At 44.4% G+C, this 57,671-nt stretch carries 47 protein-coding genes (1 of these 47 running past the window's edge); 29 read left to right on the forward strand and 18 right to left on the reverse strand.

What is annotated here, in order from left to right; all coding sequences use genetic code 11:
• The coding region (locus RLN88_RS06250; protein ID WP_350220526.1) for a T9SS type B sorting domain-containing protein at nucleotides 1–8,032 on the forward strand (8,032 nt) is incomplete at its 5' end.
• An 11-nt stretch (nucleotides 8,033–8,043) separates the two neighbouring features.
• On the forward strand, nucleotides 8,044–8,970 hold the full coding sequence (locus RLN88_RS06255; RefSeq protein WP_350220527.1) for a PorP/SprF family type IX secretion system membrane protein: 927 nt from the start codon (nucleotides 8,044–8,046) through the stop codon (nucleotides 8,968–8,970).
• Here RLN88_RS06255 and RLN88_RS06260 read toward each other — a convergent pair.
• Nucleotides 8,961–9,308: a phage holin family protein gene (locus tag RLN88_RS06260; RefSeq protein WP_350220528.1), complete on the reverse strand. Its 348-nt coding sequence runs from the start codon at nucleotides 9,306–9,308 to the stop codon at nucleotides 8,961–8,963. The genes RLN88_RS06255 and RLN88_RS06260 overlap by 10 nt on opposite strands.
• Nucleotides 9,305–9,826: a gamma carbonic anhydrase family protein gene (locus RLN88_RS06265; protein WP_350220529.1), complete on the reverse strand. Its 522-nt coding sequence runs from the start codon at nucleotides 9,824–9,826 to the stop codon at nucleotides 9,305–9,307. Before RLN88_RS06265 ends, RLN88_RS06260 begins: the two co-directional genes overlap by 4 nt.
• Before the next feature lie 78 nt (nucleotides 9,827–9,904).
• On the opposite strand from RLN88_RS06265, the gene miaB reads away from it, so the two are divergent.
• From miaB to secG, 5 genes are read left to right on the forward strand one after another with little or no spacing between them, the layout of a single operon-like run.
• Nucleotides 9,905–11,359, forward strand: coding sequence for a tRNA (N6-isopentenyl adenosine(37)-C2)-methylthiotransferase MiaB (gene miaB, locus RLN88_RS06270; RefSeq protein ID WP_350220530.1), 1,455 nt, complete (start codon nucleotides 9,905–9,907; stop codon nucleotides 11,357–11,359).
• Nucleotides 11,356–12,639 (forward strand): sigma-54 interaction domain-containing protein, encoded by a 1,284-nt coding sequence (locus RLN88_RS06275; protein WP_350220531.1) that lies wholly within the window; start codon nucleotides 11,356–11,358, stop codon nucleotides 12,637–12,639. The genes miaB and RLN88_RS06275 overlap by 4 nt, the downstream gene beginning before the upstream one ends.
• A complete protein-coding gene (gene lptE / locus RLN88_RS06280) occupies nucleotides 12,620–13,147 on the forward strand; it encodes an LPS assembly lipoprotein LptE (RefSeq protein ID WP_350220532.1) in 528 nt (175 codons plus the stop codon). The genes RLN88_RS06275 and lptE overlap by 20 nt, the downstream gene beginning before the upstream one ends.
• A 39-nt stretch (nucleotides 13,148–13,186) precedes the next feature.
• Nucleotides 13,187–15,208 (forward strand): DUF8458 domain-containing protein, encoded by a 2,022-nt coding sequence (locus RLN88_RS06285; RefSeq protein WP_350220533.1) that lies wholly within the window; start codon nucleotides 13,187–13,189, stop codon nucleotides 15,206–15,208.
• Nucleotides 15,209–15,583 carry a preprotein translocase subunit SecG gene (gene secG, locus RLN88_RS06290; protein ID WP_350220534.1) on the forward strand — a complete coding sequence of 125 codons (375 nt, stop codon included), beginning with the start codon at nucleotides 15,209–15,211 and terminating at the stop codon, nucleotides 15,581–15,583. It abuts the gene before it with no gap.
• Here the strand turns inward: secG and RLN88_RS06295 are convergent.
• Complete coding sequence (locus RLN88_RS06295; protein WP_350220535.1) at nucleotides 15,580–16,287, reverse strand: hypothetical protein; 708 nt, start codon at nucleotides 16,285–16,287, stop codon at nucleotides 15,580–15,582. The genes secG and RLN88_RS06295 overlap by 4 nt on opposite strands.
• A 356-nt stretch (nucleotides 16,288–16,643) precedes the next feature.
• Between RLN88_RS06295 and RLN88_RS06300 the strand changes: the two genes are divergently transcribed.
• From RLN88_RS06300 to RLN88_RS06345, 10 genes are all read left to right on the forward strand, one after another.
• The gene (locus RLN88_RS06300) at nucleotides 16,644–16,922 is read left to right on the forward strand and encodes a co-chaperone GroES (RefSeq protein ID WP_350220536.1); all 279 of its coding nucleotides are present in this window, start codon (nucleotides 16,644–16,646) and stop codon (nucleotides 16,920–16,922) included.
• Nucleotides 16,923–16,953: 31 nt separating this feature from the next.
• The gene (groL, locus tag RLN88_RS06305) at nucleotides 16,954–18,585 is read left to right on the forward strand and encodes a chaperonin GroEL (protein WP_350220537.1); all 1,632 of its coding nucleotides are present in this window, start codon (nucleotides 16,954–16,956) and stop codon (nucleotides 18,583–18,585) included.
• Between the two features lie 148 nt (nucleotides 18,586–18,733).
• The gene (locus RLN88_RS06310) at nucleotides 18,734–19,261 is read left to right on the forward strand and encodes a DUF6680 family protein (RefSeq protein ID WP_350220538.1); all 528 of its coding nucleotides are present in this window, start codon (nucleotides 18,734–18,736) and stop codon (nucleotides 19,259–19,261) included.
• Nucleotides 19,262–19,690: 429 nt separating this feature from the next.
• The gene (locus tag RLN88_RS06315) at nucleotides 19,691–20,335 is read left to right on the forward strand and encodes an FMN-binding negative transcriptional regulator (protein ID WP_350220539.1); all 645 of its coding nucleotides are present in this window, start codon (nucleotides 19,691–19,693) and stop codon (nucleotides 20,333–20,335) included.
• A gap of 327 nt (nucleotides 20,336–20,662) precedes the next feature.
• Entirely contained in the window at nucleotides 20,663–21,259 is a 597-nt protein-coding gene (locus tag RLN88_RS06320) for a hypothetical protein (protein ID WP_350220540.1), read from the forward strand.
• Between the two features lie 27 nt (nucleotides 21,260–21,286).
• A complete protein-coding gene (locus RLN88_RS06325; protein WP_350220541.1) occupies nucleotides 21,287–22,774 on the forward strand; it encodes a sodium:solute symporter family protein in 1,488 nt (495 codons plus the stop codon).
• A gap of 76 nt (nucleotides 22,775–22,850) precedes the next feature.
• On the forward strand, nucleotides 22,851–24,467 hold the full coding sequence (gene pckA / locus RLN88_RS06330) for a phosphoenolpyruvate carboxykinase (ATP) (protein WP_350220542.1): 1,617 nt from the start codon (nucleotides 22,851–22,853) through the stop codon (nucleotides 24,465–24,467).
• Nucleotides 24,468–24,600: 133 nt separating this feature from the next.
• Nucleotides 24,601–25,131, forward strand: coding sequence for an RNA polymerase sigma factor (locus RLN88_RS06335; RefSeq protein WP_350220543.1), 531 nt, complete (start codon nucleotides 24,601–24,603; stop codon nucleotides 25,129–25,131).
• Nucleotides 25,121–25,657 carry a hypothetical protein gene (locus RLN88_RS06340; RefSeq protein WP_350220544.1) on the forward strand — a complete coding sequence of 179 codons (537 nt, stop codon included), beginning with the start codon at nucleotides 25,121–25,123 and terminating at the stop codon, nucleotides 25,655–25,657. The genes RLN88_RS06335 and RLN88_RS06340 overlap by 11 nt, the downstream gene beginning before the upstream one ends.
• Nucleotides 25,623–26,921, forward strand: coding sequence for a hypothetical protein (locus RLN88_RS06345; protein WP_350220545.1), 1,299 nt, complete (start codon nucleotides 25,623–25,625; stop codon nucleotides 26,919–26,921). The genes RLN88_RS06340 and RLN88_RS06345 overlap by 35 nt, the downstream gene beginning before the upstream one ends.
• 33 nt (nucleotides 26,922–26,954) lie before the next feature.
• On the opposite strand, the gene RLN88_RS06350 is transcribed toward RLN88_RS06345, so the two are convergent.
• From RLN88_RS06350 to RLN88_RS06370, 5 genes are read right to left on the reverse strand one after another with little or no spacing between them, the layout of a single operon-like run.
• On the reverse strand, nucleotides 26,955–27,410 hold the full coding sequence (locus RLN88_RS06350) for an FKBP-type peptidyl-prolyl cis-trans isomerase (protein ID WP_350220546.1): 456 nt from the start codon (nucleotides 27,408–27,410) through the stop codon (nucleotides 26,955–26,957).
• Between the two features lie 2 nt (nucleotides 27,411–27,412).
• On the reverse strand, nucleotides 27,413–28,723 hold the full coding sequence (locus RLN88_RS06355) for a NupC/NupG family nucleoside CNT transporter (protein WP_350220547.1): 1,311 nt from the start codon (nucleotides 28,721–28,723) through the stop codon (nucleotides 27,413–27,415).
• 2 nt (nucleotides 28,724–28,725) lie between these two features.
• The gene (locus RLN88_RS06360; RefSeq protein WP_350220548.1) at nucleotides 28,726–29,307 is read right to left on the reverse strand and encodes a bifunctional nuclease family protein; all 582 of its coding nucleotides are present in this window, start codon (nucleotides 29,305–29,307) and stop codon (nucleotides 28,726–28,728) included.
• On the reverse strand, nucleotides 29,307–30,257 hold the full coding sequence (locus RLN88_RS06365; protein ID WP_350220549.1) for an electron transfer flavoprotein subunit alpha/FixB family protein: 951 nt from the start codon (nucleotides 30,255–30,257) through the stop codon (nucleotides 29,307–29,309). Before RLN88_RS06365 ends, RLN88_RS06360 begins: the two co-directional genes overlap by 1 nt.
• A 2-nt stretch (nucleotides 30,258–30,259) precedes the next feature.
• Nucleotides 30,260–30,997, reverse strand: coding sequence for an electron transfer flavoprotein subunit beta/FixA family protein (locus tag RLN88_RS06370; protein WP_350220550.1), 738 nt, complete (start codon nucleotides 30,995–30,997; stop codon nucleotides 30,260–30,262).
• A gap of 276 nt (nucleotides 30,998–31,273) precedes the next feature.
• Here RLN88_RS06370 and RLN88_RS06375 point away from each other — a divergent pair, with 276 nt between their 5' ends.
• The 4 genes from RLN88_RS06375 to RLN88_RS06390 are packed head-to-tail and all read left to right on the forward strand — an operon-like array spanning nucleotide 31,274 to nucleotide 34,608.
• Nucleotides 31,274–32,077: a helix-turn-helix domain-containing protein gene (locus RLN88_RS06375; RefSeq protein ID WP_350220551.1), complete on the forward strand. Its 804-nt coding sequence runs from the start codon at nucleotides 31,274–31,276 to the stop codon at nucleotides 32,075–32,077.
• Between the two features lie 4 nt (nucleotides 32,078–32,081).
• Complete coding sequence (locus tag RLN88_RS06380) at nucleotides 32,082–33,323, forward strand: serine hydrolase domain-containing protein (protein ID WP_350220552.1); 1,242 nt, start codon at nucleotides 32,082–32,084, stop codon at nucleotides 33,321–33,323.
• Nucleotides 33,320–34,288 carry a YpdA family putative bacillithiol disulfide reductase gene (locus RLN88_RS06385; protein WP_350220553.1) on the forward strand — a complete coding sequence of 323 codons (969 nt, stop codon included), beginning with the start codon at nucleotides 33,320–33,322 and terminating at the stop codon, nucleotides 34,286–34,288. The genes RLN88_RS06380 and RLN88_RS06385 overlap by 4 nt, the downstream gene beginning before the upstream one ends.
• Nucleotides 34,285–34,608, forward strand: a complete 324-nt coding sequence (locus RLN88_RS06390) for a tetratricopeptide repeat protein (RefSeq protein ID WP_350220554.1) — start codon at nucleotides 34,285–34,287, stop codon at nucleotides 34,606–34,608. Before RLN88_RS06385 ends, RLN88_RS06390 begins: the two co-directional genes overlap by 4 nt.
• Before the next feature lie 44 nt (nucleotides 34,609–34,652).
• Here RLN88_RS06390 and RLN88_RS06395 read toward each other — a convergent pair whose 3' ends face one another.
• The 3 genes from RLN88_RS06395 to dnaB form a co-directional block, all read right to left on the reverse strand.
• Nucleotides 34,653–35,627, reverse strand: coding sequence for a MopE-related protein (locus RLN88_RS06395; RefSeq protein ID WP_350220555.1), 975 nt, complete (start codon nucleotides 35,625–35,627; stop codon nucleotides 34,653–34,655).
• A 96-nt stretch (nucleotides 35,628–35,723) separates the two neighbouring features.
• Entirely contained in the window at nucleotides 35,724–36,719 is a 996-nt protein-coding gene (locus RLN88_RS06400) for a quinone oxidoreductase family protein (RefSeq protein ID WP_350220556.1), read from the reverse strand.
• A gap of 55 nt (nucleotides 36,720–36,774) precedes the next feature.
• Nucleotides 36,775–38,304, reverse strand: a complete 1,530-nt coding sequence (gene dnaB / locus RLN88_RS06405; RefSeq protein ID WP_350220557.1) for a replicative DNA helicase — start codon at nucleotides 38,302–38,304, stop codon at nucleotides 36,775–36,777.
• A 193-nt stretch (nucleotides 38,305–38,497) separates the two neighbouring features.
• Between dnaB and RLN88_RS06410 the strand changes: the two genes are divergently transcribed.
• The 3 genes from RLN88_RS06410 to RLN88_RS06420 all read left to right on the forward strand — a co-directional run bounded on the left by RLN88_RS06410 (nucleotide 38,498) and on the right by RLN88_RS06420 (nucleotide 40,977).
• Nucleotides 38,498–39,301, forward strand: coding sequence for an exonuclease domain-containing protein (locus RLN88_RS06410; protein ID WP_350220558.1), 804 nt, complete (start codon nucleotides 38,498–38,500; stop codon nucleotides 39,299–39,301).
• A 141-nt stretch (nucleotides 39,302–39,442) separates the two neighbouring features.
• Nucleotides 39,443–40,531 carry a potassium channel family protein gene (locus RLN88_RS06415; RefSeq protein ID WP_350220559.1) on the forward strand — a complete coding sequence of 363 codons (1,089 nt, stop codon included), beginning with the start codon at nucleotides 39,443–39,445 and terminating at the stop codon, nucleotides 40,529–40,531.
• Entirely contained in the window at nucleotides 40,528–40,977 is a 450-nt protein-coding gene (locus RLN88_RS06420; protein ID WP_350220560.1) for a hypothetical protein, read from the forward strand. Before RLN88_RS06415 ends, RLN88_RS06420 begins: the two co-directional genes overlap by 4 nt.
• A gap of 22 nt (nucleotides 40,978–40,999) precedes the next feature.
• Here the strand turns inward: RLN88_RS06420 and RLN88_RS06425 are convergent, their stop codons facing one another.
• Together RLN88_RS06425 and RLN88_RS06430 are read right to left on the reverse strand one after the other, a co-directional pair.
• Nucleotides 41,000–41,626: a GOLPH3/VPS74 family protein gene (locus RLN88_RS06425; protein WP_350220561.1), complete on the reverse strand. Its 627-nt coding sequence runs from the start codon at nucleotides 41,624–41,626 to the stop codon at nucleotides 41,000–41,002.
• An 80-nt stretch (nucleotides 41,627–41,706) separates the two neighbouring features.
• A complete protein-coding gene (locus RLN88_RS06430; RefSeq protein WP_350220562.1) occupies nucleotides 41,707–42,987 on the reverse strand; it encodes a cation:proton antiporter in 1,281 nt (426 codons plus the stop codon).
• A gap of 107 nt (nucleotides 42,988–43,094) precedes the next feature.
• On the opposite strand from RLN88_RS06430, the gene RLN88_RS06435 reads away from it, so the two are divergent.
• Entirely contained in the window at nucleotides 43,095–44,459 is a 1,365-nt protein-coding gene (locus RLN88_RS06435; RefSeq protein ID WP_350220563.1) for a D-alanyl-D-alanine carboxypeptidase, read from the forward strand.
• Here the strand turns inward: RLN88_RS06435 and RLN88_RS06440 are convergent.
• From RLN88_RS06440 to RLN88_RS06455, 4 genes are all read right to left on the reverse strand, one after another.
• Entirely contained in the window at nucleotides 44,453–45,823 is a 1,371-nt protein-coding gene (locus RLN88_RS06440; RefSeq protein ID WP_350220564.1) for a TolC family protein, read from the reverse strand. The two genes, RLN88_RS06435 and RLN88_RS06440, sit on opposite strands and share 7 nt — an antisense overlap.
• Before the next feature lie 3 nt (nucleotides 45,824–45,826).
• Nucleotides 45,827–46,435, reverse strand: coding sequence for a hypothetical protein (locus tag RLN88_RS06445; protein ID WP_350220565.1), 609 nt, complete (start codon nucleotides 46,433–46,435; stop codon nucleotides 45,827–45,829).
• Nucleotides 46,436–46,512: 77 nt separating this feature from the next.
• A complete protein-coding gene (locus RLN88_RS06450) occupies nucleotides 46,513–49,716 on the reverse strand; it encodes an efflux RND transporter permease subunit (RefSeq protein ID WP_350220566.1) in 3,204 nt (1,067 codons plus the stop codon).
• Between the two features lie 13 nt (nucleotides 49,717–49,729).
• The gene (locus RLN88_RS06455) at nucleotides 49,730–50,926 is read right to left on the reverse strand and encodes an efflux RND transporter periplasmic adaptor subunit (protein ID WP_350220567.1); all 1,197 of its coding nucleotides are present in this window, start codon (nucleotides 50,924–50,926) and stop codon (nucleotides 49,730–49,732) included.
• Nucleotides 50,927–51,058: 132 nt separating this feature from the next.
• Between RLN88_RS06455 and msrB the strand changes: the two genes are divergently transcribed.
• Nucleotides 51,059–51,454 (forward strand): peptide-methionine (R)-S-oxide reductase MsrB, encoded by a 396-nt coding sequence (gene msrB, locus RLN88_RS06460; protein ID WP_350220568.1) that lies wholly within the window; start codon nucleotides 51,059–51,061, stop codon nucleotides 51,452–51,454.
• Here msrB and RLN88_RS06465 read toward each other — a convergent pair.
• Nucleotides 51,451–52,014 carry a hypothetical protein gene (locus tag RLN88_RS06465; RefSeq protein WP_350220569.1) on the reverse strand — a complete coding sequence of 188 codons (564 nt, stop codon included), beginning with the start codon at nucleotides 52,012–52,014 and terminating at the stop codon, nucleotides 51,451–51,453. The two genes, msrB and RLN88_RS06465, sit on opposite strands and share 4 nt — an antisense overlap.
• Before the next feature lie 214 nt (nucleotides 52,015–52,228).
• Between RLN88_RS06465 and RLN88_RS06470 the strand changes: the two genes are divergently transcribed.
• From RLN88_RS06470 to RLN88_RS06480, 3 genes are all read left to right on the forward strand, one after another.
• Nucleotides 52,229–55,348 (forward strand): WD40/YVTN/BNR-like repeat-containing protein, encoded by a 3,120-nt coding sequence (locus tag RLN88_RS06470; RefSeq protein ID WP_350220570.1) that lies wholly within the window; start codon nucleotides 52,229–52,231, stop codon nucleotides 55,346–55,348.
• Nucleotides 55,349–55,719: 371 nt separating this feature from the next.
• Nucleotides 55,720–56,199, forward strand: coding sequence for a hypothetical protein (locus RLN88_RS06475; protein ID WP_350220571.1), 480 nt, complete (start codon nucleotides 55,720–55,722; stop codon nucleotides 56,197–56,199).
• Nucleotides 56,187–57,671 carry the 5' portion of a penicillin acylase family protein gene (locus RLN88_RS06480; RefSeq protein ID WP_350220572.1) on the forward strand. Its footprint extends 552 nt past the window's final position, so 1,485 of the gene's 2,037 nt are visible here — the first part of the coding sequence; the start codon lies at nucleotides 56,187–56,189; its stop codon lies off the right edge, out of view. Before RLN88_RS06475 ends, RLN88_RS06480 begins: the two co-directional genes overlap by 13 nt.

The raw sequence follows: 57,671 nt of genomic DNA on the forward strand, positions 1-57,671 counted from the left end.
CAACACCGTCTGCGATGAAACACTTGCCATAGGCACCTACAATGGACAGATTACTGTAAATTCTGTCCCTCCAGGCACGGAAGGTGACTATACCTATGCATGGTTCGATGGAGCCGGAACATCCACTCCTACTGCCTTCACGGAAACTAACAATGTCCTCTCTGATGCGCCAGGTGGTACATACACCGTACGAATCACTAGTCTAGCTAACGCTTGTGACACGACCATTCAGGTAATCATTCAAAATGACTTATCAGACATTCCAATAATAGAAGCAAATGGACTAGGATCCACGGTATTTGATATTGATGTATGTCAGGGTCATCCAGACTATCCTAGCGGTGGAATAGATGCAAATGTGACCGGAGGTTCCAGTAATTTCACCTATGAGTGGTATTATGGAACTGGTACCAACCCTACCAGATTGTTGGATAACGCAGACGATATCTTCACTCAAAAAGGCATTGCAGGCACAGCCTCGGTAGATGTTACCGGAGCAGATACCGAATTTATTTCAGGACTCAATCCTGGAAACTATACACTTCGTGTCTTGGATAATGAAACGGGATGTTATGGAGCTACCAGAACCTTTGTGGTAGAAGAAGATTTGCCAGCACTTGCTCTGGATCCGTTTACTAATATTAGTGATAATTTCTCATGCTCTGCCGTTAATGGAACCGCTACTGCCAATGGAACCGGAGCTACCGGAGTAGAAACATACGAGTGGTACACGGGCTCAAGTGCAACCGGAACCCCATTCTTAACAGCTCAAACTGCTACCGGTCTTGATGGGGGTATTTATACTGTGAAATATATTGACGGTGCAACGAACTGTTTTGCAACAGCACAAATCACCATTGTAGATTACGACCAAACAGTAACAGCAACGGCTGTTGTAGATCAGGATCAAACCAATTGTGATCCAAATGGTACCGTTCGAGTAAATAGTAATACAGTTTCATGGTCTCCTTTAGGTCCTCCAAGAGGATATGCTGGTCCTGTATTCTCCTATCAATGGTACTTTGGTCCAGGTACTGGTACCCCTATCACAGATGGTGATGATCTCGGAAACGGTTCAGATCCATTGGGATCAACCACCAACACTATGTCAGGTCTTGCTGCTGGGGTATATACAGTAGTAGTGACGGATACAGAAACCGGCTGTGTTAGTACTACAGAAACTGTAACTGTTGATGATTTGATTTCTGCAAATGCCCCTGATCTGGAATTTGAAGCTACATTCATTCCAAGTAGCTGTGACGGTGTGGGAGACTTCCGCGTGAGACTGGCGACCAATCCAACCGGAAACACCTTCTCCTTTGAGTTCTATGAGGGTGCACAGGATTATGCAAATACTGTGGTAGCGACACCTCTAGCTTCAGGAGATCAGCTTGTTTCAAATCCTGGCCCGACGATTACAGTAAATGTTGCAGATGAAGACACTCCTTTAGATCCATATGTGAACGACATTGCGGGTGTAGTTTCAGGCATCTATACCATCGTCGTTGAAGATCAAACAACTGGCTGTAGATATCAGGAGTTCTATGAATTACCATTCATTGGACAGCAAACAACTACGACCATCACAGTAGAAAACGTGGATGAGTGTCCTGACAATGGTGTTGCTCGTGTAGGTCTTGCAGATAATATCGTCCTCGACATAAGCGCTAAGTCTGGTCCTTTTCAAGAATTTGAAACTTACACAACTAGCGGAGGTGCGACCGGTACAATTAGTGTGGATGGTGCAGCACAATTGCAAGTGACACTAATATCCGGAACACTAAACCCTGGAGATATAATCACTGGTGACGCAAGCTTGGAAACAGCTACTATTGATGCTGTAACCGCAGGTTACTTTGAAAATGAAGTAGATGATATTTCTGAGTATATCTTATTCTTATATGCCGGCACAGGTATTCCTGCTGATCGAGAAGCGCCTTACACGTTCGAAGGCATTGTTTTCCCGCTTAAGTATAATGGGGAGACTGGAGGAATACTTGATGGAAACGATGATCCTTATTTGAATTTCGGTGAGCTGACTCCAGCACTAAATCTGGATGATGAAGCTGAGTTTTTTGGGCTTCCCGCCGGGCCATATATTGCGGTAGCCAGAGAAAAGCTTAATCCGGCCTTCAACATTACTTCAACTAATCAATGCTGGTCACAGGCATCATTTGACAGGGAAATCATTGATTTGGCTTATGAAGCACTTATTGATGATGTTGATATTACTTCGAATAGTACTTGTGATTTTGCAACCTTCGGTGGTAATGGAGAAATCTCAGTAACAGTGGTGGAAGACCCAACAGAGAACCTGAATGATCCGGAATTCCAGCAGCCTGCTGGTTACTCTTACTCTTTGAGAAGTTCTTCCAATGCACTTATTGACACCTTGGCTTTAGTTGGAAATGAGACAGAAACATTTACTACTGGTGGTCTTGGTCCTGATGATTACACGGTAAGGATATGGAGGGCCTTCGAAACTCATGATATTTCCTTTACTCCCGGAGTTGGAACCTTCGAAGATGGCGAGGTTGTAGAATTCACTCCTAGTGGTGCAGTGGGAATTATTACCACAGGTGGAGTTGGTGCTGACCTTAATATTTATGTAACAACGGGGACTCCTGTTAATGGAGATGCTGTTTTAGGAACCGGATCTGAAGCTACCGGAACGGTTACTAATGTTGCATTGGGAGACATTTATTCTAATGGCTGCTTTGTTTCTACTATTATCACAATAGATGATGATCCTGAAGAGCATGAAATAGTGAATGCTACTGTGATTGATTACAACAATTGCGACGGACTACCTGCTAGTGAGATTACCATAGAAGATAATTTCATAGAAATAGCCGGAGCAGGTCAACTAGCTGCTGATTATACCTACCAGTGGTTTAAAGGAGCAACATTTGCTACCGCGACAGATATCACTGGAACTGTTGGTGATACTGAGAATATTGATATTTCAGGATTAACTCCAGTGGCTGATACCTATTACGTAATTGCAACACGAGATGCAAATGGATGCGTTACACCTCCATTTGAAGTTGTTGTAAATGACAATACTGAGGACCCTTCAATTGTCATAGTAAACACTACCCCAGATACTTCATGTGATGCTGATGCGAACGAAGGAAACGGAAGTATTACATTCCGAATTGACAATCCTGAATTAAACACAGGTTATACATATCAATGGTATGCAGGACCAACCACTGGGAGCCCCGCCCTTGTAGATAATGGCGTGATTTCAGGAGCTTCTGGTCCTTTGAATGGCCCGGCTCCAGCCAATTATGAAGTAACTCTCAGTGGAATTGATGGTGGTACTTACACGCTTGAAATAATTGATAATGAGGATAACAGTCATTTCTGCTCGGATATTACCACAGTCACTGTAAATGAAGAGTCCGTAGACCCTACCCTGATTTTGGCTGACAATGTGTCCCTTCAGGACAATCAAAACTGTACTGATCCAAACGGGTTCATCCAGATCAATTCTGTGAAAGAGAATGGTATAGATATCCCAGTTAATGCAGTAAACTACAGCTTCGCTTGGTTCAAAGATGGCGTTGCTTTCAACGATCCTGCTGATGGATCCATTGTGAGCGCAGGAGGTACTAACAATCGAATCGAAGATATCGAAGGTGGATTGTATTCGGTAGAAATAACGAACACAGCCACCGAATGTACAAGCACAGCTAATATTGATATCGATATCGACGACATTCAAATCGATCCGGTGATCCAGCTCGTATCTCGCACAGCAGATACCTATTGTGTGAACACTGACAATGTAGGTGATGGTACCATCGTGATAGATGTCTTCCACCCTGCTCAGATCGATGTGCCGCTTAATGCAGCTGAGTACACCATCGAGTGGTATCGTGGAACTACCGTGCAGACGCCTGCTCATGCAGACTTCCTGTTCGACAACCAGGGCAACTCGAACGCTGCTCCTACCGTAATAGGTGACGCTACACCTAATGGTGACTTTACTGAAATCACCGGAATGTCTGACGGTCAATACACCGTATTCGTGTCCAAAAATATCGGAGCGGTCAACCCGCCAAACTTCGGGTGCGATGTGTCCGCTACTTTCACTATCAACAATGATGAGCCCGTGCTCACCATCCCGAACGTAGCGGCTAACATCGACTTCCAGGATAATGAAAACTGTACCGATCCAAATGGATTCATTGAGATACTCAATGTGTTGGAAGATGGTAACCCAATTGCTGTATCAGCAGGTAACTACTCCTTCCAGTGGTTCTTTGATCCGACTGGTGCCAATACTAACATCACCGGTACTGCGGTGGTGGGACTTACTGAGGCAGGTGCAAACAATGACAACCGTATCGAAGACCTGACCGGAGGTACCTATCGTGTGATCGTGACAAACGAAACCACAGGATGTACCAATACCGCACAAATCGATATCGATATCGACGACATCCAAATCGATCCGGTGATTACATTGAATGCAATGACAGAGGATACATTCTGCGATAATCTGCTATTTGAAGGTGATGGAGCCTTAACTGTGAACTTATCTGAAAATGGAGCTCCAGCCACCCTTGCTGATTATTCTGTGGAGTGGTATCGAGGCACTTATACTATGGCCTCTTACCCTGGAACTGGAAGCAATGACTTTATCGCAGATGAAACAAACGGAACAGGGACAAATTCGGCTCAGCCGAATGCAGGTGATGCCGTAGTTGGCGTGAATATATTGAGCCTTACAGGATTGACTGATGGAACCTATACTGTATACGTTTCCAAAGACGAGGGACCCCTCTCACCAAACTTTGGATGTACAGATATTGCAACATTCACTATAGGAAACAATGAAGATGTACCAACACTAGATGTAGCTGCTATTCAAGCCAGAGCCCTACCTGACACGGTATGCGGTGGCTTCAGTGGAGTCTTGACCTTGGATGATCTTGATATTGACGGTGACCTATCTGACTACACAATCCAAATCACTCAGGGTAATGGCGGACCTGATGTTTTCAATGCTACAGGTATTTCACCTCAAACTGAACTTACAGGGCTAGAGCCAGCTGACTACTACATCTATGCACAAAATGCTACTACCAGCTGTTTTGCTGCGGTAGGCGTTGTGAACGTGAAAGATTCTGTCAGAAATCCTTTAGTCACTTTAGAGACAGCTACCCCAGACGAGAATTGCGGTGGAACTGTGAATGTTGGTGGACTTGAAGTCCTAGTGAATGGCGTATATGACCATACTAACCAGGGATTCCTTACATTCCTTTGGGAAATAGCCGGTGGTGGAGCCCTGCCTGTTCCGGTTACTGACAATGAGGCCATTCTAAGTGGGGTTCCTGCCGGAAACTATCAGGTGACTGTTACCAACACAAATACAACCTGTCAGACGGTTAGAACCTTCAATGTTCCAAACGTTCCTGTCTTCCCATCGATCATCAATTATGAAGTAAACAATAAGACCTATTGCTTTGACAATGGATCTTTTGTGCTTCTCGAGATCATTCAGGATGGAGTGACCTATGATGAGGTGGCCATGGATGCAGAAGACTTTACACTTGAGGTGTTCAGAGATTCTGATGACGCTTCACAAGGAACAGTAAGCACTTCTCCGTATGAGATTGCCGGGCTGGCAGCAGATGATTACTATGCAGTAGTTACGAATAATGATACAGGCTGCCCTTCAGGCGAATTGGATTTCACTATCGTGGACAATCCTTTCTTCCCTGAGATCATCATTGCAATTGATGCAGCAGATTCTACCTGTGCACCAGGGGCAACTCATGATGGTACATTGACTGCTCTGGCAGACGGTGAAGATCATACAAATGTGGATTACACGTTCCAGTGGTACTTTGGTGCCGCTGCGGATATTGGAGGTTCAGCAGTATTACTAGACGGATCGCCTTTGGCAAATGGATCCGTACCTATTGGGTTTGATGAGTCTACAATCTCAGGATTAGCTGCTGGCTTGTATAGTGTTGAAGTATTCCAGGTTTCTTCCGGGTGTACCAGTACCGCTCAAATCACTGTGCCAAATGTGCCGGTTGAGGTGGAGATAATCTCTGTAGTGACCAGAAATTCAACGGCATGTAGTCCTTCCAACGGTGAAATAGAAGTTACGGCCGTGGAAAGAAACGACCAGGCTGATGTTTTGGGTAACTACACCTTTGATTATTATGATGAGAATCCGAATAATGTAGGTGCTACCCCGGTATTTAGTGGTGGTGCACTTTTCAATCAGGCAAGTGCTGGTACCTACTTCATCATCGGTACCAACACAGTGGTTAACTGCACCACTCCGATCTTCCAGGTGGTAGTGGGTGAGGACATCACTTTGCCGGAGGTTACCAATATTATCACGATAGCTCAGGACAATTGCGATCCAACCAATCCAAATGGAGCAATGAGTATTTTCATTGATGATCCGCTTACTCCAGGACTTGATGAAATAACTCCTGCCTTACCTGACTACACTGTAGAATGGTACTTTGGTTCTGGTACAGGCACTCCACTTACTGACGCATTAATCGGAGGAAATGGAACATTGACAGGTGAGACCACAGCAAACGTCTCAGGACTGCCTGGTGATCAGGAGTATACATTCAGGATTATTGACAACTCCACAGGATGCTCAATTACTGAGACTGAGTTTCTACCTAGCAATGAGCGTTCAGGTTTTGATATTGGAATTGATGTAGTACACAACAAACTGTGTACAGTTGTTAAAAACGGAAGGTTGACTGCCAGGGTAAAAGGAGAAACAAGCCAGGCACCATATGATTTCTATTGGTTCAATGGGTTTGTTTCAAGTCCTTATGATTCCTCATTGGCAATTGGAACTGTACAATTCGAAAACAATGACGTTCTGAATGTGGAAGCCGGAGATTATACTGTCTTGGTGGTCGAAAAAGGAGATAGATATTGTACCTCTGTTGAGTTTGCTACGGTTAATGATAATATCAAACAAACTCCATTTACACTCGAAACCCGTCCGGTAACAGTATGCTTCGCTACAAAAGACGGATTTGCCAAAGTGACCATCCCGGATGATGAAGGTGCAGTTTCACCTCAGTGGTTTGACGATGGTGGTAATCTAATTAGCACATCCAATGCGGTAAATAATCTGGATGCCGGAACTTATAGACTAGTACTTACTGATGAGGGCACAGGATGTACCACTACTGAGGTTTTTGATATCCTTGATGAATCAGAACTGCCAAGTGCGCCTAGCGTGATTGTGCTCAACGCAAGGACAAACTGTACCATTGCGAATGGTCAGGCCAAGGCAGAAGTAGATGGAATCACTGACAACTTCCTGTTTGAGTGGTTCGATCCAAACAATATGTCATCTCCTTACGCAACCGGAGCATTGGTGACCAACCTGGATACAGTTACGTACCTGGTACAAGCGACAAATCTCGCTACAGGGTGCGAGTCCCCTCTTACCCCAGTAGAGATCAATTATGAAGTAGAAGATCCGGAGTTTGAGATAAACGTGGAAAACAGCATCTGTCTCAGAACCGAAGATGGAGCCACGAATCAATTTACCGGTCGCGCAACCGTTTCATTCAGCGAATTCCAGGATCCGTCTCTGGTTAGCTACGAGTGGATTTATCTGGAAACCGGAGAGGTTGTTTCAGAAGATGATGGGTTGGCAGACGCATTCCCGGGAGAGTATGCAGTAAGATTCAATGCAGCAAATGGATGTGATTACTATGCGGAATTCACGCTGGAAACTGCACTGAACATCTACAATGGTGTCTCTGCGAATGGCGATGGAAAAAACGACTTCTTCCTGATTGATTGTATAGACTTCTATCCTGGCAACAATGTGAAAATTTTCAACAGAGCAGGCCAGCGTGTATTTGATATGGATGGTTATAATAACACATCGGAGAGATTCGAAGGATTTAGCAACGTGGGCGGAGGAGGCCTCAAACTGCCTCCGGGTACATACTTCTATGTTGTTGATTTGGGTACTGGAGAGGATCCTATTCAAGGATATTTGGAATTAGTTAGGTAATTTTAGCAATAATGAAAAAGTCCTTAGTTGCATTAGTAGTTCTGATATCGGTTAGTTGTGCCTATGCACAACAGCGGCCGGTGATGTCAACCTATATGTTCAACGGTCTTTCTTTGAACCCTGCATACGCAGGAAGTTTGAATGTTTTGAGTGCTTCATTCCTTCACAGAAAGCAATGGATAAATGTGGATGGAGCCCCCAGGTCAAATATCTTATCGGTTCATAGTTCGTTCTATGGCAATCAGATAGGTTTGGGTCTCCAGGCATCTGAAGATGTAATTGGGGTACATAAAGAGTCCGCATTGTATCTAAGTGGAGCTTACAAGATAAAGACCAGTGCCGGTATCCTTGCCATGGGCTTATCAGGTGGGTTTGATAACAGAAGATCCGATTTCAATGAGTTGAATATTCTAAATAAAGAAGATCAGCTTCTAACCGGCACTCCTACCCGATTTACTCCAAATTTTGGAACGGGTATCTACTTTGCGAATCCTAGAATGTACGCTGGTATATCCGTTCCCTACATTCTTGAAAATGATCTGTATCAGGTGCAGGCAGAAGACGGTACTACCTCCGAGGGTAAGGAAAGTAGATACTACTATGCCACAGGAGGAATTATTTTAGACCTGAATCCCAACGTTAAATTCAGCCCGTCCGCACTAATCAGGTATCAGGAACAAAGCCGATTGGGGTGGGATTTAAACGCCACCATCATTTTGGATGGAATTGCCTATGCTGGGGTGTCGTATCGCAACGGCGATGCTATCGTGTTTCTTACCCAACTTATTCTGAATGAAAATTTCAGGATAGGATATGCATATGATGCTACCGTAAATGCCCTGGCAAACAATTCACGAGGTACACATGAAATCTTACTAAACTATCGCGTGAAGCTGAGAAACTACAAGAAAGACCCTCAGTGCCCGGTTTACTTCTGACGATCCGTACTTAGGTCTGTTAGCAAGGCATTGATGATTGACAGTAGTATACTAAAAATCAATGCCCACCAGAAGTTAGCGACATAAAAGCCATCAATAAGTGAATCTGCTATCAGGACAATTAGCGCATTAATTACGACAAGAAATAACCCCAGCGTGAAAATGGTAAGTGGTATCGTTAAAACGATGAGGATGGGTTTTACTGTGGCATTGAGCAACGACAAGATAACTGCAATAATGATTGCAGTCATAAATGATTCTACATCCACTCCGGGGAGAAGGTAAGATGCAATGATTACTGCAATCGATGACAAAAGTATTTTAACCAAAATATTCATAGTTCTTCATTTTTAAACCAGCTGGCATACATTTTATAATTACCAGCAATTCTACCAAGCATTTCCTTATTTTCCTTATCCATCTCCTTTAGCTTTTTCCCGGGGATTCCCCCAAAAACAGCATTTTCCTCAACCACCGTTCCAGCCAAGACAACCGTCCCTGCTCCAATGATTGATCCGGATTTGATCACGGCATTATCCAACACTATGGCTCCAATTCCAATCAGCACATTATCCTCAATAGTGCACCCATGAACCACAGCATTGTGCCCAATCGAGACATTATTTCCGATAGTTGTCCCTGCCTTTTCATAGGTTCCATGTATCGTCACATTGTCCTGGATATTGGTATTATTCCCAATACGGATAAAATTAACATCCCCCCTTACCACCGCACCAAACCACACCGTGCAATTATCCCCCATCTCTACCTCACCAACGATCGTGCTATTTGGCGCAAACCAACAATCTTTGCCGTATTTAGGGGTATATCCCCTCACCTCCTGAATGTGAGCCATTTTTTTCTTTTAAAACTAGGATAAATTCAATACTCTAAGTGCTGACAAAATGTCACTGCAGTGCCTATCTTTGTGCCCATGCAAGGATTGATAGCAGATATAGACTTACTGGAAGTAGAGAAAAATCAACCTGAGTCATGTGATTTTAAAGTGACGGAAGATGATGGGAAAGGAAAGCGGAAGCTGTACATAGAAAGCTACGGCTGTCAGATGAATTTTTCTGATAGTGAAATTGTCACTTCCATTTTGAAGAAAGAAGGATTCGGCACCACCTCATCCCCGGAACATGCCGATGTAATATTGATAAATACATGTTCCATCAGGGAAAAGGCCGAACAGACCGTACGCAACCGGTTGAACTTCTTCAATGGAGTAAAAAAGAAAAACAGGGATGTGACCGTGGGTGTGCTTGGCTGCATGGCTGAGCGATTGAAATCCAAACTACTGGAAGAAGAAAAAATCGTAGACTTGGTGCTCGGCCCGGATGCATACCGGGATCTTCCGAAACTGGTAAAGCAAGCCGAAGAGGGCGAAAAAGGAATCAATACCTTTCTTTCCCGTGAAGAAACCTATGCCGACATCTCCCCCGTCCGGTTAAACTCCAATGGAGTAACTGCATTCATATCCATCATGCGAGGTTGTGATAATATGTGTTCGTTCTGTGTAGTGCCATTTACCCGTGGCAGGGAAAGAAGCAGGGACCCGCATTCGATAATTCGTGAAGCTCAGGAGTTATTTGATAAGGGTTACAGAGAGGTTACCCTCCTTGGCCAGAATGTTGATTCGTATAAGTGGTCGGCTGTTGAAAACAACAAAGCCCGACTAGATAGAAACGAGGACGTTGATGAAATTGTAAACTTTGCTAACCTGCTTGAGATGGTTGCAAAGGTTCATCCTGACCTTAGGGTTCGGTTCTCTACCTCTCATCCAAAAGACATCACCGATGAAGTGCTTCATACGATGAAGAAGTACGAAAACATCTGCAAATACATTCACCTCCCTGCACAAAGTGGTAATTCTCGTGTGCTTGAATTGATGAACCGAACTTATGATAGAAACTGGTACATCAATCGTGTGGATGCCATCAGGGAAATACTTGGCGAAGAGTGTGGCATTAGCTCGGATATGATCGCTGGCTTCTGCACCGAGACTGAAGAAGAGCATGCAGACACCCTCTCTCTCATGGATTATGTGAAGTATGATTTTTCGTACATGTTCTTCTATTCGGAACGTCCGGGTACACTTGCAGCCAAGAAATATGAGGATGATATTCCGCTTGAAATAAAAAAACGAAGGCTGCAAGAGATCATAGATAAACAGCGAGCCATCTCATTGGAACGAAACAAACTGGATATCGGTAAAGAATTTAAGGTGCTGGTGGAAGGCAAGAGTAAAAGATCAGAAAAGCAGGTACAGGGGCGAAACTCCGCCAATAAAGTGATCATTTTTGATGCGGACGTACCAAAAGGATCTTATGCCAATGTAAAGGTGACTGACTGCACCCCTGCCACCCTATTTGGAGAATTAGTATGAGTTTCAAAATAGATTCGGAAGTTCAGGCGATCAAGCAGCGCTTTGAGATTGTTGGCAATTCAGACAAACTCAATAGGGCCATCAGGGTGGCCATGCAGGTGGCTCCTACAGATATGAGTGTCCTCATCACTGGGGAAAGTGGTGCCGGTAAGGAATCTTTCTCGAAAATCATCCATAGCCTCTCCCATCGGAAACACGGCCAGTTTATCGCCATAAACTGCGGAGCAATCCCGGAGGGAACCATAGACTCTGAGCTTTTTGGTCATGAAAAGGGTTCTTTCACTGGCGCTACCGGGGATCGGAAAGGATATTTTGAGGTCACCGATGGTGGCACTATTTTCCTTGATGAAATTGGAGAGATGCCGCAGAGCACTCAGGCAAGACTACTCAGGGTTTTAGAGAATGGAGAATTCATCAAAGTGGGCTCATCTAAAGTCCAAAAAGCAGATGTACGAGTCATAGCAGCCACCAACGTAGACCTGCTGGATGCAGTGAACAAGGGGAAATTTCGGGAAGACCTCTACTACCGACTCAGCACCGTTCCAATCTATGTTCCCGCCTTGAGAGAGCGCGGGGATGATGTGGTACTGCTATTTAAGAAATTCGCCTACGATTTCTCCGAGAATTATAAAACCGAGCCCATCAAGCTATCAGACGAAGCTATTGAATACTTAAAATCACATCGATTTCCGGGCAACATTCGCCAACTAAAAAATCTGGTGGAGCAGATGAGCGTACTGAGCGTGGAGCGGGACATTTCGCTCGGTCAGCTTCAAACCTACCTTCCTCGCACAGGCAGCAGCCTGCCGGCTTTGGTAAACAAGGAGGAATCAAAGGACAACTTCACAGAGCGAGACATCCTCTACAAGGTGCTGTTTGATATGAAAGCTGACATGGCAGAGCTTAAGAAACTGGTTTTCAAAATGCTGGATGGTTCGGACAATGACCATGAGATACTGGAAGATCATAAATCCCTCTTTCAAAACATCGACTCATCACATAGCAAGCTCGAAGAGTACAAAGAGGAAAATCGTGAATCAAACCACGAGCCCACCCTCGTAATTTCATCTAATCAGGACGATTACGATTCCGAGGTGGAAGACATCACCCATGAAATGGAACTTGAAGATTCCCTCTCGCTGGAGAAAAAAGAAAAAGAGCTGATCATCAAAGCACTGCGCAAGAACAATAACAAGCGCAAGTATGCGGCAGAAGATCTCGGTATTTCGGAACGAACTTTGTACAGGAAGATAAAGCAATATGAACTTGAGGATCTTTAGTCTATTACTTCTACTTCTATCAACAGCATTCAGCACGGGTTGTGGAGTTTATTCATTCACGGGAGCCTCCATTTCCCCCGATGTAAAAACCATCTCCATTCAGCAGTTTTACAATAATGCACCACTTGGCCCTTCAAACATGAGTGCATTGTTTACTGAAACGATCAAAGATTACTTTCAGCAAAATACCAGTCTGGAGCTGGTCGAAAATAATGGCGACCTTCAAATCGACGGATATATTTCCAACTACACCATTACTCCCGTTGCAGCCACATCCGGTGGTGATGGTCAGGCTGATTTTTCTGCTCTTTCCCGCATCACTATCACGGTTTCGGCAAGCTATATCAATGTGAATGACCCCACCTTTGATTTTGACAAAACCTTCTCATTCTTCCGCGATTTTGATAACAATACAGCCAACCTGGCATCCGAAGAAGAGGGTTTCGTTCAGGAGATATTCGACCAAATAGTTTTAGATATCTTCAATGCTTCCGTTGCAAATTGGTGATTTTGCTTAATTTTAGCTTGAACACCGTTAGCTAATCCTGTGAACAAAACCGAGTTAATCACCTACCTGAGAGATCCGAGTCGGCTTTCTTCAAAGCAGCTGGAAGAACTGGAAGAAATCGTCAATGACAACCCTTACTTCTTAAGCGCCAGGCTGTTGCTAGCCAAAGCAAGCAAGGAACAACAACATCCCGCCACCAAAAAGCGCATTGCCTCAGCCGCCATTTACTCAACCGATCGTGTCCTTTTAAAGAAGTATTTGAATGGAAATCTTTTCTTCCTGAGCCGACCCGCTGAGCCACAGGAAGCTCCAATTGCCGAAAAGACCGGGGAGGAAAATGAAAAAATCGAGATAGCCAGTAAAAAAGAAAGCACGCCTCAACAGGAAGCACCTAAACCGAAAGAACAGCCGCAACCAACTGAGGAGAAGAAACCATCAGAATCTGGTAAGCTAGACATTGCAGCTCCCAAATCAGCCGTAAAACAAGAAGAACAATCAGAGACCCAGGATAAACCTGAGCGCACGGATAAAAGGCCAAGTGCACTGAAAGAGAAGGAAACAGCGGAGCTTCCAGCAGTGCCTGACTTCCCAACCGGCGATTTGGATTCCATACTCGAAGACCTTCAGCGAGACATGGAAAACCTCAAGGCTTCTCGAGAAAAATTTGCAGAGGTCCAGCAAAAAATTGAGGAAGATGATGCAGTTTCCGCAGCATTGGAAAAAGCATCTGGAAAAACATCAGAGAAACCTGCAAAGCCCCCTGTCCAAGAGAAAGAGATTGAGGAACCTATAAGGGAAGAAACTTTAAGTGAGGCTAAAAAGATAGAAGAGCCTGAGGCAAAAGAAGAAGCTCCCAAGCCCGAACCGAGCAATGAGGAATCAGATGACGATGTAGATGCTGAAACTCGCAAACTGATTGAAGACGCAAACAGACTGGCAGAGGAAACCCGAAAAACCGCTTCAAATATTACCAATCAGGCCTTGGAAGCCGCTCGAAAGGCCAAGGAAGAGGTAGCTCTGGAAGAAGAATCAAAGGCTGAAGAAGCAAGGAAATTAGCCTCCAAAAAATCAGAGGCTAAAAAAGAAGATGCAAAAGCACTGGAAACCGAATCGAAGAAGGAGAGACCAAAGCAGGCTGATCCAGAAGAAAAGCACGAAGAACCAAAAGCAAAATCCCGAAAAGAAGATCTGAAAGAAGAAAAACCACAGGCCAAAGACAAACCTTCCGATGAAGATAAGGATGAACCTGAGGAAGAAAGGGCCGAGAAAGTAATCAGAGAGCCGCGCTTTTCCAGGTTTGCCTCCCGAAGCTATCTGAAGCCGCAGGAGGTTGATTTCACCAAGCTTCCTGAAGAGGAAGAAAAACAAGAGGAAAAAAAGGCAGAATCGAAAAAGGAGGAGCCTAAAAAAGAAGACACTCAAAAAGACGAAGTAACTAAGGGCGATTCTACGGATGAATCAGACAGCAGCAAGATCAAACTTCCGGACTTATCGAAAGCACGCCCTGTACCCCGAAAAAATAAACGAAGGGTTCGAAAAATAGGAGAAACCGACGAAGGGGTAAAAGAGCCGAAGGATAAGAAAGAAGAGGCACCAAAAGAAGATATGGTTCCCAAGAAGGAGGTGGCTAAAAAAGAGATAGCAAAGCCCTCAGCAAAAGCGGCTGAAAGCACCTCATCATCCAAGCCTAAGAAGGCTACAGCCAAAAAAGAATCCACGAAGAAAACAACCAAGGCTAAGTCTACCAAGACCAAGTCCACCAAAACCGAGGAGGAGAAAAAAGATGATGACAAATCTGATCGCAAGGATTCAAAAGAGCTGATTGATAAATTCATCAAAGAATCCCCTACCATCAAATATCAACGCAAAGATGATACCTCTGCTGAAGATTTGGCGGAGAAGAGTTCCTTATGGGATCCCAACCTTGCATCCGAGTATTTAGCCGAAATCTATCTTCACCAGGGAAATAAGAAGCGCGCAATTGAAATCTATGAAGCATTGAGCTTGAAATATCCAGAAAAAAAATCTTACTTTGCGGACTTAATTTCAAAGATTGAATAGATGTACGGAGTAATTGTAACCCTGATTGTAATTGTAGCGGTGTTGTTGATCCTTGTAGTGCTTGCACAAAACCCAAAAGGTGGAGGGCTTTCCAGCCAGTTTGGCGGATCAGGTACTACACAGCTCATGGGTGTAAAAAAGACCGGTGATTTATTGGAAAAACTTACCTGGGGCTTTGCAATTGCATTACTTATACTATCTGTATCTACCAATTTCATTCAGCCAGAAGTAGATCAGGACGTATTGTCCAGTCCAAATATTGACAATGCACAGACTACTCAACCGGCTATCCCACAAGGAATCCAGCCTGCAGATTCCGATGCTTCCGGTCTTGAAGACCTGACGCAGGAGTCAACTGACAGTACTGGCAACTAAGATATCTGCCTTACCAACATTCGTTTCGCCACGGGTAGCACCGTCTCGTTGAGAGGGAATTTCAATTTGCTTATCGCTAAATAAGTAGCCGGATTTGGCAACTCAGTAAACTGCCGGGTGAGATTCACTTTGATATTTTCGAACGTTTTGGAAATATCCCTGATCTCGTTCATCAGAAACTCAGTGGTCATACTTCGGTACTTCTCCTCCGCATGCTCAAAGAAAGTCATCTGATACCTGTAGATCGAAACATCACTTGATGAATCCTGATTGATGAACAAGTAGCCCTCGTCTGCATAGATAGGTGACAGGCCCACTGGCTCCAGCTCAATATTCTCTTCCACAAACTCAAATAGCTCCTTCCCCTCCTCCAACATGTCCTTCATTTTAGGAATTGCAAAGGCAATGATCTGCTCAATTTGCCCCATCACCTCGTCATCATTCACAATCTTGTCATAGGTCAGGCGCAGCTTGTTAAAATCCGCTTTGGTAAGCGTTTCAGGAAAACTATCATACATCAGCTTCTTGCTTTCCCGCACCTTGATCAGGTTGCGATAGTGAAAAACCAAATCCGACATAAATGGATAAAGTTCGGATTGATTAAACCTCCTGCTTACATCCTTCAAGTATGCCAGCAATACATACTTTTTGTACTCATAGTCAATAAGCCCCTCGGTGAGCCAGTCGTGTTTCAAGCTATCCATATTTCAATCATTTATAGAAAAAACTCATTATCATAAAAACAATTTAAAACACTCTCCCGCCCTCCGAAACGTTAAATCGGCCCGACGTTTCGAAACTATAGGGGTGTTTTTATAATTCTTCTAGAAGAACAATCTGCACTCCTCTCATTCAAGAAGTAAAAGAAAGTTGTAAAAATTTAGACACGAAATGTCAGTTTGTCAAGTCTCGAAATACAGTTTTTGGAGGAACCTGTCAGTACTTTCTGCAAAAATGTCATAGTAACATATGAAGAAGTCTGACATCTATGACTTGGCACACAAAATGATGATAAGAATGTCAAATAGAAATTCAACTAAAACTTAAACGTTTCAATAACATGTCTAAAGTAAATTTCAAACCACTTGCTGACAGAGTTCTGGTAGAACCTGCTGCGGCTGAAGAAAAAACAGCTTCGGGAATCATCATTCCTGACACTGCAAAGGAAAAACCTCAACGAGGAAAGATTGTCGCTATCGGTACTGGTAAGAAAGACGAACCAATCAATGTGAAAGTCGGAGACCAGGTGCTTTATGGTAAGTATTCAGGAACGGAGATCTCTATCGAAGGAAGAGAATTCCTGATCATGAAAGAATCAGACATTTACGGAATCATATAATTAATCACAAAACTGAAAATCATAAATAATCATGGCAAAAGATATATTCTTTAATACCGAAGCAAGAGATAGCATCAAGAGAGGTGTGGACATTCTTGCTGACGCAGTTAAAGTAACATTAGGACCTAAGGGAAGAAATGTCATCCTTGACAAAAAATTTGGTGCACCTACGGTGACGAAAGATGGTGTTTCTGTAGCGAAAGAAATCGAGCTGAAAGAGCCAATCGAAAACATGGGTGCTCAGCTAGTGAAAGAAGTAGCTTCTAAAACTGCTGATGATGCAGGTGACGGTACTACTACTGCTACCGTACTTACTCAGGCGATCTTCGGTCACGGCATCAAAAACGTGGCTGCAGGTGCTAACCCAATGGACTTGAAAAGAGGTATTGACAAGGCAGTCGCTGCAGTAGTTGAAAACCTTAAGAAGCAGTCCAAAGGCATCAAGACTTCTGAAGAAATCGCTCAGGTAGCTTCTGTATCTGCCAACAACGATCAGGAAATCGGTAAAATGATTGCTGATGCGATGGACAAAGTGGGCAAGGACGGTGTAATCACTGTAGAAGAGGCAAAAGGCACGGAGACTGAAGTGAAGACCGTAGAAGGTATGCAGTTTGACAGAGGATACCTTTCTCCATACTTCGTGACCAACACGGACAAAATGGAAGCTGAGTTGGACAATCCTTATATCCTGATCTATGATAAGAAGGTTTCTAACATGAAGGAGCTTCTTCCTATCCTGGAAGCTGCTGCTCAAACTGGCAAACCTTTATTGATCATCGCTGAAGATGTAGAAGGTGAAGCGCTTGCTACATTGGTAGTAAACAAAATCAGAGGATCACTGAAAATTGCTGCTGTAAAAGCACCAGGTTTCGGAGACCGAAGAAAAGCCATGCTTGAGGATATTGCTATCCTGACTGGTGGTACTGTGATCTCTGAAGAAAGAGGTTACAAACTGGAAAATGCTACGCTTGATTACCTGGGTACAGCTGAGAAAATCAACATCGATAAAGACAACACGACGATTGTAAACGGTGCTGGTAAAAAAGCTGACATCACTGCACGAGTAAATCAAATCAAGCAGCAAATCGAAAACACTACTTCTGATTATGACAAAGAAAAGCTACAAGAGCGTCTTGCCAAGCTTTCTGGTGGTGTGGCCATCCTTTACATAGGAGCTGCTACCGAGGTGGAGATGAAAGAGAAGAAAGACCGAGTGGATGACGCCCTTCATGCGACACGAGCTGCTGTACAGGAAGGTATCGTAGCTGGTGGAGGTGTGGCATTGATCAGAGCGATGGCTGCTCTGGACAAGCTTACTTTCGATAACGAAGATCAAAACACTGGTGTGACGATCGTAAGAAATGCGATCCAGTCTCCATTGAGAACGATCGTTGAAAATGCCGGTGGCGAAGCTTCTGTAGTAGTAAATCAAGTATTGGCTGGTAAAGCTGATTACGGATTCAACGCTGCAAATGGCGAGTATGTAAACATGTTCAAAGCTGGCATCATTGATCCTACGAAGGTGACCAGACTGGCGCTTGAGAATGCAGCCTCTATCGCTGCTCTCCTACTCACTACCGAGTGTGTAGTGGCAGAAGAGCCGGAAAAAGAAGGTGCAGGCATGCCTCCAATGCCAGGTGGTGGCATGGGCGGAATGATGTAATGAACGTTCAGATTAGATATAGAGAGCCTCTCCAGTTTTGGAGGGGCTTTTTTGTGGAGATACGATTAGGAAGAAACAGGTATCTTTGAAAGGCTAATTCACTCGGTATGTTATGGCAAGACCTCTACCTTAGTAAAATTGATCTTAAATGGAATATGAAGACATTATAATGACACTAGCTGTGATTCTAGGGCCAATTGCAGCGGTTCAAATTCAGAAATGGCTTGAACAAACAAGAAACGAACAAGAGAGGAAACTCGAACTTTTTAAGACGCTGATGTCAACTAGAGCAACCCGAGTCTCAATTGAACATGTTCAATCTCTAAACATGATTGATATTGAGTTTAATGGCAAAGGATATGAACACGTAATTACTGCTTGGAGAAACTATCATGACCATTTAAGTAATGGGGATTCCAAATCAACATCATGGATGGATAAAAATGATGACCTATTCATCGAGTTGCTTTACGAAATGGGGACTTCCTTGAATTACACGTTTGACAAGGTTATGCTTCGACGAACAGCATATTCACCAATAGCTCATGGAGATATAGAACTTGACCAACAAGCAATTAGGCGTGGACTTGCAACAATTTTATCTGGAAATGCCGCTTTTCCAGTTTTCTTCACCAACAACGTAGGCGAAGAAAAACCCAAACAAGCTAAAAAGTAATTAATACCTTCGCTGGTGCGAGCTTTTAGCTCGTGTCCTTATCTCACCCCCCCATCTCGTCCTCGTACGCAACGAGGATGCCAAACCTAAACCATGAAGATTCCCGGCTCCATGCCGGAATGACGCTCCGAGCTAAGGAAGCATTTTCCAAACCATTCAAATCTCCGTTATGTAACTCTGAGGAACGAGGAATCTCTCTCCAATGGAGCTCTTCTTCAGCTTTTGGAAAGTTTTAAACTTTCCAAAAGGTTTTCCCCGATCTCAAGCCTCGGCTCGTATCCTCACGAATAGAAAGAAGATTAATAAAAAACAAACCTTGGCGGAGGGTTCTTGCATAGATCACCCCCTAGCCCCCTCAAGAGGGAAATGAGGATTAAACAGCGTCCTATTTCTCCTAACTATTCTATCTTCACTCCCAAAATAAATACCATGTACGATCTCCCCTATCACAAAGAACCAAGCGAACAGGTAATCAAAGAATTTATAGAGCAGCATCCGTTTGCTTTTTTGTCCGGGTGTGATGCGGCAAACAAGCCGGTGGCAACCCAGGTGCCCATTTTCATGGAAGAGCGGGATGGCAAGAAGATACTCAGTGGCCACATTATGAAAAACACCGATCACCACAAGGCTTTCCTACACAACGACCAGGTGCTGGTGGTGTTCACCGGGAATCACACCTATGTCAGTGGCACCTGGTACAGTGATCCGCACACACCATCCACCTGGAACTACATGAGTGTGCATGCACACGGCACCATCCGTTTTCTGGATGGAGCCGCACTGGAAGAGATGCTTCGCAAGACCTCACTTCATTTTGAAAACAACAACCCTCACTCTCCTACCGTCTATGATAATCTGTCTAAGTCTTTTCTGGATAAGTATATGAAAGCCATCGTGGCATTTGAGATTGAGGTCTCAAAGCTGGATAATGTATTCAAGCTCAGCCAGGATCGGGACGAGCAGAGCTATCACCAAATCATCGAAAAGCTAAAGGATCAGGATGAAGATGGCAGGGTGATTGCTGCTGAGATGGAAAAGCGGGCAAAGGATTTGTATCCGGATGGATTACTCTGATTGTCTGCCCTTCGATACGCTCCTTCGTCGCACTCAGGGTAACAATCAACGCTAAGCACCTCATTCCTTGTCATGCTGAGTTTATCGAAGCATAGACAATTGAAAACCGACTGGCTTGATCATCCTTGATTCATATGTTTGTTGGTGAAAAACACCAACAAAGGCTGAAAGATTTGTATTCGAAGGATTAGTTAAAGTCAAAATGTCATTCTGAGCAAAGCGAAGAATCTATAAAGAAGAAGAGATGCTTCGTTGCACTCAGCATGACACATCAATTCTTACCCTTCCATAAAAGCCAAAATCACTTCATTTTCTTATTTTAGTTGAATGAAGAAAAAGGCACTCACCCAAATCGCTTTCGAGTTTCTATCCATTGTCTTTGCTGTGTTATTAGCACTAGGGCTCAATTCCTACAAGCAATCAATCGACCTTGAAAAGGATGCAAAGACCCTCAAAAAATCTATTCTTTTGGAATGTAGAAACAACTACGCCAGGATAGACAGCACCATGTATATGAATAAGGATTTCTACAATTACATCGATTCATTGGTACGCCTCAATCCGGATGATATCACCAACGTATCCTTTAACTATGGTTTTGAACTGCTGGCCAATTCTGCCTGGAATATTGCTCAAAACAACAAGGCCATCAATGCACTTGACCAGCAGTTTCTATTGGATGCTGCGGATATCTATCATACTCAGGAGTTTTATACCGAATTCACTTCATCCTTTTATCAGAATATGGGACAACACATCACACAGATGGATGAAATACCTCCCTACAATACGGCCCTTTCTTTTTATTATAGCCTCAACGTGATGAACAGTGCGGCCGGTGATCTTCAGGATAAACTAAAACTGCTATTTGATACCTATGATAATGACGGAGCTGGCTCAGGTTCTGAATCCGATAATGACTAAATTGGCGGCTTATTTTAAATAGACATCATGACCTACCTGATAGTAACCATTGGATACATTTTAATCCTCGCTGGAATCATTATCTACAAAAGCCGGGGCGTAAAAAATGAAGAAGATTTTGTGGTGGCCGGAAGGAACGTGCCGGTATACCTTTTAGTTGGCACGCTGGTCACTACCTGGATTGGATCAGGAAGTCTGTTCGGAACCGCAGGGCTTACTTTTCAGGTTGGGTTTTCGGAATTGTGGTTTTCTTTAGGCGCATGGATCGGAATTTTAGCTGTTTATTTCATTGCAGCTCGGGTGCGAAGAATCTCCCAGTACACCCTCACAGACATTCTGGAGAAGCGCTACTCCCCGCTTGCACGGCTCCTTGGCACCATTACGATCATAGTCGCCTATTTAATTATAGCCGGCTACCAGTTCAAGGGAGGCGGTAGGTTTCTTTCCATCCTAACCGAAGGAGGAATTTCCGTAGAGCAAGGCACATTCATTACTTTCCTCATCATCATCGCCTTTACTGCCCTGGCAGGGATGGTCTCCATCGTTTCCATCGATATCTTCAACGGTATCATTATGATTACGGCTATCATTCTCGCCGTACCCTTTGCCATCTCCGGTTTTGGTGGTTGGGACAATGTGGTAAACACTATCAACGAAGTGAGCCCTGATCACCTATCCATCACAGAAGGTCATGAGCCGATGTGGTACATTGGGATTATGCTGCCAACGCTCATTCTACTTTTAAGTGAAAGTAGCGTTTACCAAAAATTCTCCTCGGCTAAGGACGCCAAGTCCGCAAAGAAAGCCGTGATGGGGATGTTTATCGGTGTAGTAGGAATCGAGTTTCTAATGTGTCTTTTGGCAGTAGTTGGTTTTGCGATCTATGCGCACGATCCACGGTTCTTCATGCCTGATGGGTCAGTTAATGCTCCTATGTCCGAAGAAATTATTTTGCGCATTGGGTTTGAACAGCTTCCTGCATTTGTGGGCTCTCTCCTCTTTGCAGGTGGGGCAGCTATCATTCTTTCCACCGGAAACACATTCCTGATGGTAACCTCAACTAACCTCTCACGGGATATCCTGGAAAAATATTTCATCAAAGGAGCATCTGACAAAACTAAGCTTTTAATCCAACGAAGCGCCATTGTCATCCTAGGATTCATTGCTTACCTGATCATGACTCAGTTTGAAGAAATCCTGTCTATGGCATTTATCTCCTATACCATGATTGGAGCAGCTCTAGCTCCACCACTTCTTGCTACCTTCTTTTGGAAGCGGGTGACCAAGCAGGGAGGTGTTGCCTCGATACTGGCGGGAATGCTGTCAGTTGTGATTATAGAAGTGATGAACAGATTTGGGGTAATTGCTGATCTGGGGATCATCTCTTTCCCGTATGATTCCAAGATGGTGGCCATCCCTGCATTGATTACTTCTATTGTTGCATTGGTGGTCGTGAGCTTATTAACCAAGCCAACACCGAAAGAAATAGTCGATCCTTTTTTCGAGAAAGACTGAGTTCGAGTAACTTCGCGCAAACGTTTTAGCTCGGCTGAAAAGCGGGTTTATTATTCATCAATATCCCTATTATAAAATGCAAGAATACGGCGTAAAATCGACCAAAAGCGATCTTTCTAACCTGGGTATCAAAGTAAAAGAGGCTCATTGGAACCTAAGCCAGTCTGAGCTTATTGAAGAAACTTTGAAGCGAGGTGAAGGTGTACTTACTTCCACAGGTGCATTAATGTGTGATACCGGAAAATTTACCGGCAGATCTCCAAAAGACAGATTTGTGGTGGAGGATGCAAACACCAAAGATTCAGTTTGGTGGGGCAATGTCAATATTCCATTCTCTGAGGAGAACTTCGACAAGCTTTATAAGAAGATGGTGAAGTTTATCGAGGATAAGAAGGTGTATGTGAGAGAAGCATACGCTGGAGCGGACAAAACGCACAGACTGAGAGTGAGGGTGATCAACACGATGGCTTGGCATAACCTGTTTGCTTACAACATGTTTTTGCGACCAGACGCTTACAAACTTCAGGAATTTGATCCAAATTTCACAATCCTTTGTGTACCTGAATTTGAAGCCGATCCTGCAGTAGACGGTACCCGACAGTCGAACTTTGCCATCATCAATTTCACCAAGCGAATGATCCTGATCGGGGGAACCGCTTACTCAGGTGAAATGAAAAAAGGGATTTTCTCGGTGCTGAACTACATGCTACCTCATGAGCAAAATGTACTGAGCATGCACTGCTCTGCAAACATGGGCATTGAAGAAAGAGATACTGCCATCTTCTTCGGCCTATCCGGAACGGGCAAGACGACCCTATCTGCAGATCCAAACCGCTTGCTGATCGGTGATGATGAGCACGGCTGGACAGAAAAAAATGTATTCAACTTTGAAGGTGGATGCTATGCGAAAGTGATCGATCTGACACAAGAAAAAGAGCCGGATATCTATGACGCTATCCGATACGGAGCAATCCTTGAAAACACTAGATTCAAAGAAGGAACAAGAGAAGTAGATTACGAAAACTCTTCTGTAACTGAAAACACCAGAGCTTCCTATCCGCTTCACCACATCAGAAATGCAATGGAGCCTTCAATTGGTGGCATTCCAAAAAACATTTTCTTCCTTACATGTGATGCATTTGGGGTGATCCCTCCTATTCAGCGACTGAACAAAGGCCAGGCAATGTACCACTTCATTTCAGGCTATACATCTAAGGTAGCTGGAACTGAAGCTGGAGTAACAGAACCAGAGCCGGTATTCTCAGCATGTTTTGGAGCGCCATTCCTTCCTCTTCACCCAACTAAATACGCAGAGATGCTAGGTGAGAAAATGGACAAGCATGAAGTAAACGTGTGGCTGGTAAACACCGGATGGACAGGTGGTCCTTACGGAGTTGGGAATAGGATTAGCCTGAAATATACCAGGGCTATGATCACAGCCGCGCTTAATGGCAAACTTGACAATGTTGGCTATAGAACTCACTCCATCTTCGGGGCGGAGATCCCAACTACTTGTCCGGATGTGCCAAGCGAAATTTTGAGTCCAAGAGAGACCTGGAAAAACGACAAAGGGTTTTACCAAAAAGCAAATGACCTTGCGTCAAGATTCGTGGAAAACTTCAAGAAGTTTGAAGAGTTTGCCAATGATGAGATCATGGCCGGAGCACCTAAACCAAACGAAAGGTATAAATAGTAATCAAATAAATGAATTCAAAACCCTGATCCGCCGGTTGGCAGATCAGGGTTTTTTTATGCCTAAATATTCTAACTTCATACAACCTTTAAATCACACCCTCCATCCTACCCATAGAAAACGCCAATAACCTGTGACGGAAACTCAAATTGTTTGGATCAATCAACTGAAGAATGGAAACGAATTGGCGGCTTTCAATTTGTATAGCAGCTATTCAAAGGCCATGTACAGCACACTGACACGAATGACGAATGATACCGAGATAGCAAAAGATTTGCTACAGGAGGCGTTCGTCAGGGCATTTAGAAAAATCCATGACCTGGAAGAGCCAATGGCTTTCGCAGGATGGCTGAAGCGGATTGTAGTAAATACAGGGCTCGAGCATGTAAGGAAGAGGCAGTATCACTTTGAGAACATTGAAGAACAGGCTGATCTGGAGAATGAGGAGATCGAAGAAAAGCTGGTAGACAACAAAACATTGCATGAAGCAATAAAAGAGTTACCTGATGGATGCAGAACGGTACTGTGTTTACACCTTATTGAAGGATTCAAACACAAGGAAATTGCGGATCAGCTGGGTATCACAGAGTCAACCTCAAAGACCCAGTTTAGGCACGCGAAGAAATTATTGAAAACTAAACTTCAACATCACTATGAATATTGAAGACTTGATAAAAAAAAGGAAAGATGAGTTGGATATCGAAACTCCACCGGCCGAATTGTGGGATGGCATACGCAAGAAATGGAAACAGGAACCGAAAGGTATATCCTGGTGGAAGGTAGCTGCGGTAGTGTTTATTACTACCTCGGTGGGGCTTCTCATTCACAATATCTCGCTTCAAAATGAAGTAGAGCATTTGGCTTCCCTCGGTGACATTTCAGAGAAATATCGATCGATTGAGAATGACTACATCTCACAGGTAAATTCCATCGAATCCAGTATTCCGATAGAGCAAGCAAAATCTCAGGAAGACTATACATGGATTTTTGAGGAGCTGAAAACACTCGATGAAATCAATACACTCTACCGAAAGGATATTGGAAAAATTAATGAACAACAGCTAGTGGAGGTGCTGATGGATTATTACGAAAAGAAAATCAGACTATTGAAAAAACTAGAACTCGAAATACAAAGGACCAATAAATTCAAAAACGATGAAGAAACTAATACTAATAGCGTTAGCCTGTAGTTTTACTACGGTGCTACAAGCCAGCGATAAAGACGGAGAAACTAGAACAGCAAGCGTAAAAGTAAGCGTCTCCTCCTCAGACCTTATAAACATTCAGGCAAAGTACACGGAGCTTACAGTCGAATCCTGGGACAAGAACGAAGTGGAAATTGAGGCTACTGTGCGGTTTGATGGAAAAATCACTGACAAAGTCCAGAAATTTCTGGATGAGTTTGATCAGCATGTCAAAGACAATATTATCAAGAGCAGCACAGAATTGAAGATTGATACCAGGCTAGATGAGCCTAATAAAATCCAAATTGGAAGCAGAAATGTTGGTATTATTCTCTCCTACGGAGATGATGAACTCAAGATCAGCTATAAGATTAAAGCACCAGGAAACAACAAGTACGTGATTGCTAACTCCTATGAAGATATGCGACTGATTGGCACTTTTGATCAGGTGGAGCTGTCCCAATATTCCGGTGAGTTGGAAGCTGGCACCATAAGGAAGGCGAATATGAACCTTAAGTATGGATCAGCCACCATTCAAAGCATAGGGACAGCCAAGATGGAAATTTATGAGCAGAAGCTAAATGTGGGTACCATCGATGAATTGACAATCAACACCAAATACTCAGACCTTGATCTGAAATCATGCGGAAACCTGGAATTCGTTTCCTATGAGTCAGACATTCAAATAGGTACCGCCGAGCAACTGAGCGGCGACCTGAAATACGGTGAAATTGAAATCACCAATGAGCTAAGTGAAGCTGAAATGACGCTCTATGAGGTGGATATTGAAGCAAAGGAAATCGGTAAAATCCGACTGGAAAACAGCAAGTACTGCAGCTTTGATATAGACAAGGTGGGCAACATTCTCTTTGATCAATCCTATGAAGACGAAACCGAACTTGGCCTGGTACATACTTTCAAAAGCCTGAACTCCAAATATGGGAATCATAAAATAGGAAGACTGGCCGGCAGCCTGGACCTTGCGGCCTATGAAGATGAGATAGAGATTGAGGAGATTGGTGCTTCGGCTACAAGCATCAACATTGATGGTAAATACATTGACTCGATCATTGATACCGATGACCGGTCATTTGTACTGCTGACTGATATCAAATACGGCAAGGTGGAGTACGATGAGTCGGGAGTTGATATTAAGCGATACATCAAAGCGGATGACCGGCTTGAGGTAGAAGCCCACTCAAAAATTAAAACTACCACTCCGGTAAAAATAACTGTAAAGGGATATGAGGTTGATGTGAGGTTAAACTAACCCTCTCATGATCCATCAGTACATGCTGATGGATCAATTTACACTTAGCAATTCCACCTCAAAAATGAGATTTGTATTTGGTGGTATTGAGCCAGACCCTCTGGTACCATAGCAATACCCTGAAGGGGCATACATGGTAATTTTGCCTCCTACATTCATCTCAGGAATCATAATTTGCCAGGCTGGAATAAGACCACTTAGATTAAAAGATATTGATGGGTTTTGATCGAATACCGTTCCATCAAAAAGTGTTCCTTTATACTTCACAGTAACATTGTCAGTTACTCCCGGAGAGATTCCACCACCTTCAACATTCGTCACATAGCGAATTCCACTTTCGTGAACATCCGCTTGAATATCATTTTCATCCAGATAGGCATCAATCATTTCCAAATCGATCTCAAACTGCTCCTGAGCTGATAATCCATCATCCTTTTTGCATCCAAAAAGAATAAACATTAAAAAGAAAAGAATTCCAATTTGCTTCATATTTATCCAAATAATGCCCCTGCAATGGTTGCTGTCATCATAGTTGCTAAAGTAGCTGCTACCAGAGCCCTCAATCCCAGCCGGGATAGGTCGGCCTGACGAGTTGGAGCCATGCCCCCAATGCCTCCAATCTGAATGGCTATAGAACTAAAATTTGCAAATCCACAAAGTGCGTATGTAGAAATTATTATTGATTTTTCAGACAAAAGACCAGCAGATTTCATATCTGCCAGGCTCAGATATGCCACAAACTCATTGATTACAGTCTTCTGCCCAAGTAAACTCCCCACCTTGATCGTCTCCGCCCAATCCACACCCATGATGAAGGCAAACACCCTAAATATTTGACCCAAAATGTATTGAAGGGAAAATCCTTCAAATGCTCCATCCGTGCTTTGTACCACAAATTCATTGAGGCCAAACCACGCTCCAATTCCATCCACCAAAATCCAGTTTAATGCGAAAATTACAGCGATAAACGCAAGGAGCATCCCGGCTATGTTTATTGCAAGTTTCACTCCGTCAGAAGCTCCCCTTGCCAGAGCATCCACCAGGTTTACCCCAATATTTTCTTTATTCACGCGCAGGCTGCCATCAATTTTTTCCGGCTCGGTTTCAGGCAGAAAGATTTTGGCCATGACAATCGCGGCAGGGGCATTCATAATAGAGGCGCTAAGCAGGTAAGTAGCAAAAACCTGCTGCTGAGCCGGGTCACCTCCGCCCAAAAAAGAAACATAAGCACCAAGCACACTCCCCGCAATAGTTGCCATGCCCCCTGTCATGAGACAGTTCAACTCCGAGGAAGTCATCTTGCCAATAAAAGGACGAACTAATAATGGAGCTTCTGTTTGTCCAAGAAAGATATTGCCGGCTGCTGATAAGCTCTCAGCTCCTGATAGTCTCATAGTTTTGGCCATGATCCATGCAAACCCGTACACTACTTTTTGTAAGATTCCCAGGTAATAGAGCCCTGCCGTTACTGCTGAGAAGAAAATCACTGTTGGGAGTGCCTGAAAGACAAACAGAAAGCCAAGATTGTGTCTGGCATTGACTGCTTCGCTATTTTTTGCTAGATCCCCATACAGAAATTCAGCGCCTTTAAGACCGAAATTGAGGAACTTCACAAATCCCGCACTCATCCAAGAGAAAAGTTGATTGATGAAGTCTACATTGGCGATCATCAAACCGATAATCACCTGGATGGCAATACCGATTCCGACAAGCCGAAAATCCACTTGTCTTCTATTGCCGGAAAGGGCCCACGCAATGGCCACAAGGCCTATCAATCCGGCTATTCCTCTTAGGTATTCCATGCTTAGTTACGCTTGTTCAGCACATCCCGGATTCGAGCAGCCTTTTCATAGTCTTCTTTATCAAGCGCTTCATTCAAGAGTTTTTCCAACTCGCTTGACGATAAATCTTCAAGATTGGTTTTGGAAGGTTTAGTGACCTCTTTGTGAACGATCTCTTCCTCGTATTCATCTGTGAGTACAATTCCCGCTTCAGTCAGGATATTTTCATTGGTGTAGAAATCTACATTGAACCTTAACCCAATTGCAATTGCATCAGAAGGCCTGGAATCAATCTCAAAGATTTTACCATTATGCTCACAAATGATACGTGCGAAGAAAACACCTTCCTTCAAATCTGAGATGTACACTTCCTTGATGGAAATATCAAAGTTGTGGGAAAAGGCTTTGAACAAGTCATGGGTCATAGGTCTGTTGGGCACGATCTTCTCGATCTCAATAGCAATGGCCTGAGCCTCAAACATGCCAATAATGATAGGAAGACGTCTGTTGCCTCCTGCTTCGCCCAGCACCAGTGCGAAAGAGCCTGATTGGGACTGACTGGAAGACAGCCCCAAAATCTCTAACTTTATTTTGTCATCGGCCATTAACCCTGCGCCTTCTTGATTGCTTCTGTAAGTTTTGGAACCACTTCAAAAGCATCACCAACCACTCCGTAATCTGCTGCCTTGAAGAATGGAGCTTCCGGATCTTTATTGATCACAAGAATGTACTTGGAAGAGTTCACCCCCGCCAAATGCTGAATTGCTCCTGAAATTCCTATAGCAATATAAAGAGAAGGACTCACTTTGATACCAGTCTGGCCTACGTGCTCATGGTGCGGTCTCCAGTCCATATCGGAAACTGGTTTGCTACATCCCGTTGCAGCGCCAAGTGCCTTAGCCAGCTCTTCAATCATTCCCCAGTTTTCAGGGCCCTTAAGCCCTCGTCCTCCCGATACTACCAGGTCAGCTTCCGGAAGAAGGATATCCCCCTCTGCTTTCTCAGTTTTAGTCGTTTTTACTGTGAAGTCAGAATCATTAATGGTTGGAGAGAAAGTCTCAACCTGAGGTGCACTACCATCTTCTTTTATGGCAATTGCATTTTTCTTAATGATGATAATTTTCTTATCGCCTTCAAGACTGGTATTTGCGAAAGCTTTGCCTGTATAAATGCTCTTTTTAACGGAATACCCTCCCGATGTGTTAGGTAAATCTGTCACATTAGAAGCCAGCGCTGCATCCACTTTAATAGATACTCGTGCTGAAACCGGATCTCCTAGAGAGCTCTTTGCCAGAACTAAGAGGTTAGCAGCTTCTTTCTTCATGGCCTCAGCAATGGTCGAAGCATAAGCCATAATATTGGGTGATGCTAGCTTCTCGTCTGTCACATGTAATACCTTGCTCGCTCCAGCCTTACCTATTTCGTCCATATCGGAGACATTGCCAAATATAATAGCCGTCACATCTCCTGCCACGGCATGGGCATAGCTTACAGCCTCAAGCGATGATTTCTTTACTTTTCCTTCGTCAGTTTCTACAAATGCTAATGCTGCCATTGTTATATAACTTTTGCTTCGTTCTTCAATAAATTAACTAGTTCATCCATATTGTCCGGCTCTACCAACTTCACCGAACCTTTTGCTGGTGGCAATTCAAATTTGCTCACCTTGGTTTTTGGAGCGTCACCTGTAGGCTCCTTCACCTCCAAAGGCTTGGTTCTTGCGCTCATGATCCCTCTCATATTCGGAATCTTCCATTCAGCAATGGGCTCCTGACATCCTGCCACGAAAGGCAGAGGTAGTTCCATATACTCTTTGCCGCCTTCTATTTCCCGTGTAATCTTTGCAGAATTACCGTCTACATCCAATGTCATAACCGGAGAAAGTGATGGTATGCCCAACAACTCTCCAACCATACTATGAACCTGGCCGCCATTGAAATCGATGGACTCTCGCCCCATCAAAATCAAATCATATCCGCCATCCTTCGCCACAGCTGCTATTTGTTTTGCAACAAACAAGGCGTCCTCAGGAAAAGCATTCACACGGATCGCATCATCGGCACCAATCGCCAAAGCTTTTCGGATGGTTGGCTCTGTTTCTGCCTCGCCCACGTTCAATACAGTGATGCTGCCACCAGACTGTTCCTTCAATTCCACCGCTCGGGCTAAGGCATAATCGTCGTATGGGCCAATGATAAACTGAACACCATTTTTGTCAAATTTGGTGTCACCGTCAGTGAAAGCAATGCGTGATGTGGTATCAGGCACATGCGTAATACAAACTAATATCTTCATTTATAATCGAGTGTTTTAAAAAGAAACAAGCGAGAGGTCAATCGGTTCAACTACTCCCAATTTTTCGAACCTCGAAGTTAGCAATTATGCCGAATTTGGGAAGCTTCTAAAGAGCCCTTTTCTTAAAATCTGATCGTGCTGTGACACATTCGGATATTCAGGTTTTTACTTTAACTGGCCGACTCAAGTCAATGACGGGCAAATGACGGGTATATTGCAACGTGATTATTTGCTGGTAAGCCCGGTTTCCAAATAGCATTGCAGAAAAAAACAATCATGAAACAACCCGAACTCGGACAGAGACTGGCAGATCTTAGGCGGCAAAAAAACCTAACACAGGAAGAACTGGTAGAAGCGTGCAATGTAAGCGTGCGTACGATCCAGCGAATTGAGTCTGGCGAAGTGACTCCACGGACATCAACCGTTAAGATTCTGCTTTCTGCCCTGGACGCAGATTTCGAAAGCTTTAAGAGCACCATCCAAACGACCAGACCGGATAATTATCTCCGATCTGTAGAATCCTGGCTTCAGGTCGCATGGATTTCCGGTATTGTATATTTCATTTTGGGATTTCTTGACACTGTACTTGAGTACGAACGCCTGGAAAATTTATATGAAGTGGAATCTATCGGCTTTTTCATAGCGGTAAAGTTGGGTTACTTTTTCTCCTATTTATTTTTCATTTATGGAATGGTTAAACTTGGGGACTACTTTTCAAACTACCTGCTGAAAATATCAGGATTTCTGCTAATCGGTCTTTTTGCAATAATTACCTTCTTCGACATTTTTAGCATCTTTTATGAAATGAGCGAGACCAACCTACTGACATTGGGAGCTGGTGAGTCGATCTGTGTGGGTGCGGTGGCTATCATCTTTGGTGTGGGCTTGATGCGACTTCAGGATGGAATGGGTCAGCTGGCAAAAGTCGCGGGAGGTTTTGAGATTGCCGTAGGTGTCTTTTTTGTCCTGGTCTTTCTCTTTTGGTTAGGTTATCTCATGTTGATACCGGCAACCATCTTGGAGATCATCCTTCTGTTCAAAGGAATGGAATTCATCAAGTCTGAACGATTAAACAGCTAAAATCATGAAAAAAGTCAGCTGTTTGGTCGGTCTCATGGGACTGGGGTGGTTACTCTATTATCTATTCCAACCCATTGTTGACTGGAATTTTGGCTGGGAACCTATTCCAGCATCTGTAACTAATCAAAGGTTTGAGGGAGTAGAATCCCCTGTTTTTACCGATCTGATTGCATCATCGAAACAGCATCTGGATAGCATTCGCGCAGCAACCTCTTCCCCTTCCATTTCCATAGCTACCATGGTACAGGGCAGAATGGTTTGGAGCTATGCCATTGGATTTCAAGACATAGGAAATCAAATCCCCGCAGATACCAGCACCCAATACCGAATAGGTAGTGTTTCAAAGGCACTCACTTCCCTCGGGCTAGGCAGAATGATTGAAAAAGGGCTTATCCACCCTGACACATCTGTACAGTACTATACCAATGCGTTTCGAGATAAGCCAGCCATTACTATCAGCCAACTTGCTTCCCATCAGTCTGGTATCCGTAACTACGAAACATGCTTTTGCTTTCCCATTTGGGAATACTATCGTGACAAAGAATTCGAAAGCATTGAAGCAAGTCTGGCTGATTTTGAGCAGGACAAGTTGCTTTTCAAGCCAGGATCAGCTTTTGCCTACAGTTCCTACAATTTCACGGCACTGAGCCTCGCCGTGGAGAAAGCTTCAGGAGTTGAATTCATTGACTATATGAGCAGAAAAGTATTTGCTCCTTTGGGGATGAACCTTTCCGAACCGGATCGCAAAGATGAGTTTGCGGCCAGGCGTGCTATTCCATATGATACAGATCGTGGAATGTACAAGGAGGTATTTTCTGTTAATCTTAGCAATAAATGGGCTGGAGGTGGATTCATTTCGACTCCCTTGGATCTGGCCAGGGCCGGGAATGCACTTCTCGATTCAACTTTTTTAAGTCCTGAAACAGCGGAAATACTCACCACTCCTCAACGACTGGATAATGATTCCATCAATGAACAGTATTACGCATTGGGCTGGAGGCACAGTATTTCAGAGCGGTACTTTAAGGGTGAAAAAAAGGTTGAAGTATTTCATCACGGCGGAATGGCTGTCGGTGGACTTGCACTATTGATTGTTTACCCGGAGTATGACCTTGTGATGGCCATTACCATGAATAAATCCGGTCAGCAAGGTCAGTTTGAGCTGTTTGACTATATCACTCCAATCGCTGAGTCATTCATCCGGAGAATTGAAGAAAAGCGATCAGGTAGTACCTTCGCAAAATGAGCGAAGAAGTTGATGTACTCATTGTTGGGGCAGGCCCAATAGGTCTGGCATGCGGTATCGAATGTGAAAAGGCAAACCTACCCTATGTCATTGTGGATAAGGGTTGCCTGGTCAACTCACTCTACAATTACCCTCGCAACATGACTTTCTTTTCTACCTCAGATCGATTGGAAATTGGAGGCGTGCCATTTATCTCTCACAATCCAAAACCAACACGATCAGAAGCTCTCGAATATTATCGCCGAGTAGCTTCTTCGTGGAAATTGAAAACACGTCTGTACGAGCGAATTGAAAAAGTCGAAAAAGAGGACGAGTTGTTTAATATCCATTCAAGTAAGCAAGGGTATCGAGCAAAGAATTTAATCATTGCCACCGGGTTTTACGATCTCCCTTATTTGCTCAATGTGCCTGGTGAAGAGCTACCCAAGGTGAAGCACTATTATGACGAACCTCATCCCTACTATGACATGGATGTAGCCGTGGTAGGTGCCGCCAACTCCTCCGTAGATGTGGCATTGGAAGTGTACCGGAAAGGTGCCAAGAGTGTGACCATGGTGATACGTGAGGAAGAGATCAATCCGAGAGTAAAATACTGGGTTAGACCAGATATTGACAACCGGATCAGGGAAGGATCGATCACTGCCCATTTTAACAGCAATATTACCCGTATAGCAGAGCGCTTCATTGATGTCAGAACTCCAAATGGAGACATTATCATTGCCAATGATCTTGTGCTAGCCATGACGGGCTACCAGCCTGACTTTTCATTTCTCGAGCATGTAGGTGTGGAGATTGGAAATGATGAATTTAAAACTCCGGCCTATTATGAAAAGACTATGCAAACGAATGTGAAAAATGTATATCTGGCGGGAGTCATCTGTGGCGGACTAAAAACCAACGCCTGGTTCATTGAAAACTCCAGAGAGCATGCAGAGATGATTATCAAATCAATCAAAAAAAAGTGAACACAGAACGAATCAAATTATTGAAAGAATTCATCTCGGGCGAGCCAGATAATCCATTCAATACATACGCTCTGGCCATGGAGTATTATGAGATTGATCCGTCGGAATCTCTTGCTTTGCTCCGCTCACTTCTTCAGGATCACCCTGAATATCTCCCTTCCTATTTCAAAGCTGCACACTTGCTCTGGGATACGGAAAATTGGGAAGAAGCCGATGCGGTATTCCAAAATGGAATCCGGCTTGCGGAAAACCAAGGCGATCAAAAAGCTTTGGGAGAATTAAAGTCTGCCTACCTGAATTTTCAGTTTGATCGAGACTAATCTTGTTTTATTTATCCAATGTTTGGTAGTCCTTTAGACCTCTATTAGCCTCCACATGCCTGCGAACTACTACAATCTGAGTCGTTGCAGTCAATATCTCCATCTCCATCATTGTCAACCGCGTCATCACAAAAGACTTCCGGGCAGCCTGATATACCTTGACAATTAAAATCATTACAATCCACAAAACCATTACAATCATTGTCAATCATATCATCGCAAGCAACCTCACCCTCGGGACCTTCTTCATTTTCGCAAATACTTGAACAACCATCAAATGAAGTGGTGTTGCCATCATCACAATCTTCACAATCATCAACTATTCCATTTCCACAGGTTTCATCCGATTGGCATGTTGCATTACACCCATCTCCGCTTACTGTATTGCCATCATCACACACCTCACCTACATCAACATACCCATTTCCACATGTTTCATCTGACTGACAAGTATCATTGCATCCATCTCCACTCATGCCATTTCCATCATCACAGACTTCACCAATGTCGAGTACCCCATCACCACATACTGCTGATTCTGCATCTCCATCGCAATTCTCATCTATGCTGTTACCTTTTATCTCAGCAGCATCCGGATTAATGTCAGCATTTGTGTCATCGCAATCATCTCCATTATCAACATATCCTTCAGGAGCAACATCGCCAATTTCCATTTCTTCTGGATTACCAAACCCGTCTTCGTCAGCATCTTCAAACCAGGTAAGGTCCTTTAAACCATCACAGTTTTCATCAACGTCATTATCAGGAATCTCATCTTCATCCGGATTAATGGATGCATTTGTATCATCGCAATCTGTATTATCCAGTACATATCCCTCGGTCAATTCAGTAAGCTCCGTTTCAGTGTTAGGATTCCCGAAACCGTCATTATCCTTATCCTCATAAGTAGTTATTGTCTCCGCATCTCCTCCCTCATCATCTTTGCATCCTGATAGATATAGTAGGAAAAATCCACATACAAAGAAGAGAATGTATAGTAAAGCTGGTCGTAATTTCATTAAATGATCAGTTTGGTGAACCCTCAATTTAGATAAAATTCACGAATGCCAAAAACTTAACCTGCTATAAATTAGGCACTTACAATAGAGAAAATACTAGATGTAGGTAGTTTGAAACCTAACCACGATCTTCCCGAACGAATCCGGTGCTTTGAACCGGTCAAAAGCAGCGAGGTAATCATGGAGTTCATACACCTTGTCCACAGTCGGTTTAATTTGGTATTTGTTCACCCAGTCCAGCATCTCCACAAACTCCTCATCACTCCCCATCGTGGAGCCCATGATCTGAGCCTGAGACCAAAACAACCTAAATACATCCACCTTCTCCGGATAGCCAGTCGTGCTTCCATACATCACAATCCGGCCTGCTGGCTTAATGATTCTAAGGTAATTGTTTAGCTGGTTCCCTCCGGCACTGTCAATGACTGCATCAAACCCTCCAAGTGCGGCAGCTTCCTTCGCCCACTTCTCATCTCGGTAGTTGAAACCGCCTATCACGCCTGCTTCCTTTACCCGCTCAATCTTCTTTTCGCTCCCACTGGTCACGTACACTTCCGCACCAGCAGCCAGGGCAAACGAAATGGCAAACTGGCTCACTCCACCACCTGCACCCGTAACAAGCACCCTTTTTCCGGTCTTTGCGCCTCCTTTTTTGATGGTAGCCCTGAAAGCTGTGAGGCCTCCTAGTGGCAATGCGGCAGCTTCTTCATCACTGAGATGATCAGGTTTTTCCTTCAGGCGATGGGCAGGCACTTTGATGTATTCAGCCAGCGTTCCATTGGTTGGCATGCCTAAGACTGAGTATTTCGCCGACTGAACTTCAGGATTGTCCCCCCAATCCACGTTTGGATTGATGATTACCTTTTTTCCTTTCCACGCCGCGGGACCTTCGGCTACCACACCACACCCGTCTGATCCCAGTACCGTACCAAACTGAATGCCCGGATACATGCCTTCCCTGATCCACTGATCCCTTCTGTTGAATGCGGAGGCAGACAGTTTCACCAGGCACTCATCACCCGATACTTCAGGGGTATCAATATCCACCAATTGAATCGGTTCCGATTCTTGTGTTATTGTGATGGCTTTCATTTATCAGTTACAAGTTTTTAGCTGCAAGTAGCAAGCAGAAATACTCAATTTTACATCAGAACGGCGCATCATCCTCTTCCTGATCGTCCCCATTTGCTTTACTTGGTAAGGTAATGGTAAAATCAGAGTTGGATGGACCGGAAGTTGGGAACGAACCAAACCCACCGCCCTGATCTCCGTCCCAGTCGGTAAACTTGGTGAACTTGCCAATGAACTTAAGATTAACTGTATCAAGAGAGCCGTTTCTATGCTTCGCAATGATCACCTCACCGAGTCCTTGTAGCGGCATACCTGATTCATCCGTATCCAGACCGTAATATTCCGGACGATACAGGAACATGACCATATCTGCATCCTGCTCGATTGATCCTGATTCCCTCAAGTCAGAAAGTTGTGGTCGCTTGTCACCTCCCCTGGTCTCTACGGCCCTGCTCAACTGCGAAAGTGCGAGCACCGGCACATTGAGTTCTTTGGCTATTCCTTTTAGCGCTCGGGAGATCGAAGCAATCTCTTGCTCCCGGTTTCCTCCACCCTTGCTGCTATCGCCACTCATCAACTGCAAGTAGTCAATAATGATCAGCTTCACTCCATGCTGGGCCGCCAGCCTTCTGCACTTGGCCCTCAGCTCCAGAATACTGAGTGCAGGAGTGTCATCGATAAAGATAGGAGCTTCCGAAAGCTTCCTGGTTTTGTGGATCATCTGCTCCCACTCATAATCAGCCAGGTCACCTTTCTTGATTTTCTCACTCGGCAATTCTGCTTCTGCTGAGATCAGACGATTGACTAGCTGTACGGAAGACATCTCCAGAGAGAAGATGGCAACCGGAGTATTGAAATCGATGGCTGCATTTCGAAGGGCAGAAACGACAAATGCTGTTTTACCCATACCCGGACGAGCCGCAATGATCACCAGATCGGAAGGCTGCCAGCCGGAAGTGACACGATCAAGGGCGGAAAATCCACTAGGAACCCCGGTAAGGCCGTCTTTGCGGTTCTTCCGAATCTGAATCTCATCAATAGCCTGGTGCATGAGCGTATTCATCTTATCATAATTTTTCCGAATGTGCGATTCGGAAACCTCAAATAATGATTGCTCAGCCCGATCTAATAATTTGAATACATCGATGGTATCCTCGTAAGCGTCCTTTTGTATTTCGGAAGAGATGCGGATCAGCTCCCGCTTGATGGACTGCTCCGCAATAATCCGGGCATGATACTCGACGTTTGCTGCAGAGTTTACCTTGGTGGTAAGCTCAGCCACATAGTGAGCACCTCCAACCACTTCCAGTTTTCCAACTTTTCTTAGCTGGTGTGTTACGGTTTTAATATCAATCGGCTGACTGTCATTAAAAAGGTCAACGATTGCCGCATAAATTTCCTGATGGGCATCCCTGTAAAAACTTACCGGATGTAGGATGTCTATCACATTAGAAAGTGCATCCCGCTCCAGCATCAATGCCCCCAGCACTGCTTCTTCGATTTCCACTGCCTGAGGTGGCAGCTTACCCAGATGCTCTGAAAGTGTGGAAAGACCTATCCTTCGGCTTTTTGCTGTAGTTGCGGACGTTTGCTTAGCTCCTTCCATTCAGGGTATTCTGTTTAAGTTGTGATCGGGTTTACAAACTTAAGTTGTAAACGCACTGATGCACTTATTAATACACCTGTCTTTATCTTCAAAGTTCCCACAAGTTTTCCACACCAACTATCTACTTATCACTATCCACCTGCTACTTAGTTCTTTCCACTATCTTTGATCGCTTACCCGTAAATTCAGCATTTTGTTCAAACTCAATCTAAAAAATCCGTTGGTGGTCTTCGATCTGGAAACCACCGGCACGAATATTTCTCAAGACCGAATCGTGGAGATTGCCATGGTGAAAGTGATGCCTGATGGCACCATTGAAGAGAAATGCCGCAAGATCAACCCAACCATCCCGATACCGGCAGAGACCAGCATGATCCACGGGATTTACGATGAGGATGTAAAAGACGAGCCAACGTTTGCACAGGTAGCCAAGTCACTGGCACAGTACCTGGAGGGGTGCGATTTGTCGGGGTTCAATGTGCTGGGCTTTGATGTGCCCATGCTGGTGGAGGAGTTTCTACGTGCCAATGTGGACTTTGAGATCGACAACCGAAAAATTGTGGATGCTCAGAAGATCTTTCACCTGATGGAGAAACGAAACCTGACGGCAGCCTATAAATTCTACTGCGGGAAAGACCTGGAAAATGCCCACAGTGCCCTGGCCGACACCCAAGCAACGTACGAGGTGCTGGTTTCCCAGATAGAAAAGTATGAAGGACAGGAAGCATTTGACGGGTTGGGCAATAAGCTCTCCACGATCGAAAACGACATGGGCGTGCTTCATGGACTCACCACTTCCGACCGGGTAGACCTGGCAGGACGCATGATCTATAAGGATGGCGTGGAAGTTTTCAACTTCGGGAAGCATAGAGGCAGGCCTGTATCCGAGATTCTCGAAAAAGAACCAAGCTTTTACGATTGGGTGATGAAAGGCGATTTTCCACTGGATACCAAGCGAAAACTCACCAAGATCAAGCTCAAGGGGTTCAATCGATAAGCCTGGCCGGTAACCTCCACCCGGGTTTGCAAATTCACAAGAATATCTAAGTATCTTAGGGTATTATTTGCAGCAGATCATCACAAGAACTACTGAGTCAAAAACCTGTATATTATATTATATTTGACTTTTACCTAGCCTATGTCTACTAGTTTTAAAAAGAACGCTAGCTTTCGCCTGTTCATCCTGATTACGATCGTAATAACCATCTACCTCTTTCTGGTATGGTTACTTGTTATGGTAGAAAAGGATAGTGATCAGTCTGCGCTAAACAATTATTCAAATGCGATCTGGTACTCTCTGGTGACACTAACCACCGTAGGGTACGGCGACATATTCCCGGCTACTATTTGGGGAAGGTATATTTCATTAATTTTTATCCTGACAAGTATCGGGATATTCGGAATTTTAATCGGACAACTTACTACACTTATGACAACAATCAAGGAAAACAAAAAGCTGGGGTATTCAGGCACGAATTTTACCAACCATGCTGTTATTATTGGGTGGAATGAATTTGGCTGGCACGTGGTGGATCAGTTGGTTGGGGTTGGCCGCAGGGTCGCTATTGTGACTAACCGAAAAGACGATGTGGATCTGATCCGGGAGAAGTATAGCCCCAAAAGTGTGTTCGTTCTTTTCTGTGACTATAACAATCATGAGTTCATCAAGAAGGCAAACGTGGATGAAGCAACCATCGTGTTTGTAAACATGATGGATGATACCGACAAGCTGGTTTATGTGCTTAACTTAAAGAAGGTTTTCCCTGAAACTGAATTTGTCGTTACACTGGAAAACGGTGATCTGAAGAATACATTTCTTGCGGCCGGAGTGAGTAACACTATTTCTACACAAGAAATCTCCTCAAAACTTCTGGCCTCATACATGTTTGAACCGGATGTAGCTTCCTACAGTGAGTCGGTACTGTCCTATGCAAAATCTGATAGTGATTATGACATAAAGCAGCTACTCATCACTCCAAACAATCCGTACAATGGCAAGCCCTATCAGGATGTATTTTTTGACTTGAAAAAGCGATACAATTCTGTGCTGATAGGAATAACCAAGCGGGATAAGTTTGGTCATAAGAAACTGATAAAAAATCCGCTGGGAGAACTGAAGGTAGGTACCGGTGATTACCTCATTATTTTATTGAATGGGAAAGCATTTAAACTCTTGAAGCGTGTATTCGGAGTTGAGGAAGGAATGGTAAAAGACAGAAGGAAATGAAAAAGCTTTTAGTGATTGGATTATTGGGTGCATTGGTGAGCTGTGAAAACCAGGACATCAATGAAGGTGAGAAATTTCGTCCGCGAGAGCTACATGACAGCTTTGAATCATCTCATTTCACTAAAATCAAGGTAGATGGGGTGGAATATTTGATGATGGAACGTGATAACAATAACCCCCATGAGGGCTTTGGTTTCATGGCGTTTAGAGCCAATAAGCTAATGGAAAAGCAAGACACGATCATCTCCTACCTGAAAACGCTTCAGTATTTTCAAAATAAGATGTATTCTCGGATGTTTCAGATTCCCGTGGATTCCGGACAAGCTGAATTCAATCGGATATTTCTAGAAAATCTGGATCTGGAAAGAGTGGAACTTGAAGAACTGGAGAAAGAAGATTTGGTTAATCTGGGGGATTCTTCAACAAGTCAGGAAGAAGAGGAATAATCCTCTTCCACCATACTGTTTTTTAACTGAAGAAAGATTTCAATTCGCGAAGGGCATTTGCCAAATCCGCATCAATATCTGCTCGCTCGATAAGCTCTTTACCAACCTTTTCTGCATCGATCAACTCGTCTTTGTCCTTGAATACCTCATCCAGGATATTGCAGTCGTCGATGAGTGAGTAAAGAATAGTAAATGCCGGAGAGGGTTTGGCATTCTTAAATACGATCGCCTTAAGGTTGTTTCTGATTTCCTGCTCAAATGCATAATTGGCATTGTCCATTCTGTCGGAAAGCGGAATCCAAAGAAGCTTTGTCTCTTCTTTTCTCAGAATACCTCGCTGAACAAGCAGTGCATTTAAATCGTCCTGAATGTCCTTAAACTTTCCTGACATGGACTTAACCTGGTCAATGAAAGAAGGCCCTGTTTGAAGCTTCTTAAGCACATTGTCAAGGATGCCATTTCCGGTTCCTATTGTGTCCACCACAGAAACATTACCGCCTTCGAGTTTGATCTTCTTTAATAGATAGAGCTCAAGGATACATGCTGCAATTACTCCGGGTACAACCGTTTTTTCAGCAGCAGCTAAAATCCTTCCTTCTTCGTCATCCAGTGCTATTAAATAAAATCCTTCTGCAATGCTTAGTTTCATAGTTGGTTTACTTTTAAAAATGCAAAGTTTTTCAAAGAGCGAATTTCATAAATTTTACTTAAACTAGGATACCCCAAAGATTATTTTTTCAGTAAAGCACCAATGGTCAGTCCCTGCACAAGTATTGAGAATACCACTACGCAATAAGTGGTGAATAGAATAGTATCTTTTACAGCTTCAGGAAATGCAACATCTGTAAGGGATAGTGCCAGCGCTACAGAAATTCCGCCTCGCAACCCACCCCAGGTCAGTATTTGAATGGTCTTTGGCTCAAAGGTCCTGAATGGTTTCATAGCAAAGATTGGAATGGTCACTCCTAGTAGCCTTGCAGTCAACACTATTATGATTCCAATACCACCAATGGCCAGGTTGCTCATGGTAAAAGACTCTGCAATGACAAGCATCTCCAATCCAATTAGAATGAACAAAATAGCATTCAATGCTTCGTCCAGAAGGTGCCAAAATTTGAATACATACTCACCGGTCGCATTGGCTAGCTTTTCATCCCGTCCCTGATTTCCAATGAATAGTCCCATCACCACCATGCCAAGTGGTGCAGATACATGGATCATCTCAGCAATACGCCCACCTACCATCACGAGTGTCAAGGTGACAAGGACTTCAAGTTCCACATGATCATTGTCTATGAAATTCAAAAGCTTAAATCCAACAAATCCGAAAATAGCCCCCAGCAATAGCCCTCCAAAAACTTCCACTCCGAAGAGCATTGCCACACTGGCAGCTGTAATTTCACCTTCGCCATGCCCGCCTGGTTCATGTATTCCAGCCTGGGCTTTTGCGATTCCCAGAATAGTCAAAAATATTACTACCCCCACCCCGTCATTGAAGAGGGATTCACCAGCAATCTTGATCTCCAGCTTCTTAGAAAGACCATATTGTTTGGTTAGGGCAAGCACTGCAATAGGGTCAGTAGGTGATATAAGCGCACCAAACAATAAGCAATAAATCAAATCAATTTCATACCCGATCATTGGGAATATCCAATAGACGAGAAAGCCTACAATAAACGTGGACAATAGTGTACCTACTGTAGCCAGCACGAAAACGGGCACCCGCTCTTCTATAAGTTTACCCAAGTTGGTTGAAAGCGCCCCGGCGAACAGGAGGAAGTTCAGCATGACGTTCATGAGTACTTCCTCAAAATCAAATTCTTCTATGATATGCTCCGCACCTTCGGTTATTGATGGCAGGAATTGCCCCAAAACAAGGATGGTCAGTGACATTATCAACGCTATGAACATCAAACCAATGGTTGATGGTAGCTTTAACACCGTGATATTGATCAGGGTAAAAGCGGCCGCCATGAAGATGAGGAGGGTAATTAATTCTAATATACTCATTGGTAATGTGGTAGAAGTTTCTTTTGGTTTAGATTAGTGAAAGCAAAATAAATAAATAAAGAGTACGAAAAAAATTGTACACTTCAAGCGGAAAAATAGCTCCATTTATGCTCAATTCACCAATTCCGACTTTGATTCAGTATTTTTCCTTACGAGCCGTCAATAGAAATCCTTACTTCAAAAACACATGGCCCCTGCTGCTCCTGACCATACTTTTCTGGGGCTGTTCCAGTGTGAAGCAACTGGCAGTAGAAAGGGATGTGACAAGGCTCCTGAATCAGTCTGAAGTGTTCTCCAGCCAGTTTACCGGCTTTAGCCTCTTTGATATTGAAGCGAACCAGTTTGTGACGGCACATAACTCTACTTTGAAATTTACCCCGGCCTCCAATACCAAGCTGCTGACCCTGTATGCCACGCTCAAATCGTTTCGTGATTCCATTCCATCCTTTGCTTATCAAAAGAAAGACTCTTCGCTTTTAGTAGCCCCCTTAGGGGATCCAAGTTTCCTTTACAAACCTTTCAGGAGGCAGCCTGCCCTGGTGCTCCTCCAGTCAGCCAAGAACATCCAAATAAGCTGGCCGGCAAATGATCCCGAACCATTCGGATCGGGTTGGGCCTGGGATGATTATATCTACAATTTCCAGACTCAGCGCAGTTGGTGGCCGATCTATGGCAACACGGTGAGCATTCAAAAAGTGGATGATTCACTAACGGTCACTCCTTCGTTCTTTGAAGATTATGTAGAAGTGCTTGAGCAAACACGACCGGGCGAGTTGGTAGACAGGGAGCTAAAGTTTAATGTCTTTAAAGCCTACCTGGAAAGTGACACCTCAGACTTTGAGCGGATCATTCCCTTCGAATATTCAAGGGAGCTATTGCTGGAGCTTTTGCAGGACACCCTTGAGGCAGAAGTTTCCTTTGATGGTTCGTCCCTGATCAAGCCAGACACCCTTTACAGCCAGCATGTGGATACACTGCTTGCCTACATGCTCAAACCCAGTGACAATTTCCTTTCCGAGCAGCTCCTGCTGATGGCGGCCAGGCAAAATGGATTTGAAGATGTTGAATCATTCATCGATCACATCCGAATTACATGGCTGACTGGCCTGACGGACATGGTGTGGGTGGACGGATCCGGCCTTTCCCGCTACAACCTGATTGCCCCGGTGGATCAGGTGCGGCTGCTCAAGCAGTGTCATGATGAATTTGGATGGGAGCGTATGACAGCCCTGCTCCCTACAGGAGGGGAAGGCACGCTGGAAGACCTTTATCTCACAGATGAGGATGAAAGCCCATACATCTTTGCAAAAACAGGCACGCTAAGCAACAACCACAGCCTGAGTGGCTACCTCATCACCCGCTCCGGCAAGCGCATGATCTTTTCATTTATGAACAATCACTACACCCGACCCACCGAGGAAGTGAAGCGGGCTATGGAGCAGTTTCTGCTATCTGTTCGAAATGCTTACTGATTGTATTCCCTCACCAAACCTCCTGTAAGTCTCATCAGGGTCACCTTTGAATCAATCAGGTTGTAGATGGCCTGCAGCTCCAGAATGGCGGCAGAGAGATAAGTGTTTTGAATAGTCCTGTAATCGAACGAGTCAATGGATCCATTTTCAAACTTATCTCTGGCGATATCCAGGTTTTGCTTCGCAGCATTCTTTCTCCTCACATTGATATGATAAAGCTGTTTTCTCACATTATACTGATCCACGGCTTGCTTCAAATCCCGTCTCAGGGAAGTTTTTAATCGATCTACACGTATTTCACCAATATTCTCCAAGAGCTGGGCACGCTGGATCGCCCTGTTTATCCGTCCGCCATTAAAAAGCGTAAACGAGACAGTAAAGTTTACTCCATAGTTCAGGTTTTGGTTGTTTCCAATTGTCAAGACATCAACCACATTGCCATTGCTATCTCTGATCTCTCTTCTGTTTAGTGGCCAATCGCTTACATCCTGCTCATTTCTGGTGAACGTGTAGTTGGCACCAATCGAAAGTGTAGGATATCGGTCCCATCTTCGGAGGTCGGTATCAAGTCCTAAAACAGCCTGGGTGATGTATTGCTTCTTCACATCCACATTTTCAGTTTCCATCAGATTGATCAGGTTGGCTAGATCCACGTCGATCACTTCCCTGTCCAGCGAATCCGTCAATGTATACACTGGAGCTGGCTCCTGAACACCCAGTAAGAAGTTAAGATTTGAAATAGCATTTTGATATAACAACGTCTGATTAACGACGCTTACTGAATCAGTGAGATAATTGCTCTCCTCCAGCAGTAAATCACTTGTATTGGCACTACCAATGTCCCTTCGTACTTTGACTCGAATATACTTGTCCCGGCTCAGCTTAAGCTGCTCCTCAAATTGTTCCAACCGTTCTTGCTCCAGAACAGCAATGTAATACCCAAGAATGGTGGACTGGATGGTATTCGCAATTACAATACTTGCATTACCCTCTGATTCTGCTTGTAGTTGCTCCAACCTTCGCTTCGACATCTGGATGTTGTAAATGCTAAGTAGATTCCAGTTGAGGTTTATCGAGGGCTGAATTTGGGTGGTCTTGGTCTGACCCAAAATCTGAAACGGGTTGATCGCCTCCTGATTCTCAAAAACCGCTTTACTTCCAACAATAGAGGTGGTGAGAGAAGGGAAAATACCTGCTTCCCCCCAATTATTATTCAACGTAGCTACCTCGATATTACCCTTCTCAATCTGGATGTCAAAGTTGTTTGAAAGCCCGGCTTCAATGGCCTGCGACAAAGAAAGGGTCTCCTGTGCACCGGACTGAAGGGCGCATAGTATGAATATAGAAAGTATGAAATACTTCATTAATTATTTTGAAAGTTTATCGTAAAGTGATTTAAGGGTTGCCTTGAAAATGAAATTTTCGGAAGCTGTTATGAGCGGTACTTTTTCAGATGAATTCATCCCAAGAATGGCTTTATCATCATCCTCTTCAAAATACAAATCAGATTTGGTTAGACTTGACTCAATTGTACTTATTCCCTGTTTTTTGATTAAAAGAAAATTATCCCCACTCTCTATTCTAAATCCTGAATATTCCACAAACCTATTGAGCCCCTTATAAAAGAGGAAAAATCCAAGTATTCCTATTGATGTATTTAATGAAGCACCAAAAAGGAGTTGAGCTTGAAACTTTTCGAATAGAATGATTTTCCATGAATTCAATGCTGATCCCAAAGACAACATCAAAATGAAGCCCAGAAAAATTCCTACGATATCCCACACATTAGCTTTTGTGCTTCTTAAAATAATTAGGCTGTTCCCATCTTGCTTATGAGTAAATCCAATATTACTTAAGTAGGTAAGTTCCTCAATGGAACTATTGTAATCATTTACTGATTCGATAAGATCTCTATAGTCTCCTTCGGGTATACCTCTACTCTCCAAAATCTTATATATCGCATATTTTGCCTCCAAATTCAGGTCATCAGGGCTAGACGCTAGCTCAAATAATTGCGGATCGTCTAACAATTTAAATTTTGTCATATAACTACTCATGCAGCCTGTCTTTTTTCTTCAGTTCGTTTTTCGTCAATTATCACCCTTTCAACATCTTCCCTTAATGGTTCTTCCCCATTCCAAAGCCTCTTAGCATACCTTCTCAGGTCATTGGCGATCAGGATAAATACCGGGAAAAACAGGAGGATGATGAAGGTACCAAATAGTACGCCATACGCCACTGAGATTGCCATCGGGATCAGGAACTGCGCCTGAAAGCTAGTTTCCTTGATGAGCGGGTAAAGACCCAGCACGGTCGTCAGAGACGTAAGCATGATCGGCCTGAAACGGGCAATACCTGCATTGTAAGCCGCCTGATACACTGTCTGTCCCTCGTCTTTTACCAGCGAGTTGTATTTGGAAAGAAATACCACTGCATCATTGATGATGACCCCCATCAGGGCAATCATTCCCCATAAGCTCAGCATGGAAACCGGCTTAGGCGTGGCGCTGATCCAGGTTTCAATCCCGTGACCTAATATCCCCGAGAACCATCCAAGCGGAACCATCAGGATCACCAGGATAGCCTGGTATACTGATCGGAAGTTGATCATGAGAATGAACAGAATGCAAATAAATGCTCCCAGAAAATAGGTGCCCATTTCACTGGCCGAGCGCGCACGCTCTTCTGCTTGTCCTCCGTAATCCACACGCACGGTTGGAAATTTCGCTAGCATTTTAGGCACAATTTCCTGTTCCACTTTTGAAAGAATCACATTGGCGTCACCAAAAGGATCCACCATATCTGCCTCCACCGTCACTGAGCGTGATGCCTCGTAATGTTTAATGCCTGAGACCCCTCGATTGATGTTGTAATCGGCAAGCTGGGTGAGCGGATATTCCCGGTCACCATCTTTGATTTTTACCGTTTCCAACTGGTCTATGCTTTTCCGGTCTTCCTTGGGGTACCTCACCCAGACACGGATTTCATCATTGCCTTTCATGAATCGCTGCACCTCCTCACCGAAGAATCCCTGGCGAAGCTGCTGCGTAATATCATTATTGGTAAGACCAAGGAAATAGGCCTGGGTAAGCAATTCAAGCTGTACCTCCCGGTTCCCTATGGGAATGTCATCGGTCACATCCTTTAAGGCTGGCATTTGGTCAAGCTCTGAAATTAAATACTCCTTTGCTTCTGCCAGCTCTTCGTAGTTCTTGCCCAGGATTCTCACCGATACCGGCTTACCCCATCTGCTCCTGCCACCTATCGCGAATTTTTCTGCCTCCAGCACCGGGCCAATTTCTGCTCTCAGCTTATTAATAATGTCATATTGGTTAATCCCAAATTCATCCAGCTCCTCGTGAAACACATTGACTCCACCTGTATGTGATCCTGACTCAAAGGATGAATTGCCAATATTCGTAAAGGTGTTTAATACAATGTTTTTGTCTGTATTCAGTTCTTCCTTAAATTGATCATTCACCCGCCATACCGCTTCGTCAAATTTCTTCAGATACCCTTCTACTTTATCCTCACGCTCGCCCGGCTTAAATGCCACCTCTATATTCACACTATTGAAAGCGATGGGTGGAAAAAGTGTGGAAGGGATGATTCCGCCTTTCATTAATCCTACCACGATCATCACAAAAGCCACAACCATGGAAACGGAAACCGCACGGTATTTCATGGTAAACTTAAGCGCCCGGCCATACATCTGAATTCGCATGAAGTCTATGATCTTATTCAGGAAAGACCTGATCTTATAGCTTCGTGTATCTTCCTTCTTGGTAGAAAGCACGTGCTTGCTGGAAAGGTGGGCTGGCAACACAAAAAATGCTTCAATAAGGGAGAATCCAAGGCTGAAGATCACAACAATGGCCATATCCCTGAGCATCTCAAAGCCTCCCGTCAGAAGTAAAAGCGGGGTAAATGCCACCATGGTAGTGATAATGGAGGTGAATACCGCAGGCACCACTTCCATCGTGCCCTGCACTGCAGCCTTGATGGGATTGCCATGCTTTTCAAAATGCGAATAGATGTTTTCAGCAATCACGATTCCATCATCCACGAGAATTCCAATCACCAGGATCATCCCGAACAGGGAGATCATATTGATTGTGAGGCCAACGAAAGTTCCGAGGATAAACATCCCCAAAAAGGAAGATGGGATACCCCATGCCACCCAGAATGACAATCTTAAACTCAGGAACAGACCTAATGAAATGAGTACAAGAATAAGACCTACCACGCCATTTCCGGTAAGCATGTCCAGGCGTTGATTGAGCAACGACATAAAGTCCCAGGTCATGGTCAACTGCACGGCATCATTCTTTTCATTGAACTCAGCCACATAGCTGTTTACTACATTTGATATCTCTTCCAAATCTTCCCGCTCCAATCTCCTTACCTCAATGAAAACTGCGCGTTTACCGCTCAGAAAGGATTTGTTTGGCTGATCTGCAAACTTCTCTTCGATAGTCGCAATGTCTCTCAAAAGCAAGTTTTGACCATCGGCATTGCTGCGAATCACGATATCGCCAATCTTGTCGGCATCCGTGTCCTTTGATCTGGCACGGATCAGAATTTCCTCTGTGGAAGTCTTCACTGATCCGGCAGAAACATCCCGGTTATTCACCCGAACAGCGTTCGCAACTTCGGTGAACGTCAGATTGTACCTTCGAAGCACATCTTCCGGCACCTCAATGGCAATTTCCAACGGAGGAAAACCGGAAATACCCACCTGGGAAATCACTCCGGTTGCCAGCAACTCATCTTCCACCCCTTCTGCAAATTGTTTCAGGGTATTCAAATCCACATCTCCTGTCAGGGCAAGCCACTGGGCAGTAGTCCTGGATTTTTGCTTTACGATAATGGGCTTTTCAGCACCGGCTGGGAATGAGCTGATTCCATCTACCGAGTTTTTCACATCGGTATAGAGCTCATCGATATCGTACCCGTCAATTTTTTGAATGTTGATTGAAGCGAAGTTTTCTGACGAAGTAGATGTGACCTGATAGATACCCACTACACCCTTTAGCGCCTCTTCCACTTTCAGGGTCACCCCCTCTTCCATCTCGTCTGGAGATGCTCCGGGGTAGGAAACGGAAACGGTAATGTTCTTATCCTCCAGTGTAGGGAAGAACGACTTTTTGGTATTGAGCATGCTCACCACCCCACCAACCAGGGTGAGCGCAATGAGGATATTCGCAAGTATGGGATACTTTACGAAGTACTCGATTAATCCTTTGATTGTACTCATGACTTACGTTCTTTTAGTTGGTTGAAGCCTGCTTTGCCTCTGCGCTGAGTTGCACTTCTTCACTCTCACCTGTCTCCAGATTTATGTCCTGCTTTTCTTTCTTGAATGCCTTCATATTGTTATAGGCACCCAATAATGGCTCAACCACCAGTTCCTCACCAGCAGCCAATCCATTAAAGATGGCGTCTTCTTCTGACAGCCTGATCACGTTAATACTCTTTCTTTTCAAGAGACTGTCCTGAAGTACAAACACCTCATTTCCATTGTAAATGGCATTCCTGGGCATGATCATTCCATCTTTTACCGTTCTGGCAGGTATGGCCGCCTGAAAAAACTGACCGTCATAGATTTTTTGTCCATTCGGGAAGATGGAAACAAAGACATCCACTGACTGGGTATTTTGGTTCACATAATCGCTGATTCGGGAAACCTCCCCTTTCCAGTACTGTTGGGATTCCTTTGAATAAATTTCTACAGGAGAACCAACCTGAATCCAGGGGATGTCCCGGGTTTCAACAGAAGCCTTCATCTCATACACCCCAGATCTTAGGATTTTACCTATCCGTGTTCCAGGATTTAAGAAGGAACCCGATTGCATGGCCACTTCCATAATGCTACCAGAGAATGGGGCATAGTATCTGTGCTTTTCAAGTTGCACTTCAGCACTTTGAATCGAGTAGAAACTGGAATAGATCCCTTTCGTGGCAATGAAGGTTTTTTCCTTCGAAGTTTTAGTTTCAGGAAGTGGCGGAAACGGCTTGTCAATGTTTAACTGATCAAAATAGGTCTGCCAATTATCGTAGTTGTCATCAAAATCAATTTTTAAATCAGGCAAAATACCCGCCAGGTCACGGAGAAAATTACTCTTTTGGGACTTCAGGTTCAGCGCCGCTTCTTCGTCATCAATTTTGTAGATGAGTTGGCCCTGCTTAAATGATTCACCCTCTTTGAGCAGCACATTGCCCTGAGTCATTCTTCCAGACACTTCAGAGATCAAATCAAGTACTTGTGCATTTTCCACCCGGCCGTAGGTGATTACATCTGTTTTCAGGTCTTTGTATTTTACAGAGGCAGTGGTTACATATTTCTTTGCCTCAGGTGGCTTTCTAATCACGGGTTCCCCTTTCAGGGTACCCAAATAGTTACTTAGTCCAAAGGATGCCACAATGATGCCGACGGCAACCAGGATAATAGCTTGTCGTTTTTTCATTAGTTGAGTTTTCGGTTCGGAAGATTCCTGAACTTTCTAATGCAAAATTGACTTACTTAGTTGCGTTTTTTTGGAAAAATTTGATGAATGGAAAATTCGCCTCATAAACAAGCAAATACCTAATTGAAGAACATGGAGAAAATCAACAAGAGCGAAGAACAATGGAAAAAGGAGCTCACAGAAGAGCAATATCACATTCTGAGAGAAAAAGGCACTGAGCGGGCATGGACAGGAGCTCTTCTGGAAAACAAAGAAAAAGGTATTTACGAATGTGCGGCTTGTGGCAATGCCCTTTACCCTTCTGAAACCAAATATGATTCCGGTTCGGGATGGCCCAGCTTTTACGACCCTATCTCAGCCCATGCGGTGGACTTTGAGAAAGACAAGTCTTTTGGGATGATACGCACAGAAGTAAAATGCGCCAAATGTGGTAGTCACCTCGGACACATTTTCCCGGATGGACCGCAACCTAGCGGTCAGCGCTACTGCATGAATTCAGCAGCTTTAAAATTTCGAAAAGGGGATTAAGCCACTGTATTTAGCTTGGTGATCCTCACAAAGTTTTCGTCGATCATCCAAAGGAAGTGCGGCGCAATATTCACTACTGCTCCATTCAATGTAGATTTCAGAAAGAAAGCCGTGTGATTTTGCTCATTCTCATTTTCCAGATAGGCATTTACCAGTTCGCCCTTCATGTTTCGGACTATGGGCACCTCGCCAATCACCTGCACGCCCAAAAACTCTGACAGTGCAGCGATCGACATATTCGCAATGAGGTTTTCAATCTCTGACATAAAATCATTTCGCATCAACTTGTGATGGGAAGACCGTGAGTGCCGGATATCATCCGGCAGGCACACCTGATTGATCAGGTCCATCTCATGGCTATTGATAACAAAATAAAACGCTCCGTTGATTTCCCCCCGGAAGGCCACTTTCATCAGGTTTACCTTAAACCGACCCAGATCATCAAATTCGTGCAGAGGTTTCAACATGCCTTCACCAAATTGAATGATCTCCGGCTTCACGCGAATCCTCAGCATCTGCTCCATGGATGCAGCTGCCTTCCGTAATGATTCTATGATCATCTCCTCAATTATTTCCAAATGTACTTTTGAAAGGCTCCCTCTGCTCACTGCGCTTGATCTAAAGTGGTTTGTTGTCAAAATTATCCAAAGATAAAATTAAAAGGAGCGAAAAAGTTCACCACTCCACTCACACAAATTAATAACCTCTGCTGTATCTGATTCTCGAACCATTTTGACAAATGACTAACTTATTGAAAAATCAAAATCTAACCGTATGAAGAAGACACTATTGGCCCTCATCCTGATTTCATTTTTTGTCAGTGATGTAGCCTCCCAAAGAGGACGTAGTAAATCCACTAGCCCTACAGTGAGATATGAAAAAGAGATGTATGAAGGCATGCAATGGCGAAACATCGGGCCCTTTCGGGGTGGTAGATCAGCCGCTGTAACCGGAGTACCCGGAAAACCAACCCTATTTTACATGGGTTCCACTGGTGGGGGTGTTTGGCGCACCAAAGATGGAGGTCAGACTTGGGAAAATATTTCCGACGGATTCTTTGGCGGTTCCATTGGAGCAGTAGCGGTGAGTGAATGGGACAACAATGTCATCTATGTCGGTGGTGGTGAAAAAACCGTGAGGGGAAACGTTTCTTCCGGCTGGGGCATGTGGAAATCCGTGGATGCCGGCACCACCTGGCATGAAATCGGACTTAAAAACTCCAGGCACGTACCTCGCATCCGTATACATCCCAAAAATCCGGACCTGGTCTATGCTGCAGTGCTTGGAGACCTGTTTAAATCCTCCACAGAAAGAGGAGTTTACCGAAGCAAAGACGGAGGCAAAACCTGGGAACGAATCCTCTATGTAAACGCAGATGCCGGAGCAGTTGATTTAACCTTTGATCCAAACAACCCAAGAATTTTATATGCGTCTACCTGGAGAATACGGCGAACACCTTACAGCCTGGAAAGTGGCGGAGAGGGTTCAGCACTCTGGAAAAGTACAGACGGTGGAGACACCTGGACCAATATTTCCAAAAATGAAGGACTCCCCGGTGGGGCATGGGGCATTTCAGGAGTAACCGTTTCCCCGGTCAACTCAAACCGCGTTTGGGCCATTATCGAAAACAATGACGGGGGTGTTTACCGATCAGACGATGCAGGTAAAACCTGGAGACTAGTGAACAAAGAGCGAAAACTACGACAGAGAGCATGGTACTACACACGCATTTATGCTGACACTCAGGATGAAGACGGTGTGTATGTGATGAACGTTCAATACCACAAATCAACTGATGGTGGAAAGACTTATGAAACTTACAATGCTCCTCATGGAGACCATCACGATTTCTGGATCGCCCCGGAGGACAATCAACGCATGATCATTGCCGATGATGGAGGTGCCCAAGTCAGCTTCGATGGAGGTGAAAACTGGTCTACTTACCATAATCAACCCACTGCTCAATTCTACAGAGTCACTACGGATAATTCCTTTCCGTACCGAATCTATGGTGCACAACAGGATAATTCCACAGTGCGAATCAGCCACCGTTCAGGCGGCTGGTACATCGATGAAGATGACTGGGAATCTACCGCAGGTGGTGAGAGTGCACACATTGCTCCCGATCCGGACAATAATGAGGTTGTATATGGCGGAAGTTACGACGGTTTTCTCACCCGAGTAGATCATGAGAATGATCAGGTGAGAGCCGTGAACGTGTGGCCGGACAACCCGATGGGGCATGGAGCAGAAGGATTCAAGTATCGGTTCCAGTGGAACTTCCCGATCTTTTTCTCCCCTCACAATCCTAATAAACTGTACACTGCTTCTAATCAACTGCATGTGACCACCAATGAGGGGCAGACCTGGGAAATCATCAGCCCGGATCTGACAAGAAATGATCCAAGTAAATTAGGTCCTTCAGGTGGACCAATCACAAAGGATAACACCAGTGTGGAATATTACTGCACCATTTTCGCAGCGACTGAATCTTACCACGAAGAAGGTGTGATCTGGACCGGATCGGATGACGGACTGGTGCATGTAACCAGAGATGGAGGCAAGAATTGGTCAAACGTAACCCCTGCTGGAATGCCGGAGTGGATGATGATCAACAGTGTAGAAATTGATCCGTTCAACAAAGGCGGTATGTACATCGCCGGCACAAGGTACAAGATGGGCGACTATGCGCCATATCTCTATAAAACAGAAGATTACGGCCAAACCTGGAAGAAAATCACCAGCGGTATTCCTGCGGAGCATTTTACCAGAGTGCTAAGGGCCGACCCGAATCAAAAAGGATTGCTCTATGCGGGAACAGAAGCCGGAATGTACGTTTCATTTGACGATGGCGCCAGCTGGCAGCCATTCCAGATGAACCTACCGATGGTGCCGATCACCGACCTGGCCATCAAAGACAACAACCTGATTGCAGCCACTCAGGGCAGAAGCTTCTGGATCATCGATGACCTCACTCCGCTTCATCAGCTAAATGCTGCAAAAGGAAAGTCACATTTCCTTTTCAAGCCAATGGATACCTGGAAAATGGGCGGTGGAGACGGAAACACTTCTAAAACTGCAGGCACCAACCACCCGGGGGGCGTGCTGGTCAACTATTTTGTGAAAGACACTGTCAGCACGGACACCATTGCTATCAGCTTTCACGAGGCAGACGGAGACGGAGACATGATCAAGACCTACTCCACGCATCCGGATAAAGAGGCTAAAGAAGAAAAACTGGAAGTGAAGCCCGGCTTCAATACCATGAATTGGAATCTGCGCTATGATGGTGCCAAGACTTTCGACGGGATGATCCTCTGGTGGGCCACCACACAAGGACCTGAGGCAGTGCCAGGAGACTACAAAGTGAAAATGTCTGTAAATGGTCAGGAGACCATGCAGGATTTTACGCTGAAGGGCGATCCAAGAAGTGAATCTACTCAGGCGGATTATCAAGCACAATTTGACTTCCTTCTCAAAGTACGGGACAAGCTGAGCGAAACCAACCAGGCAATCATCAACATTCGCAAGGCGAAGGCGCAAATCAATGATGTGATGAAGAAAGCGGATAATGATGAAATTTCTGAGCTCGGTAAAGCCATAGTCAAGGATATGACTGAGATAGAAAAGGCTCTTTATCAAACACAGAATGAAAGTGGTCAGGATCCCCTCAACTTCCCGATTCGCCTTAACAATAAGCTCGGTCACTTGGGGTCATTGATGGGTATGGGCAATAGCCGTCCAACTGATTCAGCGCTTGAGTTCTATGATGAGGTCACCGCGCTGATAGATGAGCAACTGAAGATGTTGAATGAAATTTTTGACTCGCGCATTGATGAATTTAACCAGGCAGTAAAAGAAGCTGAGGTGGATGCGGTAAAACTAGAGGAGTAAATTTTTTAACACAAAGAACAAAAAGGAGTTTCACAGAGAATGCTGAGCTAACCCTGACAGGTTTTGAAAACCTGTCAGGGTTTCTTTTTTACATCAAGCAGGTGTAGGGGATATTGTGTAGTTTTATAGTGCATAGAATGCCACGCTCTTCGGGATTTGTAATCCCGAAGGTTTGTTATAGGGTCTGTGACGCGATCACCCCCCAGGATAGTGGCCTTTCCTCCATTAGGCCGTCTAACGAATCAACCAAATCAACACATCAAAAAATAAAAGATTGTAGCCCAAGTCAAACCGGGATTCTCACCCCCCAACCAACGCAAGTCTCCCCTTATACCATCACCACTTCCCTTCCTATACGTACATTTGCTTTCATGGAAAAAATTCAGGTAGAGATCATCCCCGGCGTGGGGCTGGGCAAACTTAAATTCGGCATGAGTCGTGAAGAAGTGAAAGCCATCCTCGGGGAGCCGGACCATCAGCAGATCACGCACTACAGCAATGATGAAAGCGATCAAAGTGATGCCTGGGAGTACCATCCACTCCGGCTAGACCTCAGCTTTGAGGAAGTGGAAGACTGGAGGCTCTCTATCATCTCTGTCTCCTCGGAAGATTACCACCTGAAGGGCTCCTCCCTTATCGGGCTGGACATGGAAGAACTGATGGAGGAGCTCGATGTACTCCACATCGATAACCTGGAAATTGAAGACCTGTCTTCCGAAGATCACCCCGAGCAAACCCTGATTGCCTCTGAAGAGCTAGGGCTCAATTTCTGGCTCCACAAAAATGTATGTGAAGAAATCCAATGGGGGCCGCTATTTATCGATGACAACACGATCAAATGGCCCGAGTAAGGTTCTTCTTCCTTACCTTATTTTTTGCCCATCTGGCCATTGGGCAGAGTCCTCAGGAAATTGAGATCATGCGGGATCACTGGGGTGTGCCACACATCTATGCCCCCACCGATGCACAGGTAGCTTATGGCCTGGCGTGGGCTCATTCAGAGGACGATTTTAACACCATCCAGCTAACTATGCTAGGCGCCAAACAGATGCTCGGCAGACATTTGGGCAAAGGTGGAGCAACTATCGATTACGTGGTTGGGCTGATGCGATGCGAAGAAATTGTCAACCAAAACCTGCATAAGGTATCCCCCGAATTCATGAAGATTGTGGAAGGATATGCCGCAGGAATCAATGCTTATGCCGCACACCATCCAGACGAGGTTCATCTTAAAAATGCATTTCCCGTAAGCGTAAAAGACGTTTTCAAAGCATACGTGTTGCAACTGGCCGTCATGGACGGAGCGGATAACATTATTCGAGACCTATTTTTCAACAAGGTTCCCAAGGCAGAATCCAAAGGCATTGGCTCCAATGCAATCGCCATCAGCCGGGAGCGCACCACGGATGGATACGCCTACCTGGCTGTAAACTCTCACCAGCCACTGGAAGGGCCTGCCGCCTGGTATGAAGCACACCTGGTTAGTGACGAAGGATGGAATGCACTCGGAGGCTTGTTCCCCGGCGGACCGGTCATCTTCCATGGTACCAACGAGCATCTGGGTTGGGCGCATACCGTAAACTATCCGGATAAGGTAGATGTGTTTGAGCTGGAGATACACCCAGATGATGATAACCTGTATAAGGTTGACGATGAATGGCTGGAATTAGAAGAGAAAAAGATAAAGCTCAAAGTGAAGGTGCTTTTAGGGATCAAACTGGGTATTGGGAAGAAAGCATACAATTCAATCTATGGCCCTGTAGTAAAAAACGACAGTGGGGCTTTTGCTTTCAAGCTGGGTGTCTTTGACGAGATCCGTGCCATAGAGCAGTGGTACAAGATGAATAAGGCTACCAATCTGGAAGAATTTAAAGGGGCGCTTTCAGATATCCGAATTCCCAGCTTCAACATCGTGTATGCGGATCGATCCTCCAACATCTTTTATGTGAGCAATGGATTGCTTCCTTTTCGAAATCCAAAATATGACTGGATCTCCACTCTTCCCGGAAATACGAAGGAGACCCTATCAACCGGATATCATCCGTTTGCAGATTTGCCTCAGCTCACCAACCCGAAGAGTGGATACCTCTTCAATATGAACAATGCCCCTTTTCATGCCACAGATGCCAGCGAGGATTTGAAGTTTGAGGATTTTGACCCTACCATGGGATTTGTGGTTCGGGAAAACAACAGAAGCCTGCGCATGGCTGAACTGATGAAGGAGTACAACGGTAAGATCAGTTGGGAAGACTTCAATGCCATCAAATACGACGCACAGCTTCCCGATTCACTCGTGTATGAAATTGACATCAACCCCATCTTC

This window comes from Ekhidna sp. (assembly GCF_040223195.1).
GTDB lineage: Bacteria > Bacteroidota > Bacteroidia > Cytophagales > Cyclobacteriaceae > Ekhidna.

What these genes read in the sequence shown, in the direction of transcription:
- RLN88_RS06255 (WP_350220527.1), top strand. Translation starts at nt 8,044, where the DNA reads ATGAAAAAGTCCTTAGTTGCATTAGTAGTTCTGATATCGGTTAGTTGT.
- RLN88_RS06260 (WP_350220528.1), bottom strand. Translation starts at nt 9,308, where the DNA reads ATGAATATTTTGGTTAAAATACTTTTGTCATCGATTGCAGTAATCATT.
- RLN88_RS06265 (WP_350220529.1), bottom strand. Translation starts at nt 9,826, where the DNA reads ATGGCTCACATTCAGGAGGTGAGGGGATATACCCCTAAATACGGCAAA.
- miaB (WP_350220530.1), top strand. Translation starts at nt 9,905, where the DNA reads ATGCAAGGATTGATAGCAGATATAGACTTACTGGAAGTAGAGAAAAAT.
- RLN88_RS06275 (WP_350220531.1), top strand. Translation starts at nt 11,356, where the DNA reads ATGAGTTTCAAAATAGATTCGGAAGTTCAGGCGATCAAGCAGCGCTTT.
- lptE (WP_350220532.1), top strand. Translation starts at nt 12,620, where the DNA reads ATGAACTTGAGGATCTTTAGTCTATTACTTCTACTTCTATCAACAGCA.
- secG (WP_350220534.1), top strand. Translation starts at nt 15,209, where the DNA reads ATGTACGGAGTAATTGTAACCCTGATTGTAATTGTAGCGGTGTTGTTG.
- RLN88_RS06295 (WP_350220535.1), bottom strand. Translation starts at nt 16,287, where the DNA reads ATGGATAGCTTGAAACACGACTGGCTCACCGAGGGGCTTATTGACTAT.
- RLN88_RS06300 (WP_350220536.1), top strand. Translation starts at nt 16,644, where the DNA reads ATGTCTAAAGTAAATTTCAAACCACTTGCTGACAGAGTTCTGGTAGAA.
- groL (WP_350220537.1), top strand. Translation starts at nt 16,954, where the DNA reads ATGGCAAAAGATATATTCTTTAATACCGAAGCAAGAGATAGCATCAAG.
- RLN88_RS06310 (WP_350220538.1), top strand. Translation starts at nt 18,734, where the DNA reads ATGGAATATGAAGACATTATAATGACACTAGCTGTGATTCTAGGGCCA.
- RLN88_RS06315 (WP_350220539.1), top strand. Translation starts at nt 19,691, where the DNA reads ATGTACGATCTCCCCTATCACAAAGAACCAAGCGAACAGGTAATCAAA.
- RLN88_RS06320 (WP_350220540.1), top strand. Translation starts at nt 20,663, where the DNA reads ATGAAGAAAAAGGCACTCACCCAAATCGCTTTCGAGTTTCTATCCATT.
- RLN88_RS06325 (WP_350220541.1), top strand. Translation starts at nt 21,287, where the DNA reads ATGACCTACCTGATAGTAACCATTGGATACATTTTAATCCTCGCTGGA.
- pckA (WP_350220542.1), top strand. Translation starts at nt 22,851, where the DNA reads ATGCAAGAATACGGCGTAAAATCGACCAAAAGCGATCTTTCTAACCTG.
- RLN88_RS06340 (WP_350220544.1), top strand. Translation starts at nt 25,121, where the DNA reads ATGAATATTGAAGACTTGATAAAAAAAAGGAAAGATGAGTTGGATATC.
- RLN88_RS06345 (WP_350220545.1), top strand. Translation starts at nt 25,623, where the DNA reads ATGAAGAAACTAATACTAATAGCGTTAGCCTGTAGTTTTACTACGGTG.
- RLN88_RS06350 (WP_350220546.1), bottom strand. Translation starts at nt 27,410, where the DNA reads ATGAAGCAAATTGGAATTCTTTTCTTTTTAATGTTTATTCTTTTTGGA.
- RLN88_RS06355 (WP_350220547.1), bottom strand. Translation starts at nt 28,723, where the DNA reads ATGGAATACCTAAGAGGAATAGCCGGATTGATAGGCCTTGTGGCCATT.
- RLN88_RS06360 (WP_350220548.1), bottom strand. Translation starts at nt 29,307, where the DNA reads ATGGCCGATGACAAAATAAAGTTAGAGATTTTGGGGCTGTCTTCCAGT.
- RLN88_RS06365 (WP_350220549.1), bottom strand. Translation starts at nt 30,257, where the DNA reads ATGGCAGCATTAGCATTTGTAGAAACTGACGAAGGAAAAGTAAAGAAA.
- RLN88_RS06370 (WP_350220550.1), bottom strand. Translation starts at nt 30,997, where the DNA reads ATGAAGATATTAGTTTGTATTACGCATGTGCCTGATACCACATCACGC.
- RLN88_RS06375 (WP_350220551.1), top strand. Translation starts at nt 31,274, where the DNA reads ATGAAACAACCCGAACTCGGACAGAGACTGGCAGATCTTAGGCGGCAA.
- RLN88_RS06380 (WP_350220552.1), top strand. Translation starts at nt 32,082, where the DNA reads ATGAAAAAAGTCAGCTGTTTGGTCGGTCTCATGGGACTGGGGTGGTTA.
- RLN88_RS06385 (WP_350220553.1), top strand. Translation starts at nt 33,320, where the DNA reads ATGAGCGAAGAAGTTGATGTACTCATTGTTGGGGCAGGCCCAATAGGT.
- RLN88_RS06395 (WP_350220555.1), bottom strand. Translation starts at nt 35,627, where the DNA reads ATGAAATTACGACCAGCTTTACTATACATTCTCTTCTTTGTATGTGGA.
- RLN88_RS06400 (WP_350220556.1), bottom strand. Translation starts at nt 36,719, where the DNA reads ATGAAAGCCATCACAATAACACAAGAATCGGAACCGATTCAATTGGTG.
- dnaB (WP_350220557.1), bottom strand. Translation starts at nt 38,304, where the DNA reads ATGGAAGGAGCTAAGCAAACGTCCGCAACTACAGCAAAAAGCCGAAGG.
- RLN88_RS06415 (WP_350220559.1), top strand. Translation starts at nt 39,443, where the DNA reads ATGTCTACTAGTTTTAAAAAGAACGCTAGCTTTCGCCTGTTCATCCTG.
- RLN88_RS06420 (WP_350220560.1), top strand. Translation starts at nt 40,528, where the DNA reads ATGAAAAAGCTTTTAGTGATTGGATTATTGGGTGCATTGGTGAGCTGT.
- RLN88_RS06425 (WP_350220561.1), bottom strand. Translation starts at nt 41,626, where the DNA reads ATGAAACTAAGCATTGCAGAAGGATTTTATTTAATAGCACTGGATGAC.
- RLN88_RS06430 (WP_350220562.1), bottom strand. Translation starts at nt 42,987, where the DNA reads ATGAGTATATTAGAATTAATTACCCTCCTCATCTTCATGGCGGCCGCT.
- RLN88_RS06435 (WP_350220563.1), top strand. Translation starts at nt 43,095, where the DNA reads ATGCTCAATTCACCAATTCCGACTTTGATTCAGTATTTTTCCTTACGA.
- RLN88_RS06440 (WP_350220564.1), bottom strand. Translation starts at nt 45,823, where the DNA reads ATGAAGTATTTCATACTTTCTATATTCATACTATGCGCCCTTCAGTCC.
- RLN88_RS06450 (WP_350220566.1), bottom strand. Translation starts at nt 49,716, where the DNA reads ATGAGTACAATCAAAGGATTAATCGAGTACTTCGTAAAGTATCCCATA.
- RLN88_RS06455 (WP_350220567.1), bottom strand. Translation starts at nt 50,926, where the DNA reads ATGAAAAAACGACAAGCTATTATCCTGGTTGCCGTCGGCATCATTGTG.
- msrB (WP_350220568.1), top strand. Translation starts at nt 51,059, where the DNA reads ATGGAGAAAATCAACAAGAGCGAAGAACAATGGAAAAAGGAGCTCACA.
- RLN88_RS06465 (WP_350220569.1), bottom strand. Translation starts at nt 52,014, where the DNA reads ATGATCATAGAATCATTACGGAAGGCAGCTGCATCCATGGAGCAGATG.
- RLN88_RS06470 (WP_350220570.1), top strand. Translation starts at nt 52,229, where the DNA reads ATGAAGAAGACACTATTGGCCCTCATCCTGATTTCATTTTTTGTCAGT.
- RLN88_RS06475 (WP_350220571.1), top strand. Translation starts at nt 55,720, where the DNA reads ATGGAAAAAATTCAGGTAGAGATCATCCCCGGCGTGGGGCTGGGCAAA.